Source organism: Helicobacter rappini (genome assembly GCF_900198625.1).
In the GTDB taxonomy this organism is placed as follows: domain Bacteria; phylum Campylobacterota; class Campylobacteria; order Campylobacterales; family Helicobacteraceae; genus Helicobacter_A; species Helicobacter_A rappini.
In genome coordinates this window covers 1-43,158 of sequence record NZ_FZPK01000054.1, presented here as the reverse complement: position 1 = coordinate 43,158, position 43,158 = coordinate 1, and the positions used below count along the sequence as shown (strand labels likewise).

The window sequence follows — 43,158 nt, the reverse complement described above, 5'->3', positions numbered from 1 at the left end:
TGAAAAGTGGATATAAAAAAACTTTATAGATTTTGTCGTAATGATAAAAAGTTTAATAGGTTTCTAATCACTACCAAGCAAAAACTTAGCAAGTTTTAAATCTTGTTCTTTTGCTAAATCATCTTTAATCTTTTGATTAAAGTTATCAGTTTTTTCTCTCACACTTTCAAAAAAGTTTATAAATCTTTCTTGTGTGAAGTCTTTCAACTCAAATTTATGAAATTCTTTTAATGCTAAATAATCATCTTCGAGTGTGTCAGTAAGAAAAACTTTATCATCATCTCTTACACCTAAAATTTCTTTAAGTTTTGGGGTAAGTTTTTTTTGTTTGCTCTGTGTTGTAATTCTCCAAATAACCTTCAAAATACACACTTGTTTTTTCAATCTCTAATGCTATATCTAAAAACCGCTCGTTGCCCTTTTTATTAAAAAATGCTTGTAAATCCATTGTATTATCTTTTTGTCCTGTTAGTCTTTTTACTACATCAGTGTAGCACTCTATCGCCATTCTTAGATTGCTTATCCCACCTGCTTCATTTAGGGCAGATTCTAGCCATTTAGTGATATGCGCTTTAGAAGTTCTCATTTGTTAGCCACTGCTTTGTGGCTATATCAAAACGATGTGTTACTTCGCTATTATATTTATCATACTGGTTCATAAAATTGTTGTGCTTAAAATGAGAATCTTTTGTCTTGTTTATATCCGCCATATTTTCCCCCTTACAAATTCCTATTATCCCATAAGCTAAACACTTAGCGTTACAGATATTACGCCTTGTGCGAGTTGAGCTTGAATGCTATCTTTGAGATTACCTTAAATTCATAACGACTGCCATTGCAGAATAAATAATATTCTAAAATAAAGACGATTTAATAAAACAATATAGAATCTTAAATCATAATAAAATACAATAAGGATAAAAATGCAAAATATTACAACAAATAAAGATTTAATTACTAAATCTAGCACAAAAGAACTTAAAATCTTTGTCAGTGCGCTTGAGCCAAGCTCTAATCTACACTTAAGAAACCTCGCGAAAGTTTTGCCAGAATCTTGCACACTCATTGGTGTATGTGAAAGTGAGATAGGACGGCAAGTTTTAAGCCCTAGTGAGTTTGCCATTATGGGTTTTAGCGATGTGGCAAAAAAGATTCTATTCTTTAAAGAGGCTATGCAAATTCTTAGTGAAGCAGCCCTTACATGCGATAAGATTCTCTTAATGGATAGCTCATCATTTCATCTAAGACTTGCAAAAAAGATACGAGAGAAAAATCCAAATATTCCTATTATGTATTATATATTGCCGCAAGTGTGGGCGTGGAAAGAGTGGCGTGCAAAAGAGATTGAGAGGCTATTTGATAAACTTGCGTGTATCTGGCCTTTTGAGCTGCACTATTATGAAAAAAAGGCACGATATGTAGGACACCCGCTACTTGATATTTATACGGAATCTAAGCAGTTTTATAGTAAAGATTCTAATATCTTTGTATTTATGCCCGGTAGTCGCAAAAGTGAGATAAAAAAGCTTATGAATGATTATAGAATCTTAGCTAAAAAGCTTTTAGAAAAGCATGAAAATGCGATCTTAAGGCTTATTATCCCAGAGAAATTCCGCGATACAAAAATGATGGAAATATATGGTGATACAGATATGTTCCATATCGTATATAATACGCAAGAGGGCTTAAGTAATGCGTCTTTTGCCTTTGTGTGTGCGGGGACTGCGACACTTGAGGCAAGTCTTATGCAGATTCCATTTGTGCTTGTCTATCGTGCAAAATGGATTGACTACTTTATCGCAAGAATGTTTGTAAAGCTAAATTTTGTTGGACTAGCAAATATTATCTATCAAGCTATGCTTAAAGAAAATGGCAAGAATATTAAAAAAGCTGGGCTTGGTGATGATTACTTGCATGAAGAACTTTTACAAAAAGATTGTAATGCGAAAAATATGCTGAAAGCTTATGAAAACTTCAACTATCAAAAATATTTTGAAGGCACATCTACACTACGCAAATATCTAAAACATGGTAGCAAGGATAATGTGGCAAAATGGCTACTTGAGCCTTGATTTTAAGTATTTTATAGCAAAGAGGGCATAGAATCTTATGAAGTCAAAAATGTAATTCACATTATTTTTTGTATAATTAGACTTTGTGAATAAAACTATAAAAGGATAGAAATGATAGAGACTTGTTTATTCCCCGCGGCAGGTTATGGCACGAGATTCTTACCTGCGACAAAGGCAATGCCAAAGGAAATGCTACCTATTCTTACCAAACCACTCATTCAATATGGCGTAGAGGAAGCCCTTGATGCAGGCTGCAGGACAATGGCGATTGTTACAGGGCGTGGTAAAAGAAGTATTGAGGACCATTTTGATATTAGCTATGAGTTGGAGCATCAAATAAAAGACACTTCAAAAGAGACTTTGCTAAGTGAGATACGAAATATTATGGAAACTGCTACTTTTAGTTACACACGGCAAAAGGAAATGCGAGGTTTGGGACATGCAATACTTACAGGCGAAACACTTGTGGGTAAGAATCCATTTGCAGTGATTTTAGCTGATGATTTATGTTATAGCGAGAGTGAGGGGGTGCTTACTCAAATGATGAGAATCTATGAAAAATATCGCTGTTCTGTCGTAGCTATCGAAGAAGTAGATTCTAATGAAATCCATAAATACGGCATTATCGAAGCCGGTATGCTAGAAGATGGAATCTATAAGGTAAAATCCATGATTGAAAAGCCTAGTATTGAAAAAGCCCCAAGCAATCTAGCCATTATTGGTAGATATATCTTAACGCCTGATATTTTCAACATCTTGCGTATGACAAAGCCCGGCATTAATGGTGAATTGCAAATTACAGATGCACTCTTAGAGCAAGCAAAGTTAGGCAGAGTTATCGGCTATAAATTCAAGGGAATCCGCTATGATTGCGGCAGTATCGATGGCTTTGTGAAAGCAACAAATGATTTTTATAAACGATCACAAAAGTAACACTTTTTACATTGATAGCCTCAACTAAAAAATTAAAAGTATGCGTATTTCACAGATTGTAAAAGTTATGCTAGAATGCTCGATTAATTTTTCAAATGGCATACATAGCTACAATATCTGTTGTCAAAGGAATTTATTATGAATAGACTTGCACGAAAGATTGTGCTTTTTGGCGCGGTCATCATTGCGATATTGCTTATAGTGCTTTATTTTGCATCAAGGAAAATGTTGCAAGAAGTAGAAAGTCGCCTTAATCAAGGTATGGAGTTTGCGCGCATTCAGGTAAAAGAAGCCCAAAGTAGCCAATATGGTATTCAAAGCTTTGATTATACACCATTTAAATGTAGCGGACTTATGGATTATAAGTGTAAATCTGAAAAGATAACCATTTATATGGACGACTTTACAACCTCACACCATGATATACATGAGAGCATACGACTTCACAATTTTACATTGAGTAGCGAGGATATAAAGAGTAAAAATCATCTCTCATTTAGGGTAAAAACAGATATAGAATACCCAACTATGAATAAATTTTTTGGAGATTCTACAAAAGAGCCACTCATTGCATTTTTCAACCATAGTGCCGACTCGCTGCTGCCAAATAAGCTAGAATGTGAGCAAGACTATCTCTACAAGACTGATGAAGGCACATCGCATACAATCACAGCAAACACACAATGTAATCTCATATCACAAATGTTTAGCACCAATATAGAATCTGTAAATGTTTTCACACCAAATGCGGAACGCACACATATAATTGGGATTCTATATGACATAGCAATGGCTATGAATGGGGATTCTAATAAAGAGGAACTGCAAGCTCAAAATATCCCACACGAACTACTTTCATTAAAGTTTAACATTCAACCAAAACAATCGTTTAAGGATTTTCTAGCAGCCAATGATAAGCTTACTTCAGAGCAAAAAAAGACCTTAGAAACACAATTCGAAGCAAATCTAAGCCTTATGAAACTCATCGGCACGCCTTTCCTTGCATCATATATAGGCACAAATAGTCAAACTCTCATACAAGGCGTAAGTGATATTATGCAGAACAAATCACAAGAACTAGACATTCAACTCACACTTAAAAATCCACCAAATTTTCAACCATTGAAAGTCTTTAAAAGCATGAGTGTAACAGACTGGCTAAGTTATTTTAATAAAAACTACGACATTGCAGTCAATACAAAAGAGTAATAAAGCTGGTAATACTGACTTTATTTTTTCACCAGCAACCAAAAATCATATATATATATATATATATATATATATATGTAATCCAAACAATCCAACTGGCACATTGCACGATATATTGAATCTAGAATCACTTATCACAAAATATGGCGATATTCTGTTTATTATAGATGAGGCGTATTATGAGTTTTGTGGTAAAAGTGTGGCGTATTTGTTACCAAACATACAGAATCTTATCATCACAAGGACTTTTTCAAAGGCATTTGGCTTAGCATCATTTCGTATAGGCTATTGCTTGAGTTCTGCACAAAACATTGCTGCATTAAATTTACTTCATAATGCAAAAAATATTACTCATCTCTCACAAGTAGCAGCTATTGCAGCACTAAAAGATAAAGAATATATGGAATCTTATGTAAAAGAGGTTGTATTAGCAAAAGTGTTTTTCTTAAACACATTGGATTCTATTTATTTAACTTTATAAAATCAAGGTAGAATTACCCATTTATTTAAAAGCTATTAAAAAGGAAAAGTATGCTTCGTTTCGCCCCATCGCCAACAGGCGATATGCATATTGGTAATTTGCGCGCTGCTATTTTTAACTATATCATGGCAAAAAAGCTAAAACAACCCTTTATTATTAGGATTGAAGACACAGATTTAGAAAGAAATATAAAGGGAAAAGATAAAGAGATTCTAAGTCTTTTGCAAACTTTTGGATTAGAGTTTTCATCTGTGATTTATCAAAGTGATAATTTTGCATTGCATAGAGATTTAGCCTTAAAGTTAATAAAAGAAGGGAAGGCGTTTTATTGCTATTGCTCTAAAGAGTTTTTAGAAGATAAAAGAGAAGAAGCAAAGGCACAAAAGATTGCATTTAGATACAAAGATGAATGGGCAGAGCTTGAAAAAGGGGCAAAAAACACAAGCCCTATTATACGACTAAGGGCAAATGAGGCGGTTAGCTTCATAGATTCTATAAAGGGCGAGATTTCTTTTAATGCCAATGAAATTGATAGCTTTGTGATTATGAGAAATGACATTCCTACCTACAACTTTGCGTGTAGCATTGATGATAAAGAGATGAGCTACATTATAAGGGGGGAAGATCATATCAGCAATACACCAAAGCAAATACTCATTAAAAGAGCATTAGGGTTTAGCGAAAATGTAAAATACGCACATTTACCTATCATTCTTAATGAAGAGCATAAAAAAATGTCAAAAAGAGATAAAGCTTCAAGTGTAGAATGGCTTCTATCTCAAGGGCTAGAGGCAAGGGCTATTGCAAACTATCTTATTTTACTAGGGAATACAAAGCTAGAGAATAAACTTGGCGAATTGTTTAGTTTAGAATCTTGTATAGAGCATTTCTGCCTTGAGAATGTTGCGAGTAACCCGGCGCAATTTGATTATAAAAAAATGGCACAAATTAGCCGAGATATTATGCGAGAAAGAGAGATTTCTAGCTTCTATCCGCTTTTCTCAAATTTAGATTCTATGCGCCTAAATTCTCCACAAAGCTTTGATGACTTAATTACCCTTTATCTCAATGAGGTAGGCACACAAATAGCATTAAAAGAACATATAGATTCTATATTTTTAGCAATAGATAAAAAGCGAGAGAATCTAGTAGAGTTTCATAATGAATTTGATAGCATTCTTAAGGCAATAAGAGAGAATCTAGACAGGATTCAGGGCTATGATTATAATGAGTTTAAAGACTTTATTGCAACTCAAAGCGGATATAAAGGAAAATCTCTTTTTAAACCTTTGAGAATGATTCTAAGCGGACAGGAACACGGCATAGAGCTTGATAAACTCTATCATGTTTTAAAGCCATTTATACGCGATATTGTAAGGAAATAATATGGGTTTAGTATTAAATGCGATTGGAAACATACTTTCATGGGTGATTACACTATACTGCTGGGTGATTTTTATCAGTGCGATATTACACCTTGCGCGTGCTGATCCATATAGCCAACTCATGGATATTTTAAATAGACTGACATATCCAGCATATTCATTTGTAAAGCGATTTGTAAAAACGGAATTTAATGGTTTAGAACTTGCACCTTTAATAATCATTCTTGTATTGCAGTTTATTAACCTAACGCTTGTTAGATTCTTACTTGCTTTTCATTAATTATTTTATAAAAACAAAGGGGCTTTATGCGATATTTCTCTCTACTTTTTTTTATATTTTCTACAAGTTATGCAGATAGCATTATAGACTTTGGCAAACAGGAAACAAAGACATATAAACCATATCAAGCAAATAAAACAGATTATAATAAAGTAAATCATACAACAGAATCTAGCGTGCAAACACCTACTAAAGTCGCACAAGTAGCAACTACAAATACGACACATAAAGCACAGGCAATATCTCATTCAAGCACACCAACACACAAGGGCAATCATCTCAAAGGGCAAGAGTTTTTTAACTATTATATTAAAGGCAAGCCAAAGGGCATTGTGCGAGATTTCTACATTTGGCAGTATTTAAATGAAAATAAACTCAATGCAGCACAGATTAATGAAGCCTATCAGCTACTAAACGCAAAGAATCCATACTTGCGTAAAACACTAAAAAGTCTTGGTAAAACAGAGAAAATGCCACGAGATATTACATGTCAAAATATGCAGATACAAGCCGCATTAAAAGAAGATAACGCATGTCTTGCAATCTCTGTGCGTAATAGAATGGCAGCCTTTAAGACTTTGGGGGCTAAAGAGAGAGACGCGGTTATCAGCCGTCTTGCGAAAACAAACCCAGATACTACAAGAGCGATTAAGATTCTAGCCACACAAGATCGCACAAGCAATCTTTTTAATGACAATGCAATCGTATTTAGCATGGTATATCATGCGTTGAGTGCTGATGAAAAATCTAAGATAAAAAGTAAAGACCCAAACAAAGATTTAAATAGATTAAGTGCCTATAATACACAAGGATTCTATTATATTTTAAATTCTATTGCCCTAGATTCTAATGTCAGCAATCTCAAAAGAATGCTTTTAGAGAGTGATATAATACAAGCCCCACACAACACACTTTTTTTACTTGGTATTAATGAACTGCGATTTGGTTCAAAAGATAAGGCAATGAACTACTTTAAAAGAGCAAAGCAGAAATCCAATATCGCATTTTTCATTGATAGGGCAGTATTTTGGCAATATCTTGTGAGTAAAGATAAAAAGTATTTAGAAGAGTTATTGCAAAGCAAACATGTAAATATCTTTAGTATTTATGCCGCACAAAAGCTAAATAAAGAACCAAAATATACTATTATTACAAAACTCCCTTCCCTTGCGTTTGATAATCCGCCATTTGATATTAAAGATCCTTATGTATGGCAGAATATCACAAACACCATGCTACACACAAGCGATCCCATAAAACTTGCAAAAGTGATCCCATATTTTTCATATAAAGATACTATGCCACAACTTGCCTATCTCATGCAAAAGATTGACAAACATGCGACAAATTACTACATTACACCTTATGAAGGCTTAGTTAAATGGAACTCAAAAGAAGAACAAAGCTTGGTATTTTCAATCGCAAGGCAAGAAAGCTACTTTATCCCAACGCTTATTTCACGATCTTTTGCACTAGGCATTATGCAGATTATGCCAGCTAATGTGAAGCCATTTGCAAAGGAAATGGGACGCACTGATATAGAGTATAATGATCTATTTGATCCAAAGACTTCACTAGAGATGGGCAGACATTTTATAAAGCAATTGCAAAGAGAGTATAAACACCCGCTTTTTGTTGCCTATGCGTATAATGGCGGACCGGGATTTTTACGCAGGACTTTAAAGAAAAACGAGCTATTCTTAAAAAATAGGGAATATGAGCCATGGCTTAGCATGGAGCTTATCCCACTTGAAGAGACAAGGTATTATGGTATGAGAGTATTGGCGAATTTTATTATCTATGAAAAACTTTTTGGCAAGGAATTAAATCTTGAAAAAATATTATCTGAAACCTTGCTTTATGAAAATCCAAGTATTACGAGATAAAACTTTATTGTATTAAAACCTAGAATCTATGGAATCCATATATTCTAGACTATAATGTAGAATCCATTTATCACAAAGGTTGTTTATGAAAAAAATATGTGCGTTTCTCTGTTTATGTTTTATGTTGTTACAAGCACAAAATAATCGCATTGTAAGCATTGAGGGTTTTAACACCCCACAAGCTATCGCCATGACAAATCTCAGTGTATTTGTAAGCAATATGGGTGATAATCCTAATCTCACAAAAAGTGGTAGTGGCTTTATCAGTAAGCTTGATAAGACTGGGAAAATCATTGACTTGCAATTTATCGCAAACCTAAATATCCCAAAAAGCATGACAATACTTGATAATATTCTCTATGTCGTAGATATGAATATGCTAAAAGGATTTAATCTTGCGACAAAAAGACAAGTATTAAATCTCCCTATTAGCGGTGCTAATATGCTAAATGATATTGCAATTAGAGATTCTAATTCATTACTTGTGGCTGATGGTGAGACGGGGTTAGTCCTGCTTGTAGATCTCAAAAAGAAGAGCTATTATACCTTTGTTGCGATTGATAATACGCTAGGATCATTGCAAAACATAGCATTAGATAAAAAAGCTCTTTATGCAAGTACTTTTGATAAAGATCAGAAAAAAGGACGCCTTTTACGCATAGATATTGAAACAAAGGAAGTAAGTATAGTCCATGAGTTTGCCGAAAAAATATGCGGCATCGCACTCACTAATCATGGCGGTATCATAGTGGCTACAGAAGGACATAAAAACGCAACGAAGCTATATAAAATCTCTACTAACGCCAAAGTCTATGCGATTGATATCGATGAAGATTTACAAGCACCAGCAAAATTTTTGCTTGATAAACAAGCCTTGTGGATACCAAATACGCTGAACAATCAAGTCCAAAAGATTATACCAGAGTGATATTAGATTCTGGAAGCTAGTGGCTGTCGTGTTGCAATATAGTAAAGCTAGCATGGAGAGCATAAAAAAAGATATTGCACCAAAGCTCCACGCAATCTTCAAGGGGTTTTTTGTAAGATTGGGTTTATATAGCCAAAAACAACCGCATTCTAAATTAAAAAAACAAAAAAAAGCAAGGAATCTGTTTTTCAATCTATGAGTTGCTTATATCAGCAAAATTTTATCATCTTATATCAAGCGTTCTCATATTGTTTTTCTAGAGACGACGATATCCAAGTATGTGTCTTTAAATAAAAAATCTAATTTATTATTTTGACTACAGATGTTTTCAACCCAATAAATATTAAGTCTATTAGGTCGTGCTTAATGCAATAAAAATAAATTCTAATGCTCTAATCTCGAGCCATAAAGTCATATGAGATAAAATTACTTAGAATCTACTTTATTTATCTGCTTGCTGCTTATTCTCATCTACTGCTTGCAGGGCTAGATCGCTTAGAATTTTTGCTATCTCCCTACGCTCATGGACTACCGCATACACACCTTGAGATTGAATCTCTGAAGCAAACTTAGAGCTTTTTGTCTTAAGGATAATCTTGCAATAAGGCGATAAGGCATGAATGTCTTGATGGGCTCTTTGTGCGCTATCGATAGAATCTATGGCGATGATTACCGCAGAACACTTAGTAATGCCAAGCTGCTCTAGAATTTGCCTACGCGTAATATCACCATAAATTACAGGCTCACCTTTCTTTATTGCCTCTTCCACCTTGTTATAGTTTTTATCCACAGCAATGTATTGCACATCACAACCCTTAAAATACTCTAAAATTTTTTTGCCAAGCTCACCATAACCACACACCACAACATGTTTTTCAAGGTCTGTCGCGTGGTTTGTATGATCCGCCTTTGTATCGTCATAGGATTCTGCTTTTCTGCGTGCAAAAAAACTGCTTACAGGCGTAAGATAACGCAAGAAAAAGTTTGTCACCTTATCTAGTCTATCTAAGATAAAAGGTGTAGCAATCATTGAAAAAATCACCATAAGCGTTAGAAACTGATAGATTTTATCTGGGGTAATACTTGCAAAAAACTCTTCGCCAAATAAAATCCCTAAAATTCCACCATCAAGATGCAAGTCTAATATCTTATGCTGACTTGCTAAAAGGAAAATCGCAAATGAAAACTCCCCAATTTGTGCTAGAGACAATGCAATCCTTAATCCTATCCTCTGTCCCCTAAATAAGAATAAGAATAAATACATGAGTAAGGCTTTTGCACCCATCATAAGTGCTACTAAAATAAGAATAACAACAAAATATTCAAGCAAGAAGATAATATCTACTTGCATACCAACGGTGATAAAAAATACACCCAAAAGTATATCTCTAAAGTGTGTAAGGACTGAAGAGACTTGATATTTATACGGCGTGTTTGAGATAATCATACCTGCCAAAAATGCTCCAAGCGCCAAAGAAAAACCAAAAGATTTACTTATGTATGCCGCACCTAAAACGATTAGAAAGACTGCACCCACAAAGATTTCATCTGTTTTCATATTTGCTGAAAAGCGAAGGAATAATTTTGCCATAATGCGTCCGGGCAAAAATAGCACTATAAGCACGATAATCGCAGAAATCAGTGTCGTTAAAAGCAGGGCAGAAAGATGAGAATCTTTATCGCTTAAAAGCTTAATCATAAGTAAAATTGGGATAACTGCAATATCTTGGAATATCAAGATTCCAACTGAAGCCATGCCATAAGGCGTTTTTGTTTGAGCGCTTTCATTTAAAAACTTCAGCACAATTGCCGTTGAGCTAAGGCTTACCGCACTTGAAATAATGATAGAGGTAGAAAAGTTAAAACCCAAAAAATAAAAACATACAACATAGAAAAAGGCAATCGAGATTCCAATCTGTAAGCCGCCAAAGACTAGCACTTCTTGCTTCATTGAAGTAAGGCTTTTAAAACTAAAATCAAGCCCTATCATAAACATCAAAAACACAACCCCAAATTCAGCTATATCATTCAACTCACCAGAATCTTCAAGCTGAAAGCCAAAGATATAAGTCGTCAGCACACCTGTAAGAATATAGCCAATAATGGTTGGAATCTTAAGCCAACTCAGCACAATACCTGAAATAACCGCCATTGCCAAAACGCAAAGTATAACAAGATATAAATCGATAGGACACCTCGTTTAATAAACCTTAATATAACCTGTTTTTATATCAAAATCTCTACATACAAGAATATTCAACTCCTACATAAAGTGCATTAGCATACTTTTTTAAGCAAGTCTGTAAAGATTTTCATATTAAATAATATTGAGTTCTTCTCTAAAATACATACAGATATGCTTAAGATTATAACAAAAAAATATCAAATATACTAGCTTAATAGAATTTAAAATAACACAATATTATTCCAGCAGACAACTTTATAATAGTTCAGAATTTTTAAAATATAAATGCTATAATGGTTTGCTTTATCTTAGATTTTTAGAGAGTGGTTTATGAATTTGTCAAAATGTGTTTTTACTTTTTCTTGTGGTGTAATGCTTTGTGTTAGTGTGTCGTATGCAGATTCTATACTTTTTTTACCAGATTCAAATAAATCGCAAAAGAAAACTATTCAAAATGATTTTAGTGATGGTGAAGTAGATTCTGATTTACGACTTTTTGATATTCAACAAAAAGGGTTTAACTCCAAAGATGAAAAGGGCTTTAGAGCCCCAATTGATAGAAGTCCTATAACACAGGATTCTGTAAATCCGCCAAAGGATATGCAGCAAGAAGATTTGCCGCAAGAATATAAGAGTATGTTTGAAACAAGTCTATTGCAAACAAACACAGAATCTAAGGAAATAAAACTCGCAGAAAACACGCCCACTAAAAAAACAAAACAAAATAAGTCTAGTGCGATAGAGATTGCTAATGGTGCAACTTTTATTGCAGTGAGTAGTGAGAAAAATCCACAAGTTATACGCATAAATAATAAGGTTTTCCCATGGGTTTTGCACCCAAAGGATTCTAGTAAAAAGATTGCATTTGTAGCGATTAACTATCGCTCAGCTTTAGAGAATCTAAGATTAAATAATGACTTTTCCATTAAAATCGTGCAAGGTGCATATAAGAGAGAAAAAATCACAATCACAGATACGACGAAGACAAAGCCAAATAAAACTGCGAGTGATCGCATTGCAAAGGAATTTGCTGAGGCAAATGCGATCTATCGCACATATACAAAGAAGCGCTATTGGAGTAAGCCTTTTATGCTGCCTTTAAACAGCGTGATTACAAGTCCTTTTGGCTCTGCGAGAGTATTTAATAATGAGATAAAAAGCTTTCATGGTGGCACAGATTTTCGTGCGGCAATTGGCACACCGATACAGGCTAGTAATGATGGTGTTGTAGTGATAGCAAAGGATCGTTTTTTAGCAGGTAAGTCAGTCGTCATCGATCATGGTGAGGGGGTTTTTAGCATGTATTATCATTGCAGTGATATTAAGGTGAAGCTTGGTGAGAAGGTGCAAAAAGGGCAAGTGGTGGCTTTAAGTGGCGATACAGGCAGAGTGAGTGGGGCGCATTTGCATTTTGGTATGCTTGTCAATGGAGTGCAGGTTGATCCTATTGATTTTATAAATAAGGTGAATGCGTTGTTTTAATATTTGTTGGTTGTATTTATCGCTTAAAATTTTAGATTAATGAAATCTTTCGTTATATTGAGCTAAATTTTATTTAATATGAATTTGCACCGATGTTTAATATTATACCTATTAATCCATTTTGCGTTGTTTATGGTATGATACGAGTTTTACTAAAAAATTAAAGGAAAAATTTGAATCCTAAAATTTCCATTCTCACCCCAAGTTTCAATCACGAAAAGTTTGTAGGGCTTTTTATAGAATCTGTTTTGAAACAAACTTTAGAAGATTTTGATCTTATTATTGTAGATGATTGCTCTAGTGATAGTAATGTAAATGAGATTCTAAAGTTTAAAGATCCTAGAATAAAGCTTATACAGCACCCATATAATCAAGGTATAAACGCAGGAATAAACACAGCATTTGAAAATGCTAATGGCGAATATCTTGTATTTTGTGCGAGTGATGATATGCTTACACCTAATGCGCTAGAAGTGATTTATAAGGCATTTAGCGAGAATCCAAGCGTAAAAGCGATATATCCAAGTCTTATTAAAATTGATGAAAATGGGGTGAAAGATAAAGAAAGATTTGGAGAATCTGAAAATAAAACGAGAGCAGAACATCTCTATGATCTCTTTATGCGGGGGAATTACCTCACTTCACCCGGAATGGCACTGAAAACAACTGATTTTAAGGAGATTCTATATCCTTTAGATATTGCGATGTGTAATCAGCAGGATACGCAAATGCACATTAAGATACTTTTAAATGGGGAGATAAAGATCCTTGATGATATTTTAGTGATGTATCGTTTTGATCCAAAGACAAGTAATGTGAGTGCTAGAACTGATAAGGCCATAAAACGAGAAAATATGGAGATTGAGCAGCTAATGGATACTTTTTTAGCAATGAAAGATATAGATTTGCTTCAAAAAATCTTTGCAAAAGAAATAGCTAAACTCGGTATTAATCCGCAAGAAGATATGATAGAGTATTTCTTAGGCAGAATGGCTTTGTTGTCGCCTATTGAAACAAGGCAAGTGTGGGGTTACCATAAGATTATGGAATCTTATAGCACAAAAGAGAGTGCAAAACGCTTGAAAGATATGTATGACTTTGATTTTAAGACCTATTTAGACTTAGCTCATTATACAACAGATAAGACTTTGGCAAAATATCGCAGATATAAAAAACTATTTAATATTTTTCTTGGGGTAAATCTTGTGTTATGCGGCGTGATTATATGGCTTATTTAGTAAAGGAAATGCAATGGAAGATAATCTCATAATTGTTAGAGTAGATGGCGGCATAGCAAGTCAAATAGGTTTTGTCGCACTAGGTAAAGCCTTTGAGGAAAAAGGCTATCAAGTCAAATATGATTTAAGCTGGTTTGAGACTTCTGGCAAAGGCTTTTATAATACAATAAATGGCTATGATAGAATCTATGATTTAACCTTTGATATGCCAAAAGCATTTCCACAACTAGAGATGAAAATCGCAAGTGAAGATGAAGTAAAACGCTATAATAAATTGTATTTTATTGATGATGAAAAAGTCATTACCCACAAGCCTCCATTATATGTCGGTGGTTATTTAGGCAGACATTATGACATATATTTTGCAAGGCACTTTGCAACATACTTTAGTCCTAAAGAAATAGAGCAAAAAGACGCACCATTTTACATACTTTTACAAGAGATTCTAAATACGCAATCGTGTGGCATTCACATTAGAAGAGGTGATTTATCGCAGAATCATATTGTGTATGGAGAGCCTACTAGTCTTACTTACTTTGAGAGAGTTATTCAGCTTGTCGCACAAATGAATTCAAAAAGCGTGTTTTATCTCTTTAGCGATGATGTAGCGTGGGTGAGAGAGCATATTGCACCACTTTTAAAGGATAAACAATTTAAAATATGTGATATTAATACGCCAGAGCAAGGCTATTTAGATTTATATCTGCTTAGTCGTTGTAAGGTGATTGTCGCATCTCACGGGAGCTTGGGAGCGTATGCTAAGATTCTGGCACCACATAATCCACTGCTTATTGCCCCACGCGTTCGCAATGTATTTTTTGAAATGGAAAATGTAATGCTTGTAAATTGGGGTGCAAAACTACAAATTACACAGCCGTGTAATAATGTAATCACCCCCCCCCCCCATTGTCAAAATCTCACATTGCGATACAGACTTTTTCTCTATCTCTACAATCGCTTGAGAAGCAAACTATTGCGTAAAGGAGTTATACAATGATCCCATTTCTTGATGTAAGGGCAATTAATTTGCGTTTTAAAAATGAGCTAGAATTGGCGATGAAGCAGGTGCTAGAATCTGGCTGGTATATTTTAGGAGAAAAAAGCAGGGCTTTTGAAAAGGCGTTTGCCGAGTATTGTGGGATAGAGCATTGCATAGGCTGTGGTAATGGGCTAGATGCACTTAGGCTAGGCATAAAGGCACTAGGCTTAGGGGAAAATGATGAGATAATCGTCCCGGCAAATACCTATATCGCCTCAATTTTGGCTATCTCTGATAATGGGTGTAAACCTATCTTTGTTGAGCCAAGTCTGCAAACTTATAACATTGATGTGGAGAAAATAGAATCTGCTATCACGCCTCGCACAAAGGCGATTTTAGTCGTGCATTTGTATGGGCAAGTCGTGGAAATGCAAAAGGTATGGGAGCTGGCACAAAAGTATAATCTTGCTATCATAGAGGATTGTGCGCAAGCCCACGGGGCGATATATCAAGGCAGAAGGGTTGGCACACTTGGTGATGTGGCTGGATTCTCATTTTTTCCGGGGAAGAATCTAGGGGCATTAGGCGATGGTGGAGCAGTAACCACAAAGCATAAAGATGTAGCGAAAAAAGTTAGGGCATTGGGGAATTATGGCTCACATAAAAAGTATGTCAATCTCTATAAGGGGCTAAATTCTCGGCTTGATGAGCTTCAAGCAGCATTCCTAGAAATAAAGCTCAAGCACTTAGATTCTGATAATGAATCTCGCAGGGCAGTGGCGAAGTTTTACCGCGAAAATATCACAAACACAAAGATTATTTTGCCCGAATGTGTGAGTGAAGAAGGGCACGCGTGGCATTTATTTGTCGTGCGGTGCGAAGATCGGGAGAGATTCCAAGCGTATTTAAAGGACAATGGGATTGAGACAATTATCCACTATCCGATTCCGCCGCATAAGCAAGAAGCCTATAAGGAATACAATCATCTCTCCTTACCCATTACTGAAAAGATTCATAGGGAAGTATTGTCTTTGCCGATTAGCCCGGTTATGAGTAGAGAGCAAGCAGAAGAAGTTGTGAGAGTAGTGAATAGATTTTAAGCTATGGATATAAGGCGATAAAGCTTGAGTTGAAGAGACTTAAAGCAAATATTTTTTCTAGACCTAGAATCTATATGGTGCATTTTGACAAAATTATGGGGCTTATATTTGCTTAGTGTAAAACTCAAGTGGACTTTAATTCCACTATTTTTTGCATGATAAATAGATGTTTTGCTGCAAACCTATGCTAACTGCTTAAGCAGATTCAATGCAAACAGGACCATTACCAAAAAAAGTAAAAAGCCCATCATAGCCCTATATCATGCATATTATACAGATAAATAAACTTTATAATAGATTCTATACCATAAAAACAAGACAATCAAACCTTTTTGTTAATCTTTAGACGATTAAAAACTTATCCCAGCTTCAGCACCAGCTTGCCACGCATTTGCAATAGGGAAATTAAGCGTATTGCCACTTGAAGCCTGCAAATTATAATATTTTCCAACACCCTTAAAATAAAAACTCACATTTTCACCAATATTTTTAGTAATACCTATGCTTCCAAAGATTGCATAACTCCCATCTTTGATATTTGAAGTCTTATCGCCCGTAGTGTGAAATTTATACAGACCATCTGCTATACCAGCCCCACCGCTATATGTGAAATATGTTGTCTCTGATACAGGAACTCTACCTTCTATCTCTAAGCCCAATATACCAAGACTTCTGCCGATAGATTCTCTATTGACATACGCATCCACATCAAATACAAGATTAAGAAACACCGGTGCATTTAGCCCTGCAATATTTACGCCAAGCTTTGCATCACCGCCAAATAACCCAAATGTATCGTCTGTCGCCAACCCAGCTAGTGTAGCCCCAGATAGCTTACTCACACCACCACCAATCCTAACAGCTAACCCCAATTGCACTCTTTGGACTATAAGCATTTTTAAGCCAAGCTTACCATATCCGCCCCTACTTTTCACCATAGCGTTGCGATCACCACCAAAATCAACTTCAAGTCCACCGACACCAACATCGCCATGTACGCATACCGCTTTACTACATGCAGCATTTGCACCTACACTTAAGGCACCACATAGCACAATGCCCACAATCCCTTTTTTCACAATACTTGTATTTTTTATATACGACATAATCCTTCTCCCATATTTAATTTTCTCAATGTAAAAACCATTGAGTGTTACGCACTTTGTCATAACCTTTCATTATAATCGGCATTTTAGCCTTTTTGTGTTTGAATAAGTGTAATTTTTAAATTTATTTTGTTTTTGCTGATTTATTCCGCACAGATTTCAAACTTTGTTTAAGCCTTAAAGCTTCATTATTTTGTCCCTCGCACATAAGTAATTTCACATATAAATCATAAATAGCTAAATTCTCCCTATCATCTTGCTGGGCTAAGGCTAACCATGTTCTTGCGCTTTCGCAATCGCTTACAGCCAACCTATCTTGTGCGATTTGTAGAATATGTGGTATTGAAAAGCTACCACTTATACTTTTAAGATTTTTACTAGTAATCTTTGGGGCATTCTCTAGTAAAATCTCACCGCCGCTACTAGATTCTACAAAGTGTTTAGAATCTATTTTTTGCCAGTCTTTTAGAGCATTAATAGGGATATATCCATTAAGTAACACCGAATCGTTCATAAGCGTTACTCTCACCCATTGAGATTCAATCTCTTTGAGTGTAATTTTTAGCTTAGTATTTGGTATATCTTGTGGGAAGTTTAGACATATTTTCTGCCCCTTTTGCACACTCTGAATCTTTTTTGCATTTTTATCTTTTTGTTGCATAATATATGCCTTTGGCAATGCTATTTGAAAACACGCAAAGCTTGTGTGTATGCGTTTTTGTGTGTATATTGTAAATGTTTCTTGCGTGTGCTTTTCTTGCGTCTCTATCTCTTTGTGTGCAACAAAGCCTTGCGGTATGCTGGATTCTGTAGTAAATGATAAATAGCTAAAAAAGCATAATGATATGGCAAATACGAATAAATAGTTTCTAAGCATATACTACCTTTTAGATTCAATTATAACTTATAATCTAAGCCTTAGGATAAAATATTTTATCTTTAATAAAATTACACAGAGTTTATTGTATATTTATAGTTATTCAATTTTCCAAGAATAAAATTATTGCAACATTACAAAATATCTCCGATATTTAAGAAAATTGCATAACTTAGGATAGAGATGATTTATATTCTTAAAACTGATACAGAGATACCAGACATAGATAAAAGGCTATTAAACAATGTGTCTATATTAAACCTTCTAAATGTTAGAATCTTGCCTTTTAGCATAACCAAGAAAGATTTAGAATCTATTGACTATATTTTGCTGACTTCAAAAAATGCGATCAAGGCGATAGCTCAACATGAGTATGCGTCTTTACTCTTAGAAAAAAGTGCGATTGTGATTGGCAAACGCACGAAAGAAACATGGATTAATGCGGGTGGTAATGTGCTATTTTGCCCGGAAAAAGCCTGTGATAGTATAACCCTTGCAAACTTGGCTTCAAGCTATGTGAAAGATAAGCATATTCTTTATTTATGCGGCAAAGATAAAGCAAACGATATGGCTAGTCTATTAGAAAATCAATGTAAAATAACCACAATAAATGTTTATGAAAGTTATGAAAATACTAATATGAAAAAATGTATGTTTGATGATGAGAGTATATTTATCTTTGGCTCTCCTAAACATTATAAAACATTTTTGGAATCTTATACATGGAATCCAACATGGTTTGCAATCTCACTTGGCGATACGACTTATGCAAGCTTTGCGGATGATATAAGAAAGCTGAATGCAAAGGGTGATTTTATCAAGGCATTGAAAGTCGCACAGGCTATGCGTAATGACACGCCTATGCAAGATAATGCGGACTTAAAAGATTCTTAACTAAAGATTTATATAATGAAGAAAGCAAGAAAAAAGCATACAAATAAATTCCTTGATGGAAGTCAATCGCGTGAAAAAAATAAGATAAATGCTACAAAATTACACAATATTCACAACAAAACTTCAAAATACAACTTTTTATCCGCTCGTCTCAAAGCCTTTATCACTGATATGTTTTTACTCAATATGCCTATACTCTACATTACCACATATATATTTTTGCAAGGCAAAGAGGATTTTTTACAGAATCAAATCGCAATTTTTTTATGTGAAGGATTATATTGCTTTTTACTCTTTTTGTTCTTTGTGATAAAGGGGCAAACCCCCGGTTTTCGCTATGCAGAGATTATGCTGTGTTCTGATTCTAGTGTGAGTGATAAAGATTTTGATGGAGAAAATGGGACAGAAAAGCCGCCAAAGGCATGGCAGGCATTTGTATTTATTGTTGTATGGCTAATTGAGCTTTGTTTCTTTTTATGGATATTTGCTTTTATGCGTAAGGACAAAAAGACATTGCATGAGATAGTATCAAAAACCCATATTATATATAAACCAAATCCTGCAAGAAAGACTATGCAATAAAATCTTTTTTTAGCTTCTATGTTAGATATTCTGTAATAATAGAGTATCGTATTCACATTTAGATTCTATTTAGATTGACAAAATAATTGCGTTTATTCTAAGCAAATAAGAGTTACAGAAGTAAATAAAACAAAGCAAAGTAAAGCTTTAGCTAAAGCAAAATTTCATCTAATGTTGTAAAGTAGCTTTTGCAAGATTTTATACACAAGCAACCTTGCATATAAAATAAGCAAAATCGCAATAAATTGCTTATATTTTATAAGTTCTTAGCTATGTATTAAAACACATAATTCACTTGGAATCTAAATCGTCCAAATTGTGGATCTCCAAATGCATAACCATAGGCTGCAAGCATATTGATACTATCTGTAAATTTATAGGTAGCACTCAATGCAACATCAAGGAAGCTCGCGGCTTTGATATGATTGCTAGCCCCATATAAGTTACCTGAAACATTGTTGAGATTTGTGCCATTTGTAGAACCTTTCTTCAAATAAAAGAAATGTGAAGCATCAACATAAGCTACATCAAGGGCTGCACCAAACTTTTTATAACCGATTTCAGCTTTTAGGTAAGGCACAATGATAGAAGAGTTTTTAAAGCCACCTACGCCTAAGATTCCAAAGCCATTTGCCTCAGCCCCAGAGTAGCTATTCCACAAATGTCCGCCAAGCTTTAATCCGCCTGTGTTATCAATAAGTGTGCCAAAGCCATCGCCAAAGCTACCAGCAAGACCTGCTGATGCACCAAAGAAGCCTGTAACTTTTTCTGCTCCATCTTCTTCATCACTTGCTTGTGTAAAATTGTATCTGTAATCAACGCGGATATTATACATACCACGATTTTTGGCATACCAGTCCTGATTATTAGATACACTATTTCCACCAAATAGTCCTATAAGACTTTTTGATCCGCCATACATATATGGTCTATCAGCCATTGAAGTGTATGACACCTGCCCTGTAAGTGTTAAGCTTTGATTTCCAAAATTTGCAGTATAAGCAATATCGCCAAACACCATAGCATTTACCCATCGATGAATCCCGCCATACCAAAGATTATAGGATAATCCTGTCTCTTTTGTAAAATCAGCACCGCTTTTTATATATGCCATAAACATATTATTGCCGATACCAGCCCCCTTAGCATCAATGCCCGGTAAAGATATATAAATGTCATCGCCCATCCAGCTATCCCACCATTGAAAACCAAAATTCATAGCACTCAAATCGTTATTTTCCGCAAAAACGCCGAGTGCTCTATCTAAATTATTATCATTAAAAGGTGTCCCCGGACTTCTTTGCCCCAGTCTTACAATCGTTTTTGTATTTAATGTCTCTTTACCATCGAGTGTAACATAGAAATCTCCAATATTAAATCTATCCACAAGAGAATCTATGGTTTGCCCTCTAGAGCCACCTATATCATTATCCGCAGCATTGTTATCAGGTGTGCTAGAACCTTTTGAGAAAAAGAGACCAGCAGACGCACTCACACCATAAATAGCGCCCGAAGTAATCGTAGGCTTAAAGCGAAATTGATACCTAACACCCTCCCCATCTCTTCCATCAACAGCATGCACACGACCAAATGCAAAACCATCAATACTTGCGTTATTAATCACATCAGATAGCTTTGCTGCCTCTAGGCTAGTAAGGCTACTTGCCGCTAAAAGACTACCTGCTACCACAATGCTACTTGAGCGGCGGCTGAAGAATTTGCTTCCTTGATTTTTCATATAAATCCTTTAAAGTGAGATTAGCTTATGTTTCATAGCTTTTTGGACTTTACAAAAAAAATGCTGAAAAGGCAATAAAATAACGAGAAAATGTAGAAAAAATATCAAAATGTAAATATGACTATTTGGTAATGTATATTTTAGAAACATTAATATTGTGAGTTGGCAAAAGTTTTGAGTAATAATATTTTTAAACAATTTTTAATTGTGATACTCTTAAGGTATGCATATTTAGCATTATGACTTACAAAATAATCTCGTATTAGTTATTTTAGATATAAACATGATAGAATCTCAGCGAAAAAAATAGCGATGAGATAGAAAAAGGTTGTTTGTGCGATTTTTGATTGATTTTTGTTCTGTAGATTCCATAGAAAAAAGCTTAGTTTTTCCGCTGCTTAATTGCTCTAAACATGAGGCTTCAATCCTGCGTGAAATAGTGGCTTTGTATATGCGTGGGGAAAATGAGATTGACATTCAAACATTTTTGGAGCAGAAATATTATGCAAAAGGCTTTGAGATATTGCCATATTTAAAGGAAATTTCACATTTAATAAAGCTTGGTTGGTTAGCTACTCAGGATAGATTCTCACAAGAAAGATGTGAGAGTGTGCTAGAGTTGCGTAATGCAGTCATTAGTGTCAGTCCTAATCTTTTAAAGCTTTTAGAGCATGGGCGTTTGTTTAATAGCGATATTAAAGATACTATTTATAATAACTCACTTGAATATCTGCAAGATGAGTGGAAGAGACTGCAACTCATGCGTCAATACAACAAGATTCAATCTGTGCTTAATACGAACTTATCGCAATCTTGTGATAACTACATCAACAATACATTAGCAAATATCATTAATACAAATGCGACAAAAAATACAAAGAAAATAAAAATACAGCAATACTTTAAAAAACATCATTTAAATTACCATGAAAAGCTGATTTTTATCTCTCTCACACAAGCTCAATATAATGGTGAATTTGGGCTATCATTAAAAGAGATTGTCTCACTTGGCAAAAATGAAGAAGAAAAGATCATTTTGCAAAACTTACTTGCAAGTAATGCAAAGCTACTTAAAAGTGGCATTATCACTTGTTTTGAATCTTTTGGGGATTTTTCATTTATGGAACAAGAGTTTTGCATACCACAGCATATTTTTAATAATCTTATGTGTGATAAATCTAGTCAAAATGCAAACCTTGAAGATGAGGTCGCAAAGAGTGAGATATTTGACATTATTACGCCAAAAAAGGGCTTAGATTCTGTAATCTTGCAGGATAGTGTAAGAGAGTATTTTGATATTTTATTGCAACATTTAAATCCTAAAGTGCATAAGCTATTGCATAAATGGGATATTAAAGAACATGCTGATATAGATTCTAAAATCCTATTATATGGGGCTAGTGGCACGGGGAAAACTTCTAGTGCGTATGGACTTGCTAAGGACTTAGGGCAGAAGATTCTCTATCTTGATTGCTCCAAAGTGCTATCAATGTATGTTGGCGAGAGTGAAAAAAATGTGCGTAGAATCTTTGATGAATATCATGCTATAACTATGACAACAAAAGAAAAGCCTATTTTATTGCTTGATGAAGCAGATCAGTTGCTAGGATCACGCAATGATATAGCAGGTAGCACGAGTCGCATGTATCATCAAATGCAAAATATATTCTTAGAGCAGATTGAGAAATTTTGTGGAATCTTGATTGCTACTACAAATCTTGTCGATAGTCTTGATTCTGCATTTTCAAGAAGATTTCATTATAAGATTTGCTTTAATATGCCCGATATTGCAATGCGTGAGAAAATTTGGTTATTACATTTCCCAAAACATGCGGATTTTAAAGATAAAAAAGAGAGAATTGCAAAGGAATTAAGCAAATTTAATCTTAGTGGTGGGCAGATAAAAATTATCACATCAAATACTTGCTATAAAGTCGCAACAAGAAAAGATTTGACATTTAGTTTAGATGATTTTATAGCAGAGGTAGAAAAAGAGCAAAATAGTGCTTTTGGTGATTCTAAAAAAATGGGCTTTAAACAATAATAAGGGATTCTATGCAAAAAATTATAAAAACGATATATTTTTTTATTCTATTATTCATTGCGTGTAGCATTAGTGGTTGCTTTTTGTTTGGAATGAAGGGCATTTTTGAAGGGAGTAATTATCAGATTGTAAAGCTTGAAATTGATAATAAGGTTGTCCTAAGTCCGCAAGAGCTTGCCTATCAAGCAAGAGAGCAAATACAAAGCAATCCAAATGCACACTTTACGAATACATATGATTCTACTACGCAAAGGCGATCAAGTAGGATTGATGATTTAAATGCAAGTTTTGAGCAATTAAGACAAAGAAATCAAGATGATGAAAATGATGATGAAAGCACGCCTGCTACAACACTTGCGAATATTGCTTTAAAGGCAACTTTTAATCTTGATAGATCGCAAGATATGTTATATGGAAAGGCTGGTTGCAATGACTACACAGCAAAGTTTTTTTGGCAAGATAGCACAAAAATCGTTATTTCTGGAGCAGCAAGCACAAGAAAGCCCTGTAGCCCAAAAGAAGTAGCAAATTTTCAAAATACACTCATACGCAATCTTGATGGAATCTATGTAGTAACAAAACTAAAAAATAGAAAAGGCTATGTGCTAAACAATGGGCGAATGAGAATTTATATAAAATAGCTGATTTGGGTCATATTGGATAAAGAATCTTATTGTATGCATATTTATTTTTGTGTTTTGTGTCTCACATGAAATTTGCAAATAAGTGCGATATTGCATCTATAAAATGAAATTACATGGTTTTCTATCTGTTTGTCAATTAGAATGCTTGTAGATTCTGCATGCTTTGCTTGTGATACTCTAAGGGTATGGCTTTAAGAAATTTATGTTTCTAGTCTGTTGATATGGGGTCTCAATGTTGTGTAAATAACATGAAATATAACAGAGCAATCCCCTATATATCCTAGAATCTGAGATAAGATTGTCTTATTCATAGATTGCCAAAAAATGGGGGTCGCCCTTTCATTCATTTCTCATCATTGTAAAAAAAGATCAATTGCTTTGTAGTCTGCCCTATTGTGATAATGATCCCTATCTGCTTTATTCCTAGAGTATCTAGCCTATGGAAAGGCTGTAAAATACTGCCTTAAAATTTTTAAAAACTTAATATAGAAGCGTTGTGTTGCAAGTGAAGTAACAAAGGAATTTCAGTTTCTGTGCGATATAGAATCTCGGTTTCTAAGCCTTTTGTTCTAAGCCTTAAAAACAAAAAGATTCCATGATGAATAGTAGCTAATTTATGCTCGTTACTTATTTAAACATTCAAGCGCATATTTTTTGCCGAGTTCATAAGCCTTTTTATTGACATCTGCGACTTTTGCAGGCACTTTGCTAAGCATGGTTTCAATTACTAGCTCTTCTGGGACACAATTTGTAAAAGTAACGGTTGCAGCTAGTGCTACAACACTTTGTGTTACTACATTGCCTACTTCTTCTTTTGCGATTGTAATGATTGGAATCTCATAGATTCTAAATCTTTTTCTATCTTCATCAGTAGGCTTTACAAGGTTTGGCTCCAATACGACAATACCCTGTTCTTTTATGCCAGACTTATAAATATCATAACTCATCTGTGCAACAGATAACATAAAGTCGATATTGCCATCCATTGCGTAAGGATAGAGAATCTCTTCCTTATCGAGTAAAATATCAACCTTTGTAGGACCGCCTCTCACTTGGCTTGTATAAGTAGAAGCTTTGACACCATAACCACCGCCTCTAATCTTAGCTTCCGCTAGAATCTCACCTGCTAAAAGGACACCCTGCCCACCAACGCCTGTAAATCGTAATTGATGTTCCATTAATGTCCTCCTTTTTTTGCGGTTACTTTTGCTTTATATGCAGCATAAGCTTCACAATACTCTTCTGTTTCTGTATCATGCTTTAAAATGCCTGTTGGGAATTTCCCTTTCTTTTCCTCTTCGCTTAACTCATCATATTTGCGTTTTGGTAAGATTCTAGAATCAAGCCATTTAAGCATATCAGTAGCCTCTATCATTTTATTTTTTCTACCAAGATTCACATGGCAGTTTGAGTTAATATCAAAGAGACTAAAGCCTTTGTGTTTAAAGCCCTCAATTAGCACTTTTTCAAGCTTTTTAGGGTCTAAAATACTCTCTCTTGCTACAAAAGTCGCCCCTGCTGCCGCACCCAACTCGCAAATATCAAATTGATTATCAATGTTGCCTCCGGGTGCTGTAACAGTCCAAAAGCCTTTTGGCGTTGTCGGCGAAGTCTGTGAGTTTGTCAAGCCATAGATAAAGTTATTCACAATAATATGATTAATATCAATATTTCTGCGGCATGCGTGTATAGTATGATTCCCACCGATTGCTAAGCTATCGCCATCGCCACTTACTACGATTACATGCTTATCTGGATTTGCAAGCTTTATACCTGTCGCATAGGCTAGAGTTCTGCCATGTGTTGTATGCACTGTGTTGCAATTCACATAAGAACTCATACGACCACTACAGCCAATCCCACTCACTAAACACACATCGTCCATATTCCAGCCCACTGCATCAATAGCGCGTATAATACTTTTCAAAATCACGCCATCGCCACAACCCCAACACCAAAGTGTTGGCATTTTTTCTACGCGTAAATATTCATCATAATTAAAAGCCATATTTCTTCCTTTATCGCTAATCTACTTCATAGAACGCAATTTTTCAATCACTTCGTTTGGTGCAATAGTTCGCCCATTTGCACGACCCATAAACTCTACTCTTCGCCCAAGTATGCGTTCAACTTCCTCTCTATACTGCCCTTTATTTAGCTCTACCATGATAATTTTTTTGAATCTCTCGCCTATTTTCTTAAGCTCTTTTTCCGGGCTAGGCCAGATTGTGATAGGGCGGAATAAACCAGCTTTAATCTCATTGGTTTGACGCAACTCATGCAAGGCTTCTTTAATACCCAAAGTAGCACTACCATAAGATATGATCGCAATATCTGCATCTTCTAGATAAAGCTCTTCGTTATTACTTAGATAGTCTGCCCTGCTTTCTACTTTATTAAATAATCTATCAATAAGGGCTTGTCCTTCAGCAGCATTCTCTGTTGGGAATCCAATCGCACCATGATGCAAACCTGTGATATGATAGCGATAGCCTTTAAAGAAAGGATTTAGCACAGCGGGTTCATCTGGTCCTACTCCATAGGGTTTATAATCTTTTGGATCGCCACTAAACTGCTTTCTTACCTTATTGTTTTTTTGCACTTCTTCTAATGTTGGAATCTGTGTTTTACCATACATGTGTCCCAAAGTCTCATCAAGTAGTAAGAATACAGGCTGCATAAACTCTTCTGCGAGATTAAACGCACGCACACTTTGCGTATAGGCTTCCTCTAGTGTCCCGGGAGCTAATGCAATGGATTTATAATCGCCATGTGTTGGGTGCTTTGCAAAGGCAACATCACCCTGCCCTACCCTTGTTGGCATACCAGTAGATGGACCAAGTCTCATAACATTTACAATAACGAGTGGAATCTCTGCCATATAACCTAAACCGATTTGCTCAGCTTTAAGAGAAATGCCCGGACCAGAACTTCCAGTCATAGCTTTTACACCACTCATAGACGCACCGAGTGCTACAGAGATCCCACTGATTTCATCTTCCATTTGGATAAAATTACCACCATGATGGGGCAGTAAATGTGCCATTTCGTGCATAACATCAGAGCTTGGTGTGATTGGATAGCCACCATAAAATTTACAACCAGCATCAATTGCACCCATTGCAACAAGCTCATTTCCACCTGTAATTACCTCACGCATTGTTTGCACCCTCCTCAATCGCCATAAATCTATTTGCTTTTATTTTCTCTGCTCTCTCTTGTGCAGCCTTATCTGTTTTTGCAAATTTAAATTGCTTTCTATCGGCAACAGTGATAGCAAAATCTGGACAATGCAACTCACACTCCATACAACCAATACAGCTTTGTGGATACATAACTTTTACAATCTTGCCTAACACTTTATGTGCATCAAGCTGCATGGCTAATACACCGGCAGGACATCGCGATACGCAAATATCACAAGCTTTGCAGCGTTTTTCATTGACCCACACAGGTGTGTTTTCAGGCATTAAAACATCTGACATATTTAGGTTCTCCTTATTAATATTTTGAACTTTTGGGTTAGTTTAAAACTTTGACTAGATTCTATATCTATGGATTCTATATAGAATCTAAGATTAAATTTGTGTTAATCTATAAAATCATATAGCATATTGATAGCTACAAGCTATTTTTGTTTGCAGCATAAAAACATAGCAATATATAATTTTACTATTTAATACCTTTATCAGCTAAAAGCTTTTTCATTGTTTCGCCAATAACTGCTGGGCTTTCTGCTACCATAACACCTGCTGCACGCAATGCTTCTTGCTTTTCTGCGGCTGTGCCTTTACCACCGCTTACAATCGCACCTGCATGTCCCATTCTCTTACCTTTTGGTGCTGTAGCCCCAGAGATAAATGCTACTACTGGCTTTTTAATCTGCTCTTTAATTAAAGCTGCAGCATCAATCTCTAAGCTACCGCCAATCTCGCCTACCATAACAATCGCTTTTGTTTCAGGGTCTGCTTCAAACATAGGTAATATTTGTTTATAGCTTAAACCAATGATAGGGTCGCCACCAATACCTACTGCAGTTGAGATTCCTAAACCTTGTGTTACAAGCTGATTAGCACTCTCATAAGTTAGCGTCCCACTTTTTGAGATAAGCCCAATATTCGTGCTAGATTTTTTGAAAATATAGCCCGGCATAATACCGATTTTACACTCATCACTTGTGATAATACCCGGACAATTTGGTCCTATCATATCCATGCCTTGCTTTTTCGCATACATTTTTGCAAACATAATATCTTTTGTAGGCGCACCTTCTGTAATTACAACTGCGAGTTTAATGCCCCCTGCTGCTGCCTCAATAATCGCATCAGCAACAAATGCTGGTGGCACAAATATCATGCTCACAGTAGCCCCAGTCTTAGCTACGGCTTCTTTAACGGTGTTAAATACAGGTTTGCCTAAATGCTCACTGCCACCCTTATTTGGTGTAACACCGCCTACAATCTGTGTGCCATAAGCCATACACTGCTCACTATGGAAGCTCCCTTCCTTTCCTGTAAAACCTTGAACGATTACCTTTGTGTTTTTATTTACGAGAATACTCATCTTTCTATCCTTATATGATTTTAACTTGTGCTTACTTTGCTGCTGCAACTACTTTTTGTGCGCCATCTTTCAAGTTCTCTGCTGCGATTAGATTCTTAATACCAGCACCTTTTAGAATCTCTTTTGCCTTTTCTGCATTTGTGCCATCAAGTCGCACAACAACAGGCACTTCCACACTTGTAAGCTTTGTAGCCTCAATGATTCCATTTGCAACTCTATCACATTGCACGATACCACCAAAAATATTCACAAAAATAGCTTTTACATTCTTGTCTTTTAAGATAATCTCAAAGCCTTTTGCAACCGTTGTAGGATTTGCACCGCCGCCTACATCAAGGAAGTTTGCAGGTTGTCCACCCTCATATTTAATAATATCCATAGTAGCCATTGCAAGTCCAGCTCCATTTACCATACAGCCTACATTGCCCTCTAGTTTTACATAGCTAAGATTGCTTTCACTTGCTTCGATTTCACTAGGCTCTTCTTCTGTGAAATCTCGCATAGCCACAATATCACTATGTCGATACAATGCGTTATTATCAAATCCAAGTTTTGCATCAAGCGCTAAAAAGCTACCATCACCCGTAAGAATCATGGGGTTAATTTCCACTTGTTCTGCATCTTCATTAATAAATACTTCATAAAGTGCTTTTGCAAACTTACTAAATGGCTTTTGCTGCTCTTTTGTGAGTCCTAAACCAAGTGCCAATTCAAGTGCATGGAATGATCTAAAACCTATGGTAGGATCAACTGCTACTTTAATAATCTTTTCTGGACTTCTCTCTGCAACCTCTTCAATCTCCATGCCACCTTCTGTGGAAGCAATGAAAATCGGCATTTCAAGCCCTCTATCAAGCACAACGGCAATATAAAATTCTTTCTTAATATCTAAGCCCTCTTCAATATACACACGACCTACTTTTTTACCTGATGGTCCTGTTTGGTGTGTTACCAAAGTCATACCAAGCATAGAATCTGTAAGCGTTGCCACTTCATCTAAACTTTTTGCAAGTTTTACACCACCTGCCTTACCGCGTCCGCCTGCGTGTATTTGTGCTTTCACAACCCATACGCTACCGCCTAGCTCGTTCGCAATAGCCTTTGCTTCATAGCCATTATTAGCCACTCTACCGCGTGGTGTTGCTACACCATATTTTCTTAAAACCTGTTTTCCTTGATACTCATGTATATTCATGTTATGCTCCTATTTTTCACGAAGGAATTACAAAGTGAAACACAGGATAGCACATCAAAGTGTTTTGTGTAGTGCTAGGCTTGTTGCGTTTCGCTTTGGTTAGCAAATTTTCTTACAAATTCACTTAAAAAAAGTTAAAATGTGATAAAAATTCACAAAATTTACTCAAAGTGTTAATTTTTTACCTTTTTTATATTTTTGAGATGTTCTCCATAGGTTGCGCTAAAGTCGTGTGTGCCGTTTTTATTACGCATAAAATAGAGATAATCTGTCTTTGCTGGATTTATTGCCGCTTTAATTGCATCAATGCTTACGCTACCGCTTGGTGTATGTGGTATCCCGCTATATTTGTAGGTATTAAACTCACTTAAATCATTGCGTATCCTATCTGGTGTAATGCGAGTATGAGAGTATTTGCCATAGTTGAGAGAGCCATCCATTTGCAAGGGCATATTTTTTGCAATGCGATTATCTATAACGCTTGAGACAATTGGCATTTCAGCAACATTTGCTGCTTCTTTTTGTATGATGGACGCTTTTGCTACGATTTGAAACCATTGCTTTTCATTATAATAGCCTACAAGTTTATTTGCTAGATTTTTATGCTTTTCAAGTGATTGATTGATTAAGGTTTGCATGATAAACTCAGGATTGGCATGATAGGGCAGACTATAGGTATTTGCTAGTATTACTCCATCACTATAAGGGGCATATTTATTATAAAGAGATTCTAACTCATTGATATTAAAGTTAAAAGTCTTTGCGATTTGCCTTAAAAAAAAGTAGTTTGTCTCACCCGGTATTAAAGTAACATTTTTCATAGGGGCTTTTGAAGTAGCAAGGGCATTTAGAAATTTCCCTTTGCTTAAAGTCGTTTGTGGTAATTCTATCCAGCCGCTTTGTGGTCTGCCAATAAGTCGCAAAAAATACGCATCAATCAAGCTTACATTATAACCTTTAGTCTGCAAATGTGTTATAATTCCTTTCGTTGAACCCTTTGGAATAAAAATGATTTTCTCTGAATGCAAGGGGATTGAAAGATAAAAACATATACCAAGCAACAATATTAAACACAATTCAAAGAGTATATTGATAATGCCAGATAAAGAAAATAATGAAAACTTAGCTTGTAATTTAGAAGCAAGCCAAAAAATAAATGAATTAGAGTTAGAAGATTCTAAAGTATTCGATGATGGGGGTGTAGCTACTGCCCCACTACTCCAAGTCAATAAGGTAAATGGCGATGATGAAAGCATAGGCTTAGATTCTAAAGAAAGAGATTTAGAATCTAATGTTTCCCTATCAAGTGAAAACACATTGCGTTTAGATAAAGAGTATAAAGACTTCGAATTTCGTGATTTAGATTCTAGTATATCGGATTCTACTATACTAGATTCTGTTAGTTTGGATTCTAATGATTTAGATTCCAAAGCAAAAGCTCTGTTCCTAGAAGAGAATCTAAACGCACATAAATCGCTTGAAAATGATTTAAACTTGCAAGAAATGAGCCTTGCTTTGCAACAGAGATTAAACACACAAGATACAATGCACTTAAACCACATACACACACCTTATATAGATTTTTCAAGTAACAATCATACACTAAAACAAATAAGACCTTCATTAAAACAGCCTAGTAGTAATGAAAATATAGCACACTCTAACGACAAAGATTCTATACAAACACAAGATTGCAATAATCTAAACATTGCAAACAATATTCCAAGTAAAAAAGAAAATCCTAGCCAAACAGAATCTAGCACAAAACCTGCAATATATACGCTAGATGACACTCCGCATGACACCATAGAAAAAAAGGATACTAAAAAGCACAAGAAGAAAACAAAGAAAAAAGGTAATCCACTATTAAGACTTATTATATTTTTTGTAGTGATTCTTAGCGTTACGATTATAGGCTATAAGATTCTGGCAAATGGAATCTCGTTTCAAAATCTAAAGTTTGGCAATATAGCTATACATAATGCTTTTTTACAACTACAAAATAAGTTAATACTAGAAATAGATTCCATTGATTTAAGCACACTTAGCAACAACGAAAATAAAGATAATACACAAGAAACAAGACCTTTTAATGAGATTTTGCAAAACACAATACAATACACGCAAAGGACACTTTATATACTAAGCTATTTTGAAAGACTAAATATAAAAGAGCTTGTATTACCAAATAATCACAAATGGAGTATTGACTACACAGATACAAATTACCGCGTGCAAGGTGCTTTATTTGACGCAGATTTCGCTATCAATAATAATCACAATAATATACTTTTAGACATCAATAAGTTTCAGTTAAAGACGCTGCCCCTGCATTTTGAAGGAAATCTTAATTTTTCTGTGCCAAAGAAGCAATTATCCTTTAACCTAGAGACAATAAAAGATGATGATAATGAAAAAATCATGCTTTCAGGAGACACAAATTTCAATGAAATTAATATAAATGCAAAAAGCAGCCCACTCAATAATCTAGCCATTATAAAACCATTTATAGATAATATACAAAATCCAAAGCTAAAGAAAACCTTGCAAGACTGGCTATTTAACAATATTAAATACGATAATTTGCATTTAAGTAATCTAGCTATGCGCATTAACCTAGATGATATAGGCAATACTTTACTACATAACACACAGGCAGAAATCATTGTAGAAAAGCCAGAAGTTACTCTAGCAAAAGGGGTAAAGCCAATCCTTGCAGAACAAGCGGTAATAACTTTTAAGGATACTGATTTAAAGATTACGCCAATAAATGCTACATTTGCAGGTATGAATCTAGCTCAATCAGAAGTGCTTATAGCAAATATGCCTCATAGCGATGTGATTATTGAATTGCATGGAAAAAATGTGCGATTTGATTCTAATCTTGCAAAGCTTTTAGCGCATTATGGTGTAGTGCTGCCTATTATGCAAAATTCACTCACACAAAACACGAAAAAATCAAAACAAACAAAAACCAAAACGGAATCAAAAAATACTAAAAAAACATTAGATAGTGTGATAAATACCACAGAAGATGCTGTAACAAAAGCATTGCAAACTAAGCAAACACTGAATACAGAGCAAACCACGCAAACAAATACAAATGAAAAACAAACACAAATAGCAACCAATGAGAATCTCTATGAAAAGATTCTAGAGTTAAACCCACAAACAACACTCACAAATGAACTTTTACATAATCCAAACCTAACTAAATCAAGCACTAAAGAAACCACAAGTATGCACCTACAAATTGCAATACGACATAATAAAAAGATTCCAACGCACCCATTATTCTCACTGCAAGGCATTATCCAAGCCCAAAATACAAGCCTAAAATTATATGATATTCCACTACAAGCCAATAATCTTAACATTGCCCTTGATATTACACCACAACAAAAGCTTGTGTATATCAATGGCGAAAGGGTAAAATGGCAAAGGCTTATGGACGCAAATGTCAATGTCTTGCTTGATATAAATAAGCAAAATATACAAGCAAACACCTATATACATAAAGCCATATTAAATACGCATAATTTGCAGGATTTAAGGTTAGCACCAAATAAGCCGACCATACATTTACCCAGCCCAAATAATGAGAATCTTAAGGCAAATAACAATGATTCTAAAATTGCCCTATACACTAAGAATCTATACGACATAAAAAAACAAAAAAAGATAAATCGCCCTACCCCACAAGAAGACCCTAAAGATTCTATACAAAATCATATCGCACAAAATAGTGGAATCTATCTTGAAGAAAGTATGCCTTATAGCAATACCCAAAAGATTCTAAAATATTTTGATGAGTATTCAATACAGCAAACAAACATGCAAACACCAAATAATAGCATAAGTAGCGACTCGCATAAATTACTAGAAGATGCAAGAAAGCAGCAATTACAAAATAAAGAACTCTCCCCAGAAGTGATTAAATCTCTGCCTAAACAAAATATAAAAGATGATGGAGAGAGGGCAAAAGAAGATGATAAGGTATTGAAAGATTTAAAAAACAATCCTGTATGGAATGACCTAAAAATCCGCAGTAAAAAAACCCAGCCTTTCAAGCAACTAAGCACAAAAGAACTCACAGAGTTAGCAAAACAAGCCATAGAAAAAGAAAAAGATTCATTCATGCTAGACCAAGACTTCTTAAATATCAAAAATGCAAATATTCATTTGAATCTATCCTTTGCGAATAATAAAATTGTCCTTGATGTCCCAGCTTTAAGTCTGCATTTAGAAAGTGGTAAAAACTTACAACTAAATATTGCAAAAATTGAGAATATCTTGCAGTTCTCCCCATTAGCCCAATACTATGGCATAACGCATGGGGATTTCAACTTGCAAACTACACCTTATCCAAAAACAAAGCAAGAAAGTTTTAAAAGTATAGATTTTACACTCAATCTCACAAAGCTAAAACACCCTTTATACACTATCAAGCATGAACGCGTTACAGATTTGAATCTAAAAGGGCATTTGCAAGATAACTCTATCGTTGTGCTTGTAAATGATGATATTGACTTTAAAAGTCAAGATTCTCTTAGTATGTTACGCATGAAGGGCTATCGCATTGACATTGATGAAGCAATGCAATCAAAGATTCCATTCTTCATAGATTTATTTAAAGATAAGCAAAAAGACGCCCTGCCCTACTCTGAAGCAGCGATTTTACAAGAGTTAAAATTCATTGCAATTAAGAATAAATTAAGAAAGCAAATGAATATAAAGCCAACAGATTTTAATATCATTGGGCAGGATTTGCAATTTAGCTTTTTGGGCTATACTGCACCTTTTGATTCTGTAAATATCCGCTTTATTGATAATCGTATCGTAGTCGATGGACAATATGGCAAGGGTATTTTAAATGCTTCGCTTATTAAAGATAATGTATATGTAAAGGCAAAAAATTTTAGTGGAGATTTTATCAATATTATTCTAGCTTCTGCAAAAGGTGGCAAAAAAATGCTAAATGGTGGGGCATTTAGCCTTGATGGAATCTATCGTGGTGGAATCTTAAATGCTTCAATAGAACTTCAAAATACCGCATTAATCGATTTTAAATCAGTCCAAAATATTTTCGCCCTAATTGATACAGTGCCATCTCTCTTTATGTTTAAAGACCCACACATCTCTGCAAAAGGCTATCAGGTAAATTATGGTAAGGTGATTTTTGCGATTAATAGCGATTATGTCGGCTTACAAAATGTATTTTTACTTGGTAGCTCTATGGATATAAATGGACAAGGCATTATCGATATTGATACGCAAGAAATGAATGTGAATCTAAACATTTCTACAATTAAAAATCTTAGTAAATTCATCAATAAGATTCCAATCATAGGCTATTTGATATTAGGACGCGAGGGGCAAATCAGCACAAACCTTATTCTAAGTGGTAAATACTCTGACCCAAAGGTTAATATCACACTTGCTGCTGACATTATCAAAGCACCATTTAATATTTTAAGACGCGTTTTCCCGGTTGAAATGCTAGTGAATAGCTCAAAAGATGAAGAAGAGATGATTTTGTATTAATGATACATGAGAACAATAAAGTGGTTGCTTCTATACTCTAAAGTTTTGCTTATTACTAGGCGTAACAATACTTTTAGAAACTAATTTCACAATACAATCTTATAAAGAGCAAGGTAATTAGAAAACTTGCGATATCATAGCCACCACGCCACAAATACTCAAGATTCTATATCTAATTTTTCACATAAGGTGCGATGATATGCTGTAAAAAGGTGGGGAGTCTAAAGACACTAGTATGCAGGTTTGCGTTATAGCATTGTAAATTATCTAGCATATCGCTTTTTTGCAGTTGTAAATCGGCTAAAGGGTGTGCGTAGTTGCTTAAAAACGCATAGAAACTAGGGGTGAGTGTAGGTAGCATAAAAGGCATCATCACATGTCCAAAATTCATGCCAAAGGCTAATGTATCAAGAGCTAAACTTGGTTCTAGATAGCAATTAGCAAGCCCAAAAACGCAAATAAACTTTTCACTTGCCATTTTTTTTAGTGCCTCAAACTCATATAGTTTTGGGCTAGAAGCATGGATAATAATATCATAGCCAGCTTGCTTAATATCCATAAATCGCTCATAAAAAGCGATATTTACATTCTCTTGTATTTCCTTAAACTTAGGGATAAAGCCACTTAATGTATAAAGGGCTTCCATATCACCTACCACCATATCTACGCTCATATCATGCTGTGCAAAATGATTAGCAATCGCTGCATTCAATGTGCCACAGATGAGAACTCTTTTTGGATTTGTAGCTACACAATAGGGAATATAGGTAAGCATTTCACTTTCAATAAAGTTATAACGCTGTGTCATTACTGCTTGTCGTGTTACTTCTTTTTTATCATTTTTAAAACTAATAAGTGCAATTTGCTGCAATGCTTCAGTATTAAACAACTCAATATCAATTGTCTTACCCTTATAGTCTGCAAATTTATTTGTAATAGCATATTGATTCTGAAAGTTTCTTGTAACTTCACTTGTCATCCACATAAAAAACCTTTATTTGTAAATGGTCGCATTATAAAGCAAAAATAGTCAATTCATGATAGTTTATCTCTGTATTCCTACGATTTTCTCTATCGTCATAAGGATTTTTTGATAAGACTTTATCTACATATTCTGCAATCTTTGCACGATATCTGGTGTAAAGAAAAGTTCATTTGCAATAAAGCGGAAGTTAATAAGCCCTGCTAAATAACCATCACCCTCAGGCAGTTTTGCTCCAGCAGTAGCATCACGCACAACACCTACTTCAAAACCCTCTGCAAGTAAATCACGCAAATGGGAATCAAGATGCACATTTGCATCCATACCGCATAAAATCACCTGCTTAATCCCACTGATACGCAATTGAGTGGTTAAATCACTCCCTTTTAATCCAAAATCCTTTCTAGGTGTTGTAAGGATTGTTTTATTATCAAGTATAAAGGGTTTATATTCAGGCAAGAAATCTGCCCCGCTTTGCTCAATATCATTGGCATTCAAACCTTTGCCATTACCATAGGCAAGCTTTGTCCCACGAGAAAAGTTTTTCATAGGTGTTTTTGGCAAAGTTTTTAAATCTTGACTATTCCATACCACATAGGACACAAATGTAGGCAAACGCAGGGCTTTTGCCACTCTAAAAAGCATACCGATATTCTCAATAGTATTATTTTCTTTAATACTAGCACCATATAAGCTCCAGCCCACACCTTTTGGGCTAAGAAAATCAATCTGCGGATTCACAACCACAAGCCCAACGGAATCTTTTTGTAGCTTCATCTGTGTTTTTGGAAGTAGCATTTTGTCACTATCTACATAGAGTGGATTAATATTTATATAGTTCTGTTTGCGTGTTTGCTCCTGTGCTTCATCAATTGTTTCAGCATGAAGCTTTGTGCCAACTAACACACTTGCACCTAAAGCACCTATCTTTGCAATCCTTGCGATACTCTCTCTGCGATGAAAGTCTATTTTATCTTGCTCTATTGTCTTTTGCATAATAAAACCCCTATATTTGAGAATAGATTCTTTTATATCGAACATTTTATAAGTTTATTGAATCTGTTAGATTCTATAAAGTTTTGCGATTTAATTTTATGCTACCTATGCAATATTTATTTTGCTGTTTTGTTGAGATTATTTCGCGTATTATTTTCACTTTGGCAATGTCTCGACATAGACGCTTTGACTAGGAAAAGCAAAACTAAGGTTGCATTCCTGCACGATTGCCATGATTTTAAAGATTATATCTTCTCTTACCTCAAAATAATCTTTTTTTGAAACACTTTGAGTGAAGCATTCTACTAAAATATTTATTGAACTATCAGCAAGGGCTTCCACACAGACAAAAAGTCCGCTTTTATAGCCTAAGAAATCATCAAGGGAAATAATGTCTTTTCTTAGAGTCATGAGTTGTGTTTCTTCTTGATTATAGATTGGCGTTGTTACTACTTCTGGGTGGTCTAAAAGCATTTGTCTAATACTTGCTACACATTTTTTTAGCTTTGCTTCATCTGCATCATAGGTAACGCCTACACTCATTTTTATTCTTCTGCCAGCTTTTCTGCGACTCCAATTGCGTATAATCTTCCCTGCTAATTCTGCATTTGGGACAAAAAGCAAGGCATTATCTGCGGTGCGAACGGTAGTTCTTCTTAGTCCTATTTCAACCACAACACCATCAACACCATTGCACTCAATCCAATCGCCTTGAGAGAAAGAATTATCAAATAAAAGCATAATGGAGGCAAAGAAGTTTGCAAGTATATCTTTTACTGCGAGAGCAACGGCTAATCCCCCTAAACCAAGTGAAGCAATAATTGCAGATACATTAAAGCCCAAATATTTTAGGATAAGCAAACATGCGATAATAATAATAACCGCATACAAGGCTTTTAATATAAGATTTATAATCTCTCGTCTAAACTCATTATTTCGTTTTTGCAGAATCTTTGTTAATAGCACCGTGCCATAGCTTTTCACTAAAGCTACCATAAACCATGCAACATTTACTATATACAAGATATTAAACCACGCTTCAATCTTTTCTGGCTGTAAATGCGGATAATACAGCACGCCAATACAAACACGCAAACTCCATGCAAGTAGAAACAATGAGATAGGTTGCAATAGATTTTTTTGAATAGCAGCATGCAAGTCTTTATCTTGATTTGTAAGATGGATAGCAAGGTCCATAAGATAGACGACAATCTTTGTGATAAGTTTGCGATATGCCCACAGGATAACAAAACATAAAAGCGATAAAACTATCTTAATAAAAACCAAATTCCCATGATTAACACTCATAAAGTTTGAGAGAAGTTGCAGTGTCCATCGCATACAAGCATGTAGTATCGTATTTTGTGGCACAAGCTCATCTGCATGCCATTCTAAATATGAAACAATCTCAATGGCACTTGCGAGTGTGTTTCTGTATTTTTCTATTTGTAGTTTGAGATTTTTTTGCTGTTTTGTAGGGATTTCAGCTGATATATCAAAGGTTGTTGGCATGGCATTTAATGCTTGGAGTGTTGGCTGTATAATATCTACCACTTTTTGTTTTTGTGAAAAAAAGTCAATTTGCTTTCGCAAATTTTTAAAGAGAGTAGCTAAATGAGATTCTACAATAAGATTGTTTTTGGCAATTTCTTCTTGTAAAATTAAAGCATTATCATGCTGGATTTTAGCATCATTTAGCTGCATGTCAATTCTCATTTGCATTTGTTTGTTTTCATCTATATCAAAGCCTAAGCTTTGTTTTGTATTCCTAATATTAGCGATAAAGTTTTGGAGTAAAAGATTTTTTTGTGCGATTAATTCCTCTTTTTGTTTAAAATCATAGCTTCCTTGTAATGCGTGAATCTGCCATGAAATATCTGTGATATGCTGAAACAATAGGGCTAAACTCTCAAAATGCAGGGGCAAAGATTCTGCATTAAGTTTTTCTTGCTTATTTGTATCTTTACTTGTTATATCTTTTGCAAAGACAAGCACACAAATACTACAAAGCATTAAGAATGCACTGAGATAATAATGTAATTTTTTCATTATAGAATCCTGATTTAGAAAATTAGGGCGTAAGTCTTGCAATAAAGCCTCTATCAAAACCCGCATAATCTTTATAAAAAGTTGGCTTATAACCCACATTTAAAAGTATCTCTTGCATACTCTCTTTTTGGTCATAGCCCATTTCACATATAAGAAATTGTATTTGCTTCTCTCTTGCTTGGAGGATAAGTTTTTTTAGAATCTCATCGCCTTTTTCACCACCAAAAAGCGCAATATGCGGCTCACATAGCACTTCTTGATTGAGTGGATAGCTATTTGCGATATAGGGCGGATTAGCAACTAAAAGTGTGATTGGTTTTCGCATGATAAGATAAGGCGAAGAAAGCAAGTCAGATTCTACAAAATCACAGCGATTTTCTAAACCAAGATTCTGTATATTATGCTTGGCAATATTTAATGCTTCCTTGCTAATATCAGTAGCGATCGCACAAGTCTCTTTTGCATGTGTAAGGATCGCTGCACTAATCGCACCGCTACCGACACCCACTTCTACAAAATGCGTAATATTATGTGCTTTGATAATCTCTAGGGCATGTTCGACTAAAAGCTCTGTCTCATGGCGGGGGATTAGCACCTTATTATCCACATAGAGTTCTAGATCATAAAAACTTGCTTTATTTGTAAGATACTCAAGCGGCACACCATTTTTACGCATAGCAAGTATTTTAAAATAGCGTTGCTTATCAAAGTCTGTAATCTCTTTTTTTGCGTTCGTATGCAACTCTACACGAGTCATATTTAAGATATGTCCTAATAGGATTTCAGCCTCATAACGCGGACTTACGATATGAAACTCTGGTGCTTTTATATCAAGTGATTGACGCACTCTATTACTCTCTTTTGGAGAATCTTTTGGTAATTTTTCATTCTCAAATGAGTTAATATCAGCGAGTAAAAATTGTGTCTCATACACAAGTTTTTTAAACTCTTCAAGATTCATATCTTTTAAAAATGCAATCGCAATACGCAACAATAAATCAATTTCCATCATGCAATCCCCCAAGTGCCTTAAGTCGCTCTAAAAGCGGCGGATGAGAATAGTAAAAAAATATATATGCTGGATGTGAATATGGAAAAGCCTTATTTTCATTTACAAGACGCACTAAAGCTTCACTAAGCGCCTTTTTACTTACACAAGACGCACCAAAAGCATCAGCCCTATATTCTGCCTTTCTGCTAAAATAACTTTGTATCGGCATAAATAAAAATGATAATACTGGAAAAAGCAATATAGCTAGTATAAGAATACTGCTATCTGTAAAAGGTAGTCCTAAATACAAACATAAAGGTTCAAAAAATAAACCCATAATAGCAAACATAGCAAATAAAATAGAACCACTTATTATGATATTTTGTGTTATATCCCCATGCTTAAAATGTCCAAGCTCATGTCCCAAAATCGCAATCAATCCATCTTCACTAATCTTATCTAGCAGCGTATCAAATAGCACCACTCGCTTCATACTGCCTAAACCGCCAAAATACGCATTCAGCCTACCATCTCTCCTACTTGCATCAATGACAAAAATCCCACTGCTATGGAATCCTGCATGTTCCATAAGTGTGGTAATCCTTTGACGAAGAGATTCGTTATCCAAAGGTGAAAATTTATTAAACATTGGAGCAATAAGCGTGGGATAAACTAGCTGTATAAATACAAGAAATGCAAATACAACACAAAAGCCAACAATCCACCAAGAACTAAGAGATTCCATAATCCATAACAACAAGGCAAAAATGATACCAAGCAAAATCCCACTCACTACAAACATTTTTATGCCATCAAGCACAAAACCCTTTACACTTTGTTTATTAAAGCCATAATGAGAATCTATACGCTTTTGAGCGATACTAAAAGGTATATGAATAAGGGCGTGTAAGCCAAGAAAAGATAGAATCACAAGTAGATTTGCACCAAAACCACTTATAGGCAGCATATTATAAAATTGCGTAAGATAGGTAATACCAAAGAATAGCCAAAAAACTAATGCAATAAAACTAAAAATATGCTCTATTAACGCAACCCCGCAACGAGTGATAGCATAACTTGCAGCAATGCTATAATCATGTGCGTTAAGAATAACTGGCTTCTTTGTAGCATAAGTTTGTATATAACGCATTTGCAAAATATTTAAAACTATCGCGGGAGTAACAAACAATAGCAAATACGCCAAAATCACAAGATACAATGCAATCTCCTTTTTGCAATAAAAATCCCTTTTAACGCTAAAAAACCTTTAGTGTATTATAAATTTTTAAATATCACGCTAATATTATGCTGTAAGTTATAGTATTTGGTTGCAAAAAATGGGAAATTATGCTTAAGCCTACTGCTCACGCGCAGGATATGACGAGTAGATAAACAACTTAAGAAATAAAAAGTGAAATGGCAATGCGATTTTCATGTTTAATCACAGAATCTAAAGCTACCTACCTTGATTTCATAAAACCATTACACGCAAGAATGCACCATGCAATCCCACAAAAAAGACAAGTAGCTAAACCCACAGAAAAACAAATTGAATTAGCTAAAAAAATTGCTAAGGAAAACAACATTCCTTTACCTAGTGAAGTTTTAGAATCTATGAAAGCATGTAGCGACTTCATAGACAAAAACAAAAAAGAAAATCCACCCACAGAAAAACAACTAGAGTTTGCAAAAAAGATAGCAGAAGCTAAAGGCATTTCACTACCAAAAGAAGCAGAGACATCTTTTAAGGTATGTAGTGATTTTATTAATAAGCATAAAGCTAGCACAAACAAATCTAAGTAAGGAGATAGACTATGGCAACATACGATGAAAATGGCAATGTGATTGAAAATGAAGCACAAAACACAGAGATTTTTATAGACACAGATAATAACTTTGCAGACCACGAGTATGACACAGATGGTATTATCATAGAGGAGGATAACACCAATGATAACGAACAAGTCATGGATTTTACACAATTTGATGATAATCATACAACCTATGATGATTGTGATGACACGAGCAATGAAATATCAAGTGAAGTTTTAGAAGCAGACAAGATAGCAGAACAAACAAAGCAAAACTTTGAAACAGAGTTTAGCGACATAAACGATATGATACAGCAAACACAAGATTCTAATATAAAGGAACATGATGAAAATACGCAAGATATTGCAACTACTACGACTATACAACCCACAGCTACTAAGGAACAAGAACATGAGGAAAATAAAGAAAATCATGCAATACAAATGAAAAAGAATATTTAAAAAATGGAGATATGGATAATTATCGCAAAGAGATTGTAAAAGCAAAAGAAGTAGAGGATAAACGAAAACAAAATATTGCAAAAACACAAAATGAAAGTATCAATAAAGTGTTAAACTCATACAATCTTTACACAAAGGGCAGTGCAAGCAATGGTAGTAAATATAACATGCTTTACAGAAAAGACACACAAGAAATGATGAGTAAGATTCAAAAACAACTAAGCGATACAAAAATTAGAACAATGAATGAGAAAGAAAGACAAGAAGCCCTATTAAGAACACAAAGCATGATGTTGCAAGTTTTAGTATCACAATATGAAGTTATGCAAAATATGAATGCCAAAATATGAATACTCTATATGCAAGTATGGCATTAGATACAATAAAAGAAACAAATCCTGCGAAAGCAGACACAATTAAACCACAAAAAATTGAAAAATTTAAGCGTAATGACATAGGACAACCTGATTTCACATCAACATTTTTTGAGAGTAAAAGGAATTAGATATGGGTATTTTGCAA

Annotated in this window: 40 protein-coding genes; 21 read left to right on the top strand and 19 right to left on the bottom strand. The window is 34.9% G+C overall.

Features of this window, described 5'->3' with window-relative positions; translation table 11 throughout:
• Positions 1-63: 63 nt before the first annotated feature.
• Genes C6H17_RS10065 through C6H17_RS12585 form a run of 3 tightly spaced genes read right to left on the bottom strand, consistent with a single transcriptional unit; the run spans position 64 to position 710 of the window.
• Positions 64-363 (bottom strand): hypothetical protein, encoded by a 300-nt coding sequence (locus C6H17_RS10065; RefSeq protein ID WP_104731426.1) that lies wholly within the window; start codon positions 361-363, stop codon positions 64-66.
• Positions 302-586 (bottom strand): hypothetical protein, encoded by a 285-nt coding sequence (locus C6H17_RS10060; RefSeq protein WP_104731425.1) that lies wholly within the window; start codon positions 584-586, stop codon positions 302-304. Before C6H17_RS10060 ends, C6H17_RS10065 begins: the two co-directional genes overlap by 62 nt.
• Positions 573-710 (bottom strand): hypothetical protein, encoded by a 138-nt coding sequence (locus C6H17_RS12585; RefSeq protein ID WP_020995672.1) that lies wholly within the window; start codon positions 708-710, stop codon positions 573-575. The genes C6H17_RS10060 and C6H17_RS12585 overlap by 14 nt, the downstream gene beginning before the upstream one ends.
• 213 nt (positions 711-923) lie before the next feature.
• Between C6H17_RS12585 and lpxB the strand changes: the two genes are divergently transcribed.
• The 8 genes from lpxB to C6H17_RS10020 all read left to right on the top strand — a co-directional run bounded on the left by lpxB (position 924) and on the right by C6H17_RS10020 (position 9,174).
• Entirely contained in the window at positions 924-2,072 is a 1,149-nt protein-coding gene (gene lpxB / locus C6H17_RS10055) for a lipid-A-disaccharide synthase (RefSeq protein WP_005218419.1), read from the top strand.
• A 111-nt stretch (positions 2,073-2,183) separates the two neighbouring features.
• Positions 2,184-3,005 (top strand): UTP--glucose-1-phosphate uridylyltransferase GalU, encoded by an 822-nt coding sequence (gene galU, locus C6H17_RS10050; RefSeq protein ID WP_005218420.1) that lies wholly within the window; start codon positions 2,184-2,186, stop codon positions 3,003-3,005.
• A 138-nt stretch (positions 3,006-3,143) separates the two neighbouring features.
• Positions 3,144-4,214 (top strand): hypothetical protein, encoded by a 1,071-nt coding sequence (locus C6H17_RS10045; protein ID WP_005218421.1) that lies wholly within the window; start codon positions 3,144-3,146, stop codon positions 4,212-4,214.
• A complete protein-coding gene (locus C6H17_RS10040) occupies positions 4,192-4,695 on the top strand; it encodes an aminotransferase class I/II-fold pyridoxal phosphate-dependent enzyme (RefSeq protein ID WP_199768871.1) in 504 nt (167 codons plus the stop codon). Before C6H17_RS10045 ends, C6H17_RS10040 begins: the two co-directional genes overlap by 23 nt.
• Positions 4,696-4,745: 50 nt before the next feature.
• Positions 4,746-6,080, top strand: a complete 1,335-nt coding sequence (gene gltX, locus C6H17_RS10035; protein ID WP_005218426.1) for a glutamate--tRNA ligase — start codon at positions 4,746-4,748, stop codon at positions 6,078-6,080.
• A 1-nt stretch (position 6,081) separates the two neighbouring features.
• Positions 6,082-6,360, top strand: coding sequence for a YggT family protein (locus tag C6H17_RS10030; RefSeq protein WP_005218428.1), 279 nt, complete (start codon positions 6,082-6,084; stop codon positions 6,358-6,360).
• Between the two features lie 26 nt (positions 6,361-6,386).
• Positions 6,387-8,246, top strand: a complete 1,860-nt coding sequence (locus tag C6H17_RS10025) for a lytic transglycosylase domain-containing protein (RefSeq protein WP_005218429.1) — start codon at positions 6,387-6,389, stop codon at positions 8,244-8,246.
• 85 nt (positions 8,247-8,331) lie between these two features.
• Complete coding sequence (locus C6H17_RS10020) at positions 8,332-9,174, top strand: hypothetical protein (RefSeq protein ID WP_005218431.1); 843 nt, start codon at positions 8,332-8,334, stop codon at positions 9,172-9,174.
• Between the two features lie 442 nt (positions 9,175-9,616).
• Here C6H17_RS10020 and C6H17_RS10010 read toward each other — a convergent pair whose 3' ends face one another.
• The gene (locus tag C6H17_RS10010) at positions 9,617-11,326 is read right to left on the bottom strand and encodes a cation:proton antiporter (protein WP_005218433.1); all 1,710 of its coding nucleotides are present in this window, start codon (positions 11,324-11,326) and stop codon (positions 9,617-9,619) included.
• A 363-nt stretch (positions 11,327-11,689) separates the two neighbouring features.
• On the opposite strand from C6H17_RS10010, the gene C6H17_RS13075 reads away from it, so the two are divergent.
• From C6H17_RS13075 to C6H17_RS09990, 4 genes are all read left to right on the top strand, one after another.
• Positions 11,690-12,841: a M23 family metallopeptidase gene (locus tag C6H17_RS13075; RefSeq protein WP_020995675.1), complete on the top strand. Its 1,152-nt coding sequence runs from the start codon at positions 11,690-11,692 to the stop codon at positions 12,839-12,841.
• Positions 12,842-13,014: 173 nt separating this feature from the next.
• Positions 13,015-14,079: a glycosyltransferase family 2 protein gene (locus tag C6H17_RS10000; protein ID WP_005218437.1), complete on the top strand. Its 1,065-nt coding sequence runs from the start codon at positions 13,015-13,017 to the stop codon at positions 14,077-14,079.
• 13 nt (positions 14,080-14,092) lie between these two features.
• On the top strand, positions 14,093-15,076 hold the full coding sequence (locus C6H17_RS09995) for an alpha-1,2-fucosyltransferase (protein WP_020995676.1): 984 nt from the start codon (positions 14,093-14,095) through the stop codon (positions 15,074-15,076).
• Entirely contained in the window at positions 15,073-16,158 is a 1,086-nt protein-coding gene (locus C6H17_RS09990; protein ID WP_005218440.1) for a DegT/DnrJ/EryC1/StrS family aminotransferase, read from the top strand. The genes C6H17_RS09995 and C6H17_RS09990 overlap by 4 nt, the downstream gene beginning before the upstream one ends.
• A gap of 350 nt (positions 16,159-16,508) precedes the next feature.
• Here C6H17_RS09990 and C6H17_RS09985 read toward each other — a convergent pair whose 3' ends face one another.
• Positions 16,509-17,327, bottom strand: a complete 819-nt coding sequence (locus C6H17_RS09985) for a hypothetical protein (RefSeq protein WP_223808349.1) — start codon at positions 17,325-17,327, stop codon at positions 16,509-16,511.
• A gap of 61 nt (positions 17,328-17,388) precedes the next feature.
• A complete protein-coding gene (locus C6H17_RS09980; protein ID WP_005218444.1) occupies positions 17,389-18,141 on the bottom strand; it encodes a hypothetical protein in 753 nt (250 codons plus the stop codon).
• Between the two features lie 183 nt (positions 18,142-18,324).
• On the opposite strand from C6H17_RS09980, the gene C6H17_RS09975 reads away from it, so the two are divergent.
• Positions 18,325-19,035: a uroporphyrinogen-III synthase gene (locus tag C6H17_RS09975; RefSeq protein ID WP_005218445.1), complete on the top strand. Its 711-nt coding sequence runs from the start codon at positions 18,325-18,327 to the stop codon at positions 19,033-19,035.
• 15 nt (positions 19,036-19,050) lie between these two features.
• Positions 19,051-19,617 carry an RDD domain-containing protein gene (locus C6H17_RS09970; RefSeq protein ID WP_005218446.1) on the top strand — a complete coding sequence of 189 codons (567 nt, stop codon included), beginning with the start codon at positions 19,051-19,053 and terminating at the stop codon, positions 19,615-19,617.
• Positions 19,618-19,894: 277 nt separating this feature from the next.
• Here C6H17_RS09970 and C6H17_RS09965 read toward each other — a convergent pair whose 3' ends face one another.
• Complete coding sequence (locus C6H17_RS09965) at positions 19,895-21,355, bottom strand: hypothetical protein (RefSeq protein ID WP_005218447.1); 1,461 nt, start codon at positions 21,353-21,355, stop codon at positions 19,895-19,897.
• Between the two features lie 334 nt (positions 21,356-21,689).
• On the opposite strand from C6H17_RS09965, the gene C6H17_RS09960 reads away from it, so the two are divergent.
• Together C6H17_RS09960 and C6H17_RS09955 are read left to right on the top strand one after the other, a co-directional pair.
• On the top strand, positions 21,690-23,399 hold the full coding sequence (locus C6H17_RS09960) for an ATP-binding protein (protein ID WP_020995677.1): 1,710 nt from the start codon (positions 21,690-21,692) through the stop codon (positions 23,397-23,399).
• Positions 23,400-23,410: 11 nt separating this feature from the next.
• Positions 23,411-24,040, top strand: coding sequence for an META domain-containing protein (locus tag C6H17_RS09955; protein ID WP_005218449.1), 630 nt, complete (start codon positions 23,411-23,413; stop codon positions 24,038-24,040).
• Between the two features lie 626 nt (positions 24,041-24,666).
• Here the strand turns inward: C6H17_RS09955 and C6H17_RS09950 are convergent.
• The 7 genes from C6H17_RS09950 to mltG form a co-directional block, all read right to left on the bottom strand.
• Positions 24,667-25,221, bottom strand: coding sequence for a 2-oxoacid:acceptor oxidoreductase family protein (locus C6H17_RS09950; RefSeq protein ID WP_005218450.1), 555 nt, complete (start codon positions 25,219-25,221; stop codon positions 24,667-24,669).
• Positions 25,221-26,051, bottom strand: a complete 831-nt coding sequence (locus C6H17_RS09945) for a 2-oxoglutarate ferredoxin oxidoreductase subunit beta (RefSeq protein ID WP_004087010.1) — start codon at positions 26,049-26,051, stop codon at positions 25,221-25,223. The genes C6H17_RS09950 and C6H17_RS09945 overlap by 1 nt, the downstream gene beginning before the upstream one ends.
• A 21-nt stretch (positions 26,052-26,072) precedes the next feature.
• Entirely contained in the window at positions 26,073-27,203 is a 1,131-nt protein-coding gene (locus tag C6H17_RS09940) for a 2-oxoglutarate synthase subunit alpha (protein ID WP_005218451.1), read from the bottom strand.
• Positions 27,196-27,528: a 4Fe-4S dicluster domain-containing protein gene (locus C6H17_RS09935; RefSeq protein WP_004087013.1), complete on the bottom strand. Its 333-nt coding sequence runs from the start codon at positions 27,526-27,528 to the stop codon at positions 27,196-27,198. The genes C6H17_RS09940 and C6H17_RS09935 overlap by 8 nt, the downstream gene beginning before the upstream one ends.
• A gap of 187 nt (positions 27,529-27,715) precedes the next feature.
• Positions 27,716-28,606, bottom strand: a complete 891-nt coding sequence (gene sucD, locus C6H17_RS09930; protein ID WP_004087015.1) for a succinate--CoA ligase subunit alpha — start codon at positions 28,604-28,606, stop codon at positions 27,716-27,718.
• A gap of 31 nt (positions 28,607-28,637) precedes the next feature.
• A complete protein-coding gene (gene sucC / locus C6H17_RS09925) occupies positions 28,638-29,801 on the bottom strand; it encodes an ADP-forming succinate--CoA ligase subunit beta (protein ID WP_005218453.1) in 1,164 nt (387 codons plus the stop codon).
• Positions 29,802-29,974: 173 nt separating this feature from the next.
• Positions 29,975-30,877, bottom strand: coding sequence for an endolytic transglycosylase MltG (gene mltG / locus C6H17_RS09920; protein WP_005218455.1), 903 nt, complete (start codon positions 30,875-30,877; stop codon positions 29,975-29,977).
• A 19-nt stretch (positions 30,878-30,896) separates the two neighbouring features.
• On the opposite strand from mltG, the gene C6H17_RS09915 reads away from it, so the two are divergent.
• Positions 30,897-35,345: an AsmA-like C-terminal domain-containing protein gene (locus C6H17_RS09915; RefSeq protein WP_020995678.1), complete on the top strand. Its 4,449-nt coding sequence runs from the start codon at positions 30,897-30,899 to the stop codon at positions 35,343-35,345.
• Positions 35,346-35,517: 172 nt separating this feature from the next.
• Here the strand turns inward: C6H17_RS09915 and C6H17_RS09910 are convergent, their stop codons facing one another.
• The 5 genes from C6H17_RS09910 to C6H17_RS09890 form a co-directional block, all read right to left on the bottom strand.
• Positions 35,518-36,330, bottom strand: coding sequence for a hypothetical protein (locus tag C6H17_RS09910; RefSeq protein ID WP_020995679.1), 813 nt, complete (start codon positions 36,328-36,330; stop codon positions 35,518-35,520).
• Between the two features lie 120 nt (positions 36,331-36,450).
• Positions 36,451-37,323, bottom strand: a complete 873-nt coding sequence (locus tag C6H17_RS09905; RefSeq protein ID WP_005218460.1) for an isochorismatase family protein — start codon at positions 37,321-37,323, stop codon at positions 36,451-36,453.
• Positions 37,324-37,479: 156 nt separating this feature from the next.
• Positions 37,480-39,438 (bottom strand): mechanosensitive ion channel family protein, encoded by a 1,959-nt coding sequence (locus C6H17_RS09900; protein ID WP_223808350.1) that lies wholly within the window; start codon positions 39,436-39,438, stop codon positions 37,480-37,482.
• A complete protein-coding gene (gene prmC / locus C6H17_RS09895) occupies positions 39,395-40,384 on the bottom strand; it encodes a peptide chain release factor N(5)-glutamine methyltransferase (protein WP_223808351.1) in 990 nt (329 codons plus the stop codon). The genes C6H17_RS09900 and prmC overlap by 44 nt, the downstream gene beginning before the upstream one ends.
• The gene (locus C6H17_RS09890; RefSeq protein ID WP_223808355.1) at positions 40,371-41,573 is read right to left on the bottom strand and encodes a M48 family metallopeptidase; all 1,203 of its coding nucleotides are present in this window, start codon (positions 41,571-41,573) and stop codon (positions 40,371-40,373) included. Before C6H17_RS09890 ends, prmC begins: the two co-directional genes overlap by 14 nt.
• A gap of 212 nt (positions 41,574-41,785) precedes the next feature.
• Between C6H17_RS09890 and C6H17_RS09885 the strand changes: the two genes are divergently transcribed.
• The 4 genes from C6H17_RS09885 to C6H17_RS12580 are packed head-to-tail and all read left to right on the top strand — an operon-like array spanning position 41,786 to position 43,141.
• Positions 41,786-42,166 carry a hypothetical protein gene (locus tag C6H17_RS09885; protein ID WP_148374295.1) on the top strand — a complete coding sequence of 127 codons (381 nt, stop codon included), beginning with the start codon at positions 41,786-41,788 and terminating at the stop codon, positions 42,164-42,166.
• 11 nt (positions 42,167-42,177) lie between these two features.
• Positions 42,178-42,636, top strand: coding sequence for a hypothetical protein (locus tag C6H17_RS09880; RefSeq protein ID WP_005218469.1), 459 nt, complete (start codon positions 42,178-42,180; stop codon positions 42,634-42,636).
• An 11-nt stretch (positions 42,637-42,647) separates the two neighbouring features.
• Positions 42,648-42,986 carry a hypothetical protein gene (locus C6H17_RS09875; RefSeq protein WP_005218471.1) on the top strand — a complete coding sequence of 113 codons (339 nt, stop codon included), beginning with the start codon at positions 42,648-42,650 and terminating at the stop codon, positions 42,984-42,986.
• Positions 42,983-43,141, top strand: a complete 159-nt coding sequence (locus tag C6H17_RS12580; protein ID WP_020995682.1) for a hypothetical protein — start codon at positions 42,983-42,985, stop codon at positions 43,139-43,141. The genes C6H17_RS09875 and C6H17_RS12580 overlap by 4 nt, the downstream gene beginning before the upstream one ends.
• The last annotated feature ends 17 nt before the right edge of the window (positions 43,142-43,158 follow it).

Excerpts from the sequence above, each read along its gene's own strand:
- C6H17_RS10060 (WP_104731425.1), bottom strand. The coding sequence starts at position 586 with ATGAGAACTTCTAAAGCGCATATCACTAAATGGCTAGAATCTGCCCTA.
- C6H17_RS12585 (WP_020995672.1), bottom strand. The coding sequence starts at position 710 with ATGGCGGATATAAACAAGACAAAAGATTCTCATTTTAAGCACAACAAT.
- lpxB (WP_005218419.1), top strand. The coding sequence starts at position 924 with ATGCAAAATATTACAACAAATAAAGATTTAATTACTAAATCTAGCACA.
- galU (WP_005218420.1), top strand. The coding sequence starts at position 2,184 with ATGATAGAGACTTGTTTATTCCCCGCGGCAGGTTATGGCACGAGATTC.
- C6H17_RS10045 (WP_005218421.1), top strand. The coding sequence starts at position 3,144 with ATGAATAGACTTGCACGAAAGATTGTGCTTTTTGGCGCGGTCATCATT.
- gltX (WP_005218426.1), top strand. The coding sequence starts at position 4,746 with ATGCTTCGTTTCGCCCCATCGCCAACAGGCGATATGCATATTGGTAAT.
- C6H17_RS10030 (WP_005218428.1), top strand. The coding sequence starts at position 6,082 with ATGGGTTTAGTATTAAATGCGATTGGAAACATACTTTCATGGGTGATT.
- C6H17_RS10025 (WP_005218429.1), top strand. The coding sequence starts at position 6,387 with ATGCGATATTTCTCTCTACTTTTTTTTATATTTTCTACAAGTTATGCA.
- C6H17_RS10020 (WP_005218431.1), top strand. The coding sequence starts at position 8,332 with ATGAAAAAAATATGTGCGTTTCTCTGTTTATGTTTTATGTTGTTACAA.
- C6H17_RS10010 (WP_005218433.1), bottom strand. The coding sequence starts at position 11,326 with ATGGCGGTTATTTCAGGTATTGTGCTGAGTTGGCTTAAGATTCCAACC.
- C6H17_RS13075 (WP_020995675.1), top strand. The coding sequence starts at position 11,690 with ATGAATTTGTCAAAATGTGTTTTTACTTTTTCTTGTGGTGTAATGCTT.
- C6H17_RS09995 (WP_020995676.1), top strand. The coding sequence starts at position 14,093 with ATGGAAGATAATCTCATAATTGTTAGAGTAGATGGCGGCATAGCAAGT.
- C6H17_RS09990 (WP_005218440.1), top strand. The coding sequence starts at position 15,073 with ATGATCCCATTTCTTGATGTAAGGGCAATTAATTTGCGTTTTAAAAAT.
- C6H17_RS09985 (WP_223808349.1), bottom strand. The coding sequence starts at position 17,327 with ATGACAAAGTGCGTAACACTCAATGGTTTTTACATTGAGAAAATTAAA.
- C6H17_RS09980 (WP_005218444.1), bottom strand. The coding sequence starts at position 18,141 with ATGCTTAGAAACTATTTATTCGTATTTGCCATATCATTATGCTTTTTT.
- C6H17_RS09975 (WP_005218445.1), top strand. The coding sequence starts at position 18,325 with ATGATTTATATTCTTAAAACTGATACAGAGATACCAGACATAGATAAA.
- C6H17_RS09970 (WP_005218446.1), top strand. The coding sequence starts at position 19,051 with ATGAAGAAAGCAAGAAAAAAGCATACAAATAAATTCCTTGATGGAAGT.
- C6H17_RS09965 (WP_005218447.1), bottom strand. The coding sequence starts at position 21,355 with ATGAAAAATCAAGGAAGCAAATTCTTCAGCCGCCGCTCAAGTAGCATT.
- C6H17_RS09955 (WP_005218449.1), top strand. The coding sequence starts at position 23,411 with ATGCAAAAAATTATAAAAACGATATATTTTTTTATTCTATTATTCATT.
- C6H17_RS09950 (WP_005218450.1), bottom strand. The coding sequence starts at position 25,221 with ATGGAACATCAATTACGATTTACAGGCGTTGGTGGGCAGGGTGTCCTT.
- C6H17_RS09945 (WP_004087010.1), bottom strand. The coding sequence starts at position 26,051 with ATGGCTTTTAATTATGATGAATATTTACGCGTAGAAAAAATGCCAACA.
- C6H17_RS09940 (WP_005218451.1), bottom strand. The coding sequence starts at position 27,203 with ATGCGTGAGGTAATTACAGGTGGAAATGAGCTTGTTGCAATGGGTGCA.
- C6H17_RS09935 (WP_004087013.1), bottom strand. The coding sequence starts at position 27,528 with ATGTCAGATGTTTTAATGCCTGAAAACACACCTGTGTGGGTCAATGAA.
- sucD (WP_004087015.1), bottom strand. The coding sequence starts at position 28,606 with ATGAGTATTCTCGTAAATAAAAACACAAAGGTAATCGTTCAAGGTTTT.
- sucC (WP_005218453.1), bottom strand. The coding sequence starts at position 29,801 with ATGAATATACATGAGTATCAAGGAAAACAGGTTTTAAGAAAATATGGT.
- C6H17_RS09915 (WP_020995678.1), top strand. The coding sequence starts at position 30,897 with ATGCCAGATAAAGAAAATAATGAAAACTTAGCTTGTAATTTAGAAGCA.
- C6H17_RS09910 (WP_020995679.1), bottom strand. The coding sequence starts at position 36,330 with ATGTGGATGACAAGTGAAGTTACAAGAAACTTTCAGAATCAATATGCT.
- C6H17_RS09905 (WP_005218460.1), bottom strand. The coding sequence starts at position 37,323 with ATGCAAAAGACAATAGAGCAAGATAAAATAGACTTTCATCGCAGAGAG.
- C6H17_RS09900 (WP_223808350.1), bottom strand. The coding sequence starts at position 39,438 with ATGCGGGTTTTGATAGAGGCTTTATTGCAAGACTTACGCCCTAATTTT.
- prmC (WP_223808351.1), bottom strand. The coding sequence starts at position 40,384 with ATGATGGAAATTGATTTATTGTTGCGTATTGCGATTGCATTTTTAAAA.
- C6H17_RS09885 (WP_148374295.1), top strand. The coding sequence starts at position 41,786 with ATGCGATTTTCATGTTTAATCACAGAATCTAAAGCTACCTACCTTGAT.
- C6H17_RS09880 (WP_005218469.1), top strand. The coding sequence starts at position 42,178 with ATGGCAACATACGATGAAAATGGCAATGTGATTGAAAATGAAGCACAA.
- C6H17_RS09875 (WP_005218471.1), top strand. The coding sequence starts at position 42,648 with ATGGATAATTATCGCAAAGAGATTGTAAAAGCAAAAGAAGTAGAGGAT.
- C6H17_RS12580 (WP_020995682.1), top strand. The coding sequence starts at position 42,983 with ATGAATACTCTATATGCAAGTATGGCATTAGATACAATAAAAGAAACA.